Below are 56775 nucleotides of genomic sequence, written 5' to 3' on the forward strand. Positions count from 1 at the left end.
AGGGGCGCCACGGTCGAAACACTTCGACCGGCCCTCTCGCCTGCCGCATCTCCTGCGGCCCGAACCCCATTCGGCGGACAAAGTCCGCCTGTCCGAAAGAAAAGACATGACCAGCTTCACCGATCTCGGCCTTTCGCCCAAGCTGCTGAAAGCGCTCGAGAAGACCAACTTCACCCAGCCGACCCCGATCCAGGTCGCCGCGATCCCCCACGTGATGAAGGGCCGCGACCTGATGGGGCTGGCCCAGACCGGCACAGGCAAGACGGCGGCCTTCGGCCTGCCGCTCCTGCACCGCATCCTCGACATCGGCCACCCGCCGCAGCCCCGCACCGTGCGTGCGCTGATCCTGGCGCCGACCCGCGAGCTTGTCCTGCAAATCGCCGAAAACCTTGAGCTTTTCACCAAGGGCACGGCGGTCAAGGTCACCACCGTCGTCGGTGGCGCCTCGCTCAACCGCCAGGCCGAGCGGCTCGCCCGCGGGTCCGACATCCTTGTCGCGACGCCGGGTCGGCTGATCGACTTGCTGGAACAGAATGCCCTGACGCTGGTCAACACCGGCTACCTCGTCCTCGACGAGGCCGACCACATGCTCGACATGGGCTTCATCCATTCGCTGCGCCGGATCGCCAAGCACCTGCCGCACAAGCGCCAGACGCTCCTCTTCTCGGCCACCATGCCGAAGCTGATCGAGGAAGTGGCCGACACCTACCTGCGCGACCCGGTCCGCGTCGAGGTCGCCCCGCCTGGCAAACCGATCGAGAAGATCGTCCAGGGCGTCCACTTCACCCCGCAGGGTGACAAGGCGAAGCTTCTGGAATCCTACCTTCTGAAGCATCCGGGCGAACAGGCGCTGGTCTTTGGCCGCACCAAGCACGGCTCGGAGAAACTGATGAAACTGCTGGTGAGCTGGGGCTTCAAGGCTGGCTCCATCCACGGCAACAAGAGCCAGAACCACCGCGAGCGCACGCTGAAAGAGTTCCGCGGCGGCGAGCTTGACGTGCTGGTTGCCACCGACGTCGCGGCGCGCGGCATCGACATCCCGACGGTCCGCCATGTCTACAACTACGACATGCCGAACGTGCCCGAGAACTACGTCCACCGCATCGGCCGCACCGCCCGCGCCGGGGCGCAGGGAACGGCCGTCGCCTTCTGTGCGCCTGCCGAGATGGACGAACTGCGCGCCATCGAAAAGACGATGAAGGCCGCGATCCCGGTGATCGGCGGGGCGCCGTGGGCCGAAGGAGCAGCAGCGCCGAAACCTGTGAAAGTCATGGGAAAATCCGCGCAGAAGATCGCCCGCACGACTGGCGGCGGCCGCCCGCAGCACGGGCAAAAGCCCGGCGGCCAGAAACCGGGTGGCCAAAAACCGGCGGGGCAGAAGCCTGCCCATGCCGGCGCGCGACCGGCTCAGCCCGGCGGCACTGCCGCTCCGCGGCGCTTCGAGGGCGGACGCAAGACTGGCACCGGATCGGCCAAACGCTGATCGCTTGATGGCCATGCCGCCCTCGGCTACAGGACGGCATGGCCAAGCTCTATTTCCACTACTCGACAATGAACGCGGGGAAATCGACCCTGCTGCTTCAGGCCTCCTACAACTACCGCGAACGCGGAATGGAGACCTATCTCATCACCGCCGAACTCGACCACAGAGCGGGTGAGGGACGAATCGCCAGCCGGATCGGCATTGGCGACGCGGCCGACACCTTCGCCCCGGGCGAGGACCTTTTTGCCAAGATCGCCCGTCGCCTCGACAAGGGTCCGGTCGCGTGCATCTTCCTCGACGAGGCGCAGTTCTTGTCGCAGGACCAGGTCTGGCAACTCGCACGGGTGGTCGATGACCTAAACGTGCCAGTCATGTGCTACGGCTTGCGTGTGGATTTCCGCGGCGAGCTGTTCCCCGGCTCTGCCGCGCTGCTCGCCCTGTCCGACGAGATGCGCGAAGTGCGGACGATCTGCCATTGCGGCAAGAAGGCCACAATGGTGGTGCGCAAGGGGTCGGACGGCCGGGCGCAAAGGGACGGGGCGCAGGTGCAGATCGGCGGAAACGAGACCTATGAAAGCCTTTGCCGCCGTCACTGGCGCGAGGCGGTCGGCGATGGCTCGACGCCGGGCTGAACCGCCCTGAGCGCGATCACCAGGCCAGCCGCAAAGATCAGGGCCATTCCGATGAGTGCGCGCAACGACAGCACTTCACCCCAAAGCAGCCAGCCCCAGAGGGCAGAGCAGGGCAGGATCACATACTCGAACACGCTGACCCGGCTTGCCTCGGCAATCTGGTAGGCGCGGATCATCATCCCTACGGCGATCAGCGATCCGGCCGCCTGTACGAAAGTCCAGAACAGGAAGCGGGCTGTCGGCATGGCCCAGCCGCGCAAAACGAAGGAGGCCGGGCCTTCGGCCTCGATGGGATCGAGCAGGGCAAAGACTGCCAGCCCGACCATTCCCAGCAGGCCAAGCGCCAGGAAGAACCCTGCCAGAAGCACCTCGGGCCGCTCACCCTCGCACCATTCGCGGGTCGCGATGTTGCCGATCGCATAGAGCAAGCCGGCAGCAATCGGCATAAGCGCCGCGATGGAGGCCCCGCCCACGGCGGCCGGGCCCAGCACCAGAAGCGCGCCGACAAAGCCAAGCGCCACCGCAAGAATGCGCCACGGGCCGATGCGATGGCCATAGGCGAAGTGCGAGATGAGCAGAACGAAGATCGGCGCGGTGAAGAGGCCTGCCGCGACGACTGCCACGGGGAAGAAGGCCAGACTGCCGAAATAGACCAGCATCGCGAACCCATGGACCGCGCTGCGCGCCGCGACGGCGCCGGGCCGCAACGGCCTGAGGTTCAGCTTCAGTAGCGGCGTCGCGACCAGAAGCAGGCCGATGGCCATCACCGAACGCGTCAGATGAAACTGCCAGAGCCCGCCATCCACCGCGATGACGCGAACGAAATTGTCCGTAAAGCCAATCGTCAGGGCGTAGATCAGGATCAGGCCGGCTGCGGCCAGGGTGCGGTCAGCCTGCTGCATTGGATCAGGTCTCCTCTTCCGGCAATCTTGCCGCGGCCCAAGGCAGCGGGCGTGGCTGAAACCGACCTGCCAAGGCGGAGGCGCCGACATTTGCCGCATGAGACAGTCCCGCGGGTGTCGGAGCTACCACAACCTGTTGTAGGACACTGGGCCCTCGGCTACTCTCAGCCGTAGATTTCAAGGACGAAAGCGCATGCGCCGCCCATGACGGCCCTCAAGAAATACGAGAAGCTGGAAAGTACTGGCCTCTGGCGGGACAGCCCGGATGCGCAACGGCGCGAGGTGGTGGTGAACTTTGGCGACGCATCGCTTGTTCTCAGCGATCCGAAGACGGGAACCGCCATTACTCATTGGTCGCTTCCGGCACTGGTCCGGCTCAATTCCGGATCCATGCCCGCGCTTTATGCGGCCGACCCCGAAGCCACCGAAACGCTCGAGATCGACGATGCGCTGATGGTTGGCGCGATCGAGACGGTGCGTGGCGCGATCGAGAAGGCCCGCGCCCGCCCGGGCAGGTTGCGCGCCACCTTGCTTGGCGGCGGTATTGCCATCGGGTTGCTGCTTGCGGTCTTCTGGCTACCCTCGGCACTGATATCGCAAACAGCGGCACTGGTGCCCGAGGCGACGCGGGCCGAGATCGGTCGGATGGCGCTGGCCGACCTGACGCGCCTGACCGGCGTGCCTTGCGCCAACCCCGCCGGGCTGGCGGCTGCCATGATGCTGTCAGAGCGTGTGTTGGGCCAGCACGGTGGCCAGATCCTGATCCTGCGCGACGGGCTTACGCCTTCGGCCCACCTGCCTGGAGGGCTGATCCTGCTGTCCAGCAAACTCGTGGAACCGCTCGACGGTCCCGAAGTTGCTGCAGGCTATGCCATCGCTGAAAAGGCACGTGCCGAGCAGTCCGATCCACTGATTCCGGTCTTGCAGCAGGCCGGGCTTCTGGCAACTGTGCGTCTGCTGACGTCTGGCCGCCTGCCCCCCGGCGCCCTGACCGGCTATGCCGAAAACCTGCTGGTTCTCCCGCCAGCGCCGGTGGATGACGAAGCACTTCTGGCCGCCTTCCGCGAGGCGAGCGTGCCCTCTACCCCTTATGCCTATGCCGTGGATCCTTCCGGCGAAACGACGCTGCCACTGATCGAGGCCGACCCGCTGCGGGGCGCCGCTGCCGTGCCGATCCTGCCCGATGCCGACTGGGTGCAGTTGCAATCCATCTGCCAGGACCAGAAAGGCTGATCCCCAAATTGTCGGGCGCCCCTCCACAAGAGTGAAGGAGCGCCCCTGGCCCTGCTCGACCGGTTATTGCTTGAGTATTGCGTCGGGGAAGCCTGCGCGGCGCAGCGAGGCAAGCGCGTTTCGCGCCAGTGCGGGATCATCGAACGGGCCGGCAAAAACCACCTGAAGCGCGCGCCCACCGCTTGCCATGCGGCTGCTCGCGACCGGCATGCCCAGAGCTGAGATCTTCAGCCGTGCCGCGTCGGCGTTGGACGGCTGGCCGAAGCTGCCCACCTGAACGAAACTCCGGCCAGGCGTTGCCGCCTTCGGGCTGGGCGACTTGGTCGAGATGACAAGGGCCGGGGCTGCCGGTCGGGTAGCGCGCGCCGGCTTCTGAACCGCCGCAACCTCCACGGTCTGGGTCGGTTCCCACTTTACAAGGTTGGCCGGAACGGTGCGCGTCCAGATCCGGTCCTGCGCCTGCTGGCCGGCCATCGTGCCCTGGCCGCGATATGGATTAAGCCGCCCGTCGCTCCAGGCAAGCTTGTAGCCCGGTGGAATGATCGGATTGATGAGCCGCGGATCCGGGGTCGGAGCCGGGATATCGATCGCCAGAGCGCGCGCCGGGGCTGCAGCCGGCGCCGACTTCACCCGGGGAAGCGCCAGTCCCGCCGTGCGGCCGTCGCCCACCGTGCATAGCAGGGCAGAGCCGCCCCCTTTTTGCGGCACCCGCTGCGCAACCGGTGCCGTAGAGGGGCAAGCCAGCACCGTGTTCTCGCTTGTCGCGGGGGTGGCGACGCTGCCCAGGACGACCGATTTTTCGTCGAGCAGACCCGGACGCGAAAGACAGAGAAGGATCGTGCCGCCGCCACGAAGCGGCAAACGCTCGGCGTAAGGCGCGCGCTCGGGGCAAGCGACCTGGCCAGGCGTCCCCGTGGCGCGCGGGGTGTCGACGTAGCCTTGGGAGTTTGCCGGAGCGGCCGCAGCGGTCTCGGCTACTCGGACGGGTGCGGCGGCAGGAGCAGCTGTGGTCGTAGCTGCCGGCGCAGCAGCGACAGGCGCAGGGGCGACCACAGCGGCGGCCGGAGCGGCCGGAGCGGGGGCCTCGGCCACCTTGCCGAAGGTCGGTGGATAGCCGCAGAGCACCTTGCGATCGGCGCCGACGCGGGGCACCCAGGCGGTCTGCCCGTCGATCCCGGCACGGATGTAGACGCATCCCCGGCCATCGACATATTGCTGACCCTTGAAGCTCGCCGGAGGCGTTTCGAGAGGGGTTGCGAACTCGCGCACCCCCTGCGCCTGGGCTGCGGACAAAGCTCCGCACAGGGCCGCGATGGCCGCGGCAGGAACAAGTCTGGACAGCATGGAAATCACCCTTGTGGTTAGGGCGAATCATGCCGAATCGGTGATTCGGTGTAAAGAGCGAAACGCTTTATTTCGTACCGAACATGCGATCACCCGCATCCCCTAGGCCAGGAACAATATATCCATGGTCATTGAGGTGGCTGTCCACAGCTGCTGTGACGATCGGCACGTCGGGATGCGCTTCTTTCATCCGCTTGATGCCTTCTGGCGCGGCAAGAAGGCACAGAAAGCGGATATCCTTCGCCCCCGCCTTCTTCAGAAGGTCCACCGCTGCTGCCGAGGAGTTGCCCGTCGCCAGCATCGGATCGACGACGATCGAGACCCGCTCTTCCAGGTGGTCGGGCAGCTTGCAGTAATACTGGACCGGCTGCAGCGTCTGGGGATCGCGGTAGAGCCCGATGAAGCCCACGCGGGCCGCCGGGATCAGTTCCAGGATTCCGTCCAGAAGCCCGTTGCCCGCCCGCAGGATCGAGATCAGCGCCAGTTTCTTGCCCTCGATCGACGGCGCATCCATCGCCTCGAGCGGGGTCTCGATCCGCTGCGTCGTCATCGGCAGTTCGCGCGTCACCTCATAGGCCAGAAGCAGGCTGATTTCGCGCAAAAGCCGGCGGAAGGAGGCGGTCGAGGTTTCCTTGTCGCGCATGATGCTGAGCTTGTGCTGCACCAGCGGATGGGTGACGACGGTCAGATGTTCAAGCATTCTCGGGCTCCAGTCTCTTGGCTATGCGGGCGCGCGTCGCCTCGTCGCAGAAGGCGGCATCGAGCGAGGTTCGGGCGATCTGGCGGAATACGCCTTCGTCCCAGTCAAAGGCCTCGGCCAGACGGTCATATTCGCGCATCATGGTGGTGTGGAAGAAAGGCGGATCGTCAGTCGAGATCGTGACCTTCACGCCCCGGTCGAACATCGTGCCGATCGGATGCTTGCGCCATGTAGGGAACAGGCCAAGCGCCATGTTCGACCCGGGGCAGACCTCCAGCACCGTGCCGCGCTGAGCCAGTTCGTCGACCAGTGCCATGTCTTCTATGGCGCGCACACCATGACCGATGCGCTCGGGGTTGAGATCCTTGAGCGTGTCGCGCACCGAGTCCGGCCCGCCCCATTCTCCGGCATGGGCGGTGATGCGCAGCCCGGCCTCGCGCGCGCAATCGAAGGACCACAGGAAATCCCTGGGTTTTCCGACCTTCTCATCCCCCGCAATTCCAAAGCCGACGATCCAGTCACCCGCCGTCTCGGCCGCGCAAAGGGCGGTCTGCTTTGCCTTCTCGGGGCCGAAATGACGGATGCAGGTGATGATGCCGCGCAGGGTGATCCCGTCATCGCGCTCCGCCTTGTCCGCCGCTTCGCGGATGGCATGCAGGTATTCCCGCCAGGCACCCACATCACGACCACCGCAGAAGTCCGGAGAGAGGAAGGTTTCGGAATAGACCACACCGTTTGCCGCACTTTCCTCCAGAACGGCTTTGGTCAGACGGCCGTAATCCTCGGGCGTCTTCAGGGTCGAGGTTGCGGCCTCGTAGACCTTCAGGAAATCCCAGAAGTCGGTGAAGCGGTACCCACCGTCTTCGGTAAAGAGCCCCGAAAGGTCCATGTGCTTTTCGCGCGCGAGCCCCCGGATGAAGGCCGGCGGAGCGGCACCTTCCAGGTGCAGGTGCAATTCGACTTTCGGCAGGTCGCGGGTCACAGGAAACTCCGCCCCGGCCCCTGCGCCGGAATCCCGAGATGAGACGCGATGCTGGCCGCGACATCGGTGAAGGCGACAAGCCCGATCCCGCCCGATCCCGCACCTGCGCAGATCACCGGCACGCGTTCGCGCGTGTGATCGGTGCCGGTCCAGGTCGGGTCGTTGCCATGATCGGCTGTGAAGATCGCCAGATCACCGGGGCGCAAGCCCGCAAGAAAGCCTCCAGCCCGGCCGTCGAACCATTCCAGCGCGCGGGCATAGCCCGAAACGTCACGCCGGTGGCCATAGAGGCTGTCAAACTCGACGAAGTTCGCGAAGGTCAAGGAACCGGGCTCTGCATCGCCGATGAGGCGGTCGAGATGATCGAAAAGATCGGAATCCGACTTGCCCTTGTGCAACGCGCCGATGCCCCGCATCGAAAAGATATCGCCGATCTTGCCGATCGCATGGGTCGCCCGCCCCGCCTCCGCCACCCAATCAAGGAGCGTCGGCGCAGGAGGCGCGATGGCATAGTCATGCCGGTTGGCTGTGCGTTGGAAACTGCCGGGCTTGCCCACGAACGGCCGCGCGATCACCCGGCCGACTTTCATCGCGTGCAGGGTCGGCGCCATCTCGGCACAAAGCGTCAAGAGGCGGTCGAGACCGAAGGTTTCTTCATGCGCCGCGATCTGAAAGACCGAGTCCGCCGAGGTGTAACAGATCGGCCAGCCCGTTCGCATGTGCTCTTCGCCAAGCGCCTCGATGATGGGCACGCCGGAGGCATGGCAATTGCCAAGAATGCCCGCCGTTCTCGCCCGCCTGCAGACCTCGGCAACCAGGCTTTCGGAAAAGGCGGGGCGCGTGTCGGGGAAATAGGTCCAGTCCCAGGGAACCGGCACGCCTGCAAGTTCCCAATGGCCCGAAGGCGTGTCCTTGCCCTTCGAGACCTCGCTGGCCGCTCCCCACCTGCCCTTCTGCGCCGCCCCCAGCCCAGGGGGGACGAGACCCGTCGACAGCCCGATTGCCGCCCCTAGACCCAGGCCATCAAGAACCGGCATCTGCAGGGGCCCGCTGCGCCCCTCTTCGGCCCGCCCCGCAGCACAGGCCTCGGCGATATGTCCAAGCGTATTGGCACCTTCGTCGCCAAAGAGAGCGGCATCGGGCGCCCCGCCGCAGCCGACCGAGTCCATCACGATGAGGAAGGCGCGGGGCGCGCTTGACGAAGGCGTCATGCGATCCTCTTGTGAACGAGCGGTGGTTCCTTTGGCGCGGTGTTGGCCATCCTGTAGGCGGAAAGCACGCTCCGGACTGCCAGTTCGGCATCTGCCTCGCTGGCCGCGTGGACGATTGCGAGCGGCAGACCCTCGCCCACCTCTTCGCCCAGCCCCGCCATGTCGGACAGACCTACCGAAGGGTTGACCTTGTCGCCCTCGCGAAGCCGTCCGCCGCCCAGATGCACCACCGCCTGTCCGAGCGCCTGGCCATCCACCGCCGCGACAAACCCATCGCGTGGGCAAGGCACCTCGCGTTGCACCGGGGCCGAGGGCAGCCGATCGGGCCAGCGGTCAACAAAATCAGCCGGCCCGCCCTGCGCCGCGACCATCCGGCCGAAGTAATCCGCCGCCTGCCCGCTTTCCAAAGCCTGCGCGATGCGGCCTGCGCCATCCTCGGGATCAGCCGCCAGACCACCAAGCGCCAAGGCCTCGCCACCCAGGGCCGCCGTCAGGTCCCACAGCGCGGCATTGACCGAGGTGCCGGTCAGCGTCTCCATCACCTCGATCACCTCGAGCGCGTTGCCGGCCGCCGTTGCAAGGGGCTGGTTCATGTCGGTGATAAGCGCGGTTGTCATGCAGCCCGCGCCCTGCGCGGTGGAGACCAGCGCACGCGCCAGAACCTCGGCCTCGTCCAGCGCCTTCATGAAGGCGCCGGAACCCGCCTTGACGTCCAGCACCAGCCCCTCCAGCCCCGCGGCCAGCTTCTTCGACAGGATCGAGGCGGTGATGAGGTCGACGCTTTCGACCGTGCCGGTCACATCGCGGATCAGGTAAAGCCGGCGGTCGGCCGGCGCGATTTCGGCCGAGGCCGAGACGATGGCGCAGCGCACCCCGTCGATCTGGCGGCGCAGTTGCTCCTCGGTCATGGCGGTGCGGAAGCCCGGGATCGCCTCGAGCTTGTCCAGCGTCCCCCCGGTATGGCCAAGCCCTCTGCCTGAAATCATCGGCACATAGGCGCCGCAAGCCGCCAGAGCCGGCGCAAGCAGCAGCGAAACGCAATCACCGATCCCGCCGGTCGAATGCTTGTCCAGCACCGGGCCGGGCAAGTCCCATTCCATGACCTTTCCCGAATCCCGCATGGCGCGGGTCAGGGCAACACGGCCCGCCTCGCCCAGCCCCTTCAGACAGACGGCCATCGCGAAGGCGCCGGCCTGTGCATCCGTCACATCGCCCGAGGCAAGACCGCGCGCAAACCACGCCAACTCCTCGGCCGAGGGGGTTTCCCCCTCACGGAGCTTCATGTTGATCGCGCGCGCATCCATGTCACGTCCGGTCCATATGGGCGGCGGTGAACAGGCCCGGCAACAGGTCGCGCACCGTCATGGCAAGCGACTTTCCGTCGGTCGTGCACAGGGTGACGACCACGTCCTGTCCGGCGAATTCCGCGATCTTCTGCCGGCAACCGCCGCAGGGCGGAACCGGTTCGGGGCTGTCGGCGATCACCAGCACCTCGGCAATGACCGTCTCGCCGGCGGCAACCATCGCGGCGATTGCACCTGCCTCGGCGCAGGTGCCTTCGGGATAGGCGACATTCTCGACATTGCACCCCGAATAGACCTGCCCCGAGGCCGCGCGGATCGCCGCGCCGACCTTGAAGCGGGAATAGGGGGCATAGGCGTTCTCGCGAACGGCGGTGGCGGTCTCGAGCAGCGACATGCGGGCACCTTCGGATTATTGACCAACTGTGAGGCGCGGCGGAAGCGGATGCAAGCCATGCCTGCCGACGGCTCGGGCGGTCAGGGGTAGACGGGGGTTTTGCACCCCCGGCCCCGGATTGCATCCGGGGCTCCCCCGCAGGATATTTGTGAACAGAAGAAGATCAGAGTCGCTTCGTTTCGAATGTGCCGGGCAAGGATACTTCCAGCAGTTCGAGATCATCTGTTGGATCGGCGTAGCGTGTCGCCATCCCAGGCGGAATGACAAAGGCGTCACCGGCCGACAGGCGATAGGGATCCTTCCCCTCACCTTCCAGCGTCATGCCGCCGTTCATGACGAAGGTGAAGAGGATATCGCCGTCATGGCTGGTCCAGCACGTCTCGCCGCCATCCGGACGGGCGACCATGACCGAGGCGACGCCCCTCGTATTGGCGTTGATCGTGGTGTCGCGGGCAACGAAGCCCGGCAGGCGGAAGGGATGGAAGGTGCCCTCCTTGCCGATGTTGTGAACAAAGCGCTGGCCGTCCCATTCGCGATCCGGGCGCAGATGCGGGGTCGGCAGGATCATCTCGTGGTCGATCTCGGTGACATGTTCGGCGGGAACGCCGATCTCGATCACCTCGATCCCGTCACCCGATTCAACCACACGATGGCGGATCTGAGGCGGCTGAATGAAGCAGTCCCCCGCATGGATGCGGCGCAGACCGCCCTGATCCTCGTAAAGCACGTCGACCCAGCCCTTGATGCAGAAGATCAGCTGGAAGCCGACCTTGTGGAAATGGACCATGTCGGGAACCTTGCCGTCAGGCACGCGGATATGGCTGGCGATCACAGCGCCACCAAGGCGCGACGGCACGAGATCGCGATACTCCATCCCCGCCCGGCCGATGATCCACGGGGCCTGATCGGCCAGGCGACGGACGACGAAGGCGTGTTCGGTAGGCGGCAGAACCAACGGCGGGTCCAACTCGTCAATTTCGATCCGGGTGCCGTTTGGCGCGGTGAGTTCGCGCTTTCCCTCCGCAATGCTGTCCGGGTCGTCGGTGAGGATGCGCAGCGTCCCCGGCGCTTCGGGTGCGCCCTTCTGGATACGCAGGCGCAGGCCATGACCGGACAAGACGGCGACTTCGGGGTTGTCCGCCGGATAGATCATGTCCAGGCGCATACCGAGCGTCTTCATGTAGAATGGAAGATCGTGGCGCAGCTCTTGCGTCGGCAGACGGATCTCGGCCCGGGTTTCGGTCATGATCACCTCCCTTTTGGTTGCCGCCGACAGTGGTGCGGCATTCTGGGATTTGCAAGGAGGGCCGAAAGCTGTATCCGGAAAGGGAGAGATTGCAGAGCGGTGGAGATAGTTTAACGCTAAACCATCGCAAAGGGAGGACGCCATGGACGAGGCCCACACCAACGCCCGGCAGGCTGCGCTTGACTATCACGAACTGCCCAAGCCCGGCAAACTGGAGATCCGCGCAACCAAACCGCTGGCCAATGGCCGCGACCTGAGCCGCGCCTATTCGCCCGGCGTCGCCGAGGCCTGTCTCGAGATCAAGGCAGATGCGGCGACCGCCAGCCGCTACACCGCACGCGGCAACCTTGTGGCCGTCGTCACGAACGGCACCGCGGTTCTGGGGCTTGGCAACATCGGGGCGCTCGCGTCCAAGCCGGTGATGGAAGGCAAGGCCGTCCTCTTCAAGAAGTTCGCCAATATCGACTGCTTCGACATCGAGTTGAACGAACCCGATCCCTACCGTCTGGCGGATATCGTCTGCGCGCTGGAGCCGACCTTTGGCGCGATCAACCTCGAGGACATCAAGGCGCCCGACTGCTTTATCGTCGAGAAGCTTTGCCGCGAACGGATGAACATCCCCGTCTTCCACGACGACCAGCACGGTACGGCAATCGTCGTCGGCGCCGCGGCGACCAACGCGCTGCATGTCGCCGGCAAGCGCTTTGACCAGATCAAGGTCGTCTCGACTGGCGGCGGGGCGGCAGGCATCGCCTGCCTCAACATGCTGCTGAAGCTGGGCGTCAAGCGCGAGAATGTCTGGCTGTGCGATCTGGCGGGCCTTGTCTACAAGGGTCGCGAGGCCGAGATGACGCCGCAGAAGGCGGACTATGCGCAAGGCACCGAACCGAAGACGCTGGCCGAGGTGATCGAGGGCGCGGACCTGTTCCTGGGCCTGTCCGGCCCCGGCGTCCTGAAACCCGAAATGGTCGCGAAGATGGCACCGAAGCCCATCGTCTTCGCGCTTGCAAACCCAACGCCCGAAATCCTGCCGGAAGAAGTTCGGAAGGTGGCCCCGGAGGCCATCATCGCGACGGGCCGGTCAGACTATCCGAACCAGGTGAACAACGTCCTTTGCTTCCCGTTCATTTTCCGCGGAGCACTTGATGTAGGCGCGACCCAAATCAACGATGCCATGCAAATCGCCTGCATCGACGGTATCGCCCAACTGGCACGAGCCACCACAAGCGCCGAAGCCGCAGCGGCCTATCAGGGCGAGCGCCTGAACTTCGGCCCTGACTACCTGATCCCCAAGCCCTTCGACCCGCGTCTGATCGGGGTTGTCGCCTTCGCCGTGGCCAAGGCGGCGATGGAAACCGGCGTCGCAACCCGGCCGATCGCCGACCTAGAGGCCTATCGCGAGCGGCTGGACGGGTCGGTCTTCCGCTCGGCTCTCATCATGCGCCCGGTCTTCGAGGCCTCGCGCGACGCCCATCGCAAGATCGTCTTCGCCGAGGGCGAGGACGACCGCGTGCTGCGAGCGGCTCTCGCGATGATCGAGGAAACCGATGACAGCCCGATCCTGATCGGTCGCCCCGACGTGGTGTCGGCGCGCTGCGAACGCCTTGGCCTGCCGATCCGCCCCGAGCGCGATTTCCAACTGGTCAACCCCGAGAATGACCCGCGCTATCGCGACTACTGGGGCACTTATCACGAACTGATGGCCCGCCGCGGCGTGACCCCGGACATTGCGCGCGCAGTCATGCGCACCAACACCACCGCAATCGCCGCGATCATGGTCCATCGCGGCGAGGCCGACAGCCTGATCTGCGGCACCTTCGGTCAGTACCTCTGGCACCTGAACTACGTCCGCCAGATCCTGGCCCGTGGGGGACTGTCACCCATCGGGGCGCTCAGCCTGATGATCCTGGAAGACGGACCTCTCTTCATTGCCGATACCCATGTCCACCCCGAACCGACCCCCGTCGAAATCATGAACACCGTGATCGGCGCGGCGCGGCATGTGAAACGCTTCGGCCTTGTCCCCAAGATCGCCCTCTGCTCGCATTCGCAATTCGGCAACCTCGATTGCGACACCGGGCGGCGGATGCGGCAGGCGATGGAAATGCTGGATGCCCGCGAGCCCGATTTCGCCTACGAGGGCGAGATGCATACGGACTCGGCGCTCGATCCGGCGATCCGGGCACGCATCTTTCCGCAGTCGCGCTTCGACGGGCCCGCGAACGTGCTGGTCTTCGCCAACGCCGATGCGGCATCTGGCGTGCGCAACATCCTGAAGATGAAGGCAAACGCTCTGGAAGTCGGGCCGATCCTGATGGGCATGGGCAACAAGGCACATATCTGCACGCCTTCCGTCACGGCGCGTGGACTGTTGAACATGTCCGCTCTCGCAGGAACTCCGGTCACCCACTACTCCTGACGTCTGACCTCCGTTAGCGCAAAACGTGACGCAGGGTCGCAGCCGCGGCCTTGCTAAAAACTTGCGCGGCGCGCTGACTGACGCATAACAGACGCATTCCGGGAGGAGGGTATACAATGGCATACGCTGAGATCTACGGGCGGTCGAAATCTGATCCCGAGGGATTCTGGATGGACGCCGCCGGCGCAATTGACTGGATCCGCAAGCCGACCCATGCGCTGTTTGCCGACCGCGCCCCCTTCTATGAATGGTTTTCCGACGGCATGGTGAACACCTGCTGGAACGCCGTCGACCGGCATGTGCTCGCGGGTAGGGGGGACCAGCCGGCCATCATCCACGACAGCCCCGTCACCCATTCCAAGCGCGTCATCACCTATGCCGAGCTTCAGTCCCGCGTCGCAAGCCTGGCCGGGGCGCTGAAGGCCAAAGGCATCACCAAGGGCGATCGGGTCATCATCTACATGCCGATGGTGCCAGAGGCGCTGGAGGCGATGCTGGCCTGCGCGCGGCTCGGGGCGATCCACTCGGTCGTCTTCGGCGGCTTTGCCGCGGCAGAGCTGGCGGTGCGGATCGACGACTGCACACCCAAGGCGATCATCGCCGCCTCCTGCGGGATCGAGCCTGGCCGCGTCGTGCATTACAAGCCGCTTCTCGACGGCGCGATCGACATGGCGACCCACAAGCCCGAGTTCTGCGTGATCCTCCAGCGCGAGCAGGAAGTGGCAAAGCTTGTCGAGGGCCGCGACGTGGCCTGGCACAGCTTCCAGTATGGCGTCGAACCTGCCGACTGCGTGCCGGTCGAAGGCAACCACCCGGCCTATATCCTGTACACTTCTGGAACGACCGGCGCGCCGAAGGGCGTCGTCCGCCCGACCGCGGGCCACCTGGTTGCGCTGTCCTGGACGATGCGCGCCATCTACAATGTCGGGGTCGGTGATGTTTTCTGGGCCGCGTCCGATGTCGGTTGGGTCGTCGGCCACAGCTATATCTGCTACGGCCCGCTGATTTCCGGCTGCACGACCATCGTCTTCGAAGGCAAGCCCGTCGGCACGCCCGATGCCGGCACCTTCTGGCGCGTGATCGATGAATATGGCGTCAAGAGCTTCTTCACCGCGCCGACAGCGCTGCGCGCCATCAAGCGCGACGATCCCGAAGGCAAGCTCGTCGAAAAGTACGATACGTCCGCGCTTCAGGCGCTGTATCTGGCCGGCGAGCGCGCGGATCCCGATACGATCCTGTGGGCGCAGCGCCATCTTAACGTGCCGGTGATCGACCACTGGTGGCAGACCGAAACCGGCTGGGCCATTGCCGGCAACCCGCTCGGGATTGAGCCTTTGCCGGTCAAGATCGGCTCGCCATCGGTGCCGATGCCCGGCTACGACGTGCAGGTGCTCGATGAGGGCGGCCATCCGGTGCCCGCTGGAACGCTCGGCGCGATCGCGATCAAGCTGCCGCTGCCTCCCGGCACGCTGCCCACGCTCTGGAATGCCGAGGCACGCTTCCGCAAGAGCTACCTCGACCATTTCCCCGGCTATTACGAGACGGGCGATGCCGGCTATATCGACGAGGACGGATACCTCTACATCATGGCCCGGACCGATGACGTCATCAACGTCGCCGGTCACCGCCTGTCCACCGGCGCGATGGAAGAGGTTCTGGCCAGCCACCCCGATGTCGCCGAATGCGCCGTGATCGGCGTGTCGGACACGCTGAAAGGCCAGTCGCCGCTCGGCTTCCTGTGCCTCAACCGCGGCTCGACCCGGCACCACGAGGACGTGGTCAAGGAATGCGTGAAGCTGATGCGGGAAAAGATCGGGCCGGTGGCGGACTTCAAGAAGGCCGTTGTCGTCGAACGCCTTCCCAAGACCCGCTCTGGCAAGATCCTGCGCGGCACGATGGTCAAGATTGCCGACGGAACCGAATGGAAGATGCCGGCGACGATTGATGATCCCGCGATTCTTGACGAGATCACCCAGGCGCTGATGACGCTCGGTTACGCTAAGGCGACCTGAACGCTCACGCGTTCGGACAGAGATGACGACTGGCCGATTTCTGGCATCGGCCAGTCTTACTTGCGTAAAGCAACCTTTTCCTCCCGACCGACTTTTCCGGATTGAGCATTCGTGCTCAAACTCGGCTGCTCTGCGCGCCCGCGGCTTCAGCCGGGTGAATTCGCGGTTGGATGGCAGGCTGTGGTCGCGTAACGTCGCAGCAGAATGCAATCAACGCGCGATATTCGGTCGCCTTCGGGCGGTATTGGCAAGGGGTCCGGCACGGCGCCGCTGGCCCTTCTTGTGGTCGAAGGCGCGGCTGCCCTTCGCGCAGTCTATCAGTCGGTCCTGACCCGTGCGGGCCATGCGGTCACAGCCGTTGCTACGGGGCACGAAGCTCTGGCAGTTCTGGCCTCCCGATTGCCGGATCTGATCTTGCTCGACCTCAAGCTGCCGAACGAGAACGGTCTCGAAGTCGTCTCCAGCATCCGCAGCCGCTATCCCGACGCGCGGATCATCGTCATGGCCTCGGATGGCTCGGTCAGTCTGGCGGTCGAGGCGATGCGGGCAGGCGCGCACGACTTCCTGGTGAAGCCATTCGATGAATCGCGTTTTCTTGCCGCTGTCGAAAGCGCGGTCTCCTCCGAACACCGACCGACCCGGCCCGTCCGGCACGATCACCCGTCCGGTCCGGGCGACCTGTTCCTTGGCTCTTCCGCATCGATGTCGAGAGTGTTCGAGCGGATCAAGTCTGTCGCCCCCTCGATGGCTTCGGTCTTCATCACCGGCGAAAGCGGGACAGGAAAGGAACTCTGCGCACAGGCGATCCACGAGTCCTCTGCCAGGGCGGGTGGTCCTTTCGTGCCGTTGAACTGCGGCGCCATTCCGCAGGACCTGCTGGAATCCGAGGTCTTCGGCCATGTGAAGGGCAGCTTCACCGGCGCCATCGCCGACAAGGCGGGCGCGGCGGTGGCAGCAGATGGCGGAACACTCTTTCTCGACGAGATCTGCGAGATGGAGATCGGGCTGCAGACCAAGCTCCTGCGCTTTCTCCAAACCTCGACCGTGCAACCGGTGGGCGCCACCAAGCCACGCAAGGTCAATGTCCGGATCATCTGCGCCACGAACCGCGACCCGATGGAAGAAGTCCGGCGCGGAAGGTTCCGCGAGGATCTCTACTATCGCCTTTATGTCGTCCCGATCCACATGCCGCCCCTGCGCGATCGCGGCAACGACGTCATCGAGATCGCCGAAGCGGCGCTTGCCCGCTTCGCCGCGGAAGAGGGCCGGCAGTTCGACGGTCTCGACGACGACGTGAGGACCCTGTTCCGCCGCCTTCACTGGCCCGGCAACGTGCGCCAGCTGCTCAACGTCATTCGCAACGTCGTGGTCCTGAATTCCGGCGGCAAGGTGAGCCTTGGCATGCTGCCCTTCGAGATGGTCCATGACATCGAGACGCTGCCGGTCGAGGCGACACCAGCTGATCCGATCCGGATCGAACCGGGACCGGACGACCTGATCGGTCGGCCACTGGCCGAGATCGAACGGCTGGTGATTGAGGCGACAATCTCGCGCTACGGCGGATCCGTCCCCAAGGCGGCGCGGGTGCTCGACGTGTCGCCCTCCACTCTCTACCGCAAGCTTGAAAGCTGGTCCGGCCGGAAGGGCTGATCCTCAGCCGATGATCTCGAACCGATCCACATCGACCATACCATGGTCGGTGATCTTCAGATGCGGAATCACCGGCAGGGCAAGGAAGGCAAGTTGCAGGAAGGGCTCCTCAAGTATCACGCCCAGTGATTTCGCGGCAGCGCGCAGGCCGACCAGCCTGTCCCGGACGATCTCGAATGACTCCAGGCTCATCAGCCCGGCGACAGGCAGTGGCAACTCTGCCAGCACCCGCCCTCCCTCGACCACAACGAACCCGCCCTCGATCTCGACCAGCCGATTGGCAGCCAGGGCCATGTCGGCATAATCCGCCCCCACCACCGCGATATTGTGATGGTCGTGGCAGATCGTCGATCCGATCGCCCCACGCTTGAGGCCGAACCCCTTCACGAAACCAGTCGCGCGGTTGCCGTTCACCCCGTGCCGCTCGATCACCGCAATCTTCACCAGGTCGCGGGCAAGGTCAGGCCGCTTGTCGCCATTTTCGGGCGGGATGTCGAAGGTCAGATGCTCGGTGATGATCTTCCCGGGCAGGATGCCGATTACCGGCGTCTCGGCACGGTTGCCCGCGGTACGAAAATCCTCGGCCTTCAGGACCGCCGACTTGACGGATGCGCGGGCAACCGGCGGCACGATGCGGCGCTTGGCGAAGGCCACCTCATCCGCGATGACACCCCCGGCGAGGACCAGCGCCGCATGGCAACCCTCAAGACTGTCGATCACCGCGATGTCGGCACGCTTGCCGGGCGCGATCAGCCCGCGATCCTTCAGGCCAAAGGCCTCGGCCGCCGAAAGGCTCGCCGCGCGATAGACGGCCAGCGGCGGGCAGCCAAGCGCGATGGCCGTGCGGATCATGTGGTCGAGATGGCCATGCTCGGCAATATCGAGCGGGTTGCGGTCATCGGTGCAGAGGCACAGATAGGGTGAATTCCGCTCGGTCAGGATCGGTGCGAGCGCATGCAGATCCTTGCTGACCGATCCTTCGCGGATCAGCACCCGCATCCCCTTGCGCAGCTTTTCCAGCGCCTCTCCGGCCGTCGTCGCCTCGTGCTCGGTGCGGATGCCGGCTGCGAGGTAGCCGTTCAGCTCTTTGCCGGACAGAAGCGGCGCGTGACCGTCGATATGGCGGCCGCGAAAGGCGCCAAGCTTGGCGAGGCAACCCTCGTCCTTCATCAGGACGCCGGGATAGTTCATGAACTCTGCCAGCCCCAGCGTCCTCGGGTGATCCATCAGCGGGATCAGATCCTCCGCCTCAAGCCGGGCACCAGCGGTTTCCATATGCGTCGAGGGCACGCAGGACGACAGCTGTACCCGCAGGTCAAGGACGGTTTCCACCGCAGATTCAAGGAAATAACGTATTCCGGTCAGGCCGCAGACATTGGCGATCTCATGCGGGTCGCAGATCGCTGTGGTGATCCCGCGAGGCGTCACACAGCGGTCGAACTCGAAGGGCGTGACCAGCGAGCTTTCGATGTGCAGGTGTGTGTCGATGAAGCCCGGAACCAGAACCTTTCCCTGGCAGTCGATCTCGCGCTTGCCCGCGTAGGTTCCGAACGTGCCGACGATGGTATCGCCGCAGATCGCGACATCGGTCTCGACCAACTCCCCAGTGACCAGATCGAACATCCGGCCGCCCTTCAGCACCAGATCGGCAGGCACAACACCCCTGCCCTGATCGATAAGGTCGGCAAGGGCGGATCTGGTCATCGGCGGTCTCCTTTCCCAGCAGTGAAGCGCAAGGTCGTCGGGGCGTCCAGCGCATTCGGGGTTGCGGTTGGGCCGCGACCGGCTATCACCGCAACATCCGCTTCAGGAGATAGCGATGCGCCCGCTGCGCGGCATCTCGTTAAAGATCGCCTCCGTCCTCGTCTTCATCATCATGGCGGCGATCATCAAGATCACCGCCGAGCATGTGCCGCCGGGACAAGCCGTGTTCTTTCGGTCCTTCTTCGCCATTCCCGTGATCCTTGGCTGGCTCCTGTGGCGCCGCGAGCTTTCGAAAGGTGTGAAGACCGCGCAGCCGATGGGCCATTTCTGGCGGGGCGCGATGGGCACCATCGCCATGGGCCTGGGCTTTGCCGGTCTGGGATTCCTGCCCCTGCCCGAAGTCACGGCAATCGGCTATGCCGCCCCGCTGCTGACCGTCGTCTTCGCGGCAATGTTCCTGGGCGAGGACGTACGCGTCTTCCGACTGTCGGCCGTCGGACTAGGCTTGATCGGTGTCATGATCGTGCTGTCGCCCCGGATGACCAGCCTGAAGGACGGCGAGGTCGAACTTGCCGAAACGCTTGGCGCGGTGCTGGTGCTGGGCGGCGCACTGTTCGCGGCGCTGGCGCAGGTCTTCGTCCGAAAACTCGTCGATACCGAACCGACCGCGACCATCGTCTTCTGGTTCTCGGTTACGGCATCTCTCCTGTCGCTTCTGACGCTGCCCTTCGGCTGGGTGTGGCCGACCGGGACCGAAGCATTACTCCTGGTCTGCGCGGGGCTTCTGGGTGGCGTCGGCCAGATCCTTTTGACCTCGAGCTACCGCGAGGCGGATGCCTCGGTCGTAGCGCCGTTCGAATATGTCTCGATGATCTTCTCGCTTCTCTTCGGCTACTTCCTCTTTGGCGAACTGCCGACCTGGACGATGTTGGGGGGAGCGGCGCTCATCGTTGCGGCGGGGATCCTCATCATCTGGCGCGAGCGGAAACTGGGGATCGAACGGGCAAGGCAGCGCAAGTCGATGACGCCGCAGGGTTGAGAGGCCAGATCAACTCCTGAGCCCAAGGGATTGACCCGGCTTGTCCTTCTGGCCGAAAAAGGGGAAAGACCAACCCTTCCGCCGGCGTCCGGGCCGGCCCCAGAAAGATTGGATCGCACCGCTGATGTCCCCCGCCCTGATCGCGGCGCTTCCCTTCCTAGGCGCGCTTCTGCCCGGTCTGATGATCCGGGCGGGCCGCGACGCCTGCGCGCTGTCGGCAGCCTTCTTCACCGGGCTGGCGCTTTTGATGCTTGGGCTCAACGTGCCGACGGTACTGGCAGGCGGGGTGGTCGAAACGCGGATCGACTGGTTGCCGCAGATCGGACTGAACGCGAATTTCCGGCTGGACGGACTCGGCCTGATGTTTGCCGGGCTGATCCTTGGCATTGGGCTGCTGATCATCCTCTACGCCCGCTTCTACCTGTCCAAGGCCGACCCGATGGGTCAATTCTTCACCTACCTGATGCTGTTCCAGGGCGCGATGGTGGGGATTGTTCTGTCGGACAACATCCTGCTTTTGCTGGTGTTCTGGGAACTGACCTCGCTCTCGTCCTTCCTGTTGATCGGCTATTGGAAGCATCTGCCCGAGGGGCGGCAGGGCGCGCGGATGGCGCTGACCGTCACCGGGCTCGGCGGCCTGTCGATGATCGCAGGCATGCTGATCCTCGGTCAGATCGCGGGCAGCTATGACCTGAGCGTGATCCTGACGCAGAAGGCGGCCATCCAGTCATCGCCCCTCTACGTCCCCGCGCTGCTGCTGATCCTGCTTGGCTGCTTCACCAAGTCGGCGCAGTTCCCCTTCCACTTCTGGCTGCCCCGCGCCATGGCGGCACCGACACCGGTTTCGGCCTATCTGCACTCGGCCACGATGGTGAAGGCCGGCATCTTCCTGATGGCGCGGCTCTGGCCCGTGCTGGCGGGGACGGAGGCGTGGTTCTACATCGTCGCCACCACCGGCCTGGTGACCCTGCTCGTCGGCGCCAAGATCGCGCTCTTCAAGGACGACCTGAAGGCGCTGCTCGCCTATTCGACCGTCAGCCATCTTGGCCTCATCACCATGCTTCTGGGCTTTGGCACAGCCGAGGCGGCAACAGTCGCGGTGTTCCACATCCTGAACCATGCAAGCTTCAAGGCCGCGCTGTTCATGACCGCCGGCATCGTCGATCACGAGGCGCATACCCGCAACATCCGCCGCCTCGGCGGTCTGCGCCACCTGATGCCGATCACTTTCGTCATCGGCACGATCGGCGCGCTGGCGATGGCAGGCATCCCGCCGCTGAACGGTTTCCTGTCGAAAGAGATGATGCTGGAAGAGACGACGCATGTCGTCTGGGCCGGTCAGGCCTGGCTAGTGCCGCTGCTCGCTACCATCGGCGCGCTTCTGTCCGCCGCCTATTCCTATCGCTTCATCGCCCATGTCTTCCTCGGCCCTGTGCGCGACGACTATCCGCACAAACCCCACGACCCCGGCTTGGGCTTCTGGGCAGCGCCAGCGCTGCTCTGCGCCATTGCGGTGGTCGGCGGCCTTGCCCCGATGGCCTTGTTCGGCTGGATCGTCGATGCCGGCGCTACGGCTGTCACCGGCGAGGCGGTGCATGTTCATCTGAAGCTCTGGCATGGCGTGACGCCGGCGCTCTGGATGTCGATCATCGCGCTGCTGGGTGGTCTTGTGGTGCTGGCAGCCTTCGCGCCGCTCGACCGCCTGTGGCTCGCCGCGCCGAAGCCCGATGCCAAGCGGATGTTCGATGGAGTGGTGGGCGGCATCCGCAGGGCCTCCCTGGGCATGACCGATCGCCTGCATGACGGTTCTATGTCGCGTGCCTTCGCCATCGGAACGGCCGCGATGCTGGCAGCGGGTCTCTGGGCCTTCCTTGGCGGTGCCTATGTGCCCGGCACCCGTATTGGTGCACCGATGGACCCGCTGGCGGTGGCTGGCTGGCTGCTGCTTGTCGCCGCCACGGTCGCGCTTCTGTTTCTGCACCGCAACCGGCTGCTCGCCCTACTTCTTCTGGGGATTGTCGGCCTGATCGTTTCGGTGACCTTCGCCTACCTCTCCGCCCCGGACCTTGCCCTGACCCAGATCTCGGTCGAGGTGGTGACGATCATCCTGCTGCTCCTTGCGCTGAACTTCCTGCCGAAGGAGACGCCGCGCGAAAGCAGCCCGTCGCGGCGCGGGCGCGACGCGGTGTTGGCGGGCGCTGTCGGGCTTGCCGTGGGCGCGCTGGCCTATGCGCTGATGACGCGGGATTTCGCCTTCCCCTCGATCGCCGCCTTCCATATCGACAATGCCAAGCCGGGCGGCGGCGGCACCAATATCGTCAACGTCATCCTTGTCGATTTCCGCGGCTACGACACCTATGGCGAGCTCACGGTCCTGGGCATCGCGGCACTCGTCATCCATGCGCTGGCCGAAGCGCTTCTGAAGGGCGGGGCGGCGAATGACCGCCTGCTGGCCTGGAAACCTGAAACGCCGGAGGCCGGCGACCGCCACCCGATGATGCTGGTTGTGGTTACCCGAATCCTTCTGCCCCTGATCCTGATGGTGGGCGTGTTCATCTTCCTGCGCGGCCATAACCAGCCGGGCGGCGGCTTCGTGGCGGGCCTCGTGATCGCCATCGGCTTCGTCATGCAATACATGGCCTCCGGCTTTGGCTGGGCGGCAGCGCGGATGCGGATCGACTTCCACGTGCTGATCGCGCTAGGCATCTTGATCGCCACGGCAACCGGTGCCGGCGCCTGGTTCAACGGGCTGCCCTTCCTGACCTCGGCCTACGGCTATGTCCACCTGCCGCCGCTTGAGGAGTTCGAGTTGGCGACTGCCGCCTTGTTCGATCTTGGCGTGTTCCTTGCGGTTCTTGGTGCGGTGATGCTGGCGCTCGCCTCGATCTCGCGCCTGGCGGTGCGGGCGGGCGAGACGGTGAATGCCCGCCCCTTCGACATCGACCCTTCGGACAGGAGGGGCTGATATGGAGCTGCTTGTCGCCTCGGCCATCGGGCTTCTTACAGCGGGCGGGGTCTATCTGATCCTGCGGCTGCGGACCTTTCCCGTCATCGTCGGCCTGTCGCTCCTGTCCTATGCCGTCAACCTGTTCATCTTCGCCTCGGGCCGCCTTGCCATCGGGCTACCGCCGATCTGGTCGAAAACGGCGGCCGGCTATACCGACCCGCTGGTGCAGGCTCTGGTGTTGACCGCCATCGTCATTTCCTTCGGGATGACCGCAGTTATCGTGATGATGGGCCTTGGCGCCTATCTGGAGGCGGGCGACGACCGGATCGACATTGATCGCTCCGCCGCCGAAGAAAACGAGGATGCGCGGCGATGAACCACTGGATCATCGCTCCCGTCCTGCTTCCCGCCGTACTTGGTGCGCTGGCCGTGCTGGTCGCACGCCACGACATCCTGCTCCAACGGGTGATCGGGCTTGGAGGCACGCTCGCTCTGGCTGTGCTTGCCCTTGTGCTGATCTGCTCGACGACCCTGACCGGGCCTGAGGTCTATTTTCTTGGCGACTGGCCCGCGCCTTTCGGAATCGTGCTGGTTCTTGACCGCCTGTCTGCGCTGATGTTGCTGTTGACGGCCGCGCTGGCCTTGCCCGTCACCCTCTATGCAATTGGCACGGGCTGGGATGCGCGCGGGCGGCATTTCCATGCGCTGTTCCAGTTTCAGTTGATGGGGCTAAACGGCGCCTTCCTGACCGGCGACGCCTTCAACCTGTTCGTCTTCTTCGAGGTGCTGCTGATCGCCTCTTACGGGCTGATGATCCACGGCGGCGGCCGGAACCGGCTGAAGGCGGGCGTGCAATACGTGGCCTTCAACCTTGTCGGCTCGACCTTGTTCCTCTTTGCGCTGGCGACGATCTATTCGGTCACCGGCACTCTGAACATGGCGGATCTGGCGCAGAAGGTGGCAACCCTGCCCGAAGGTGACGCGGCGCTGATCAGGGTCGGCGCGGTGATGCTGCTTCTGGTCTTCGCCATCAAGGGGGCACTGGTACCCGTGCAGTTCTGGCTTCCGGGCACCTATGCCAACGCGCCGGGGCCGGTGGCGGCGCTGTTCGCGGTGATGACCAAGGTCGGGGCCTATTCGGTGATCCGGGTCTATACGCTGATCTTCCCACCCGTGACGCCCGCGACCGGCACGATGTTTGCCGATCTGATCCTGCCCGCCGGACTCGTCACGCTGATCCTCGGCGCGCTTGGAGTTCTGGGCGCGCGGTCGGTCGGCCGGATGGTGGCCTTTGCCGCCATCGCGTCGATGGGCACGCTGTTCACCGCCATATCTGTCTTCTCCCAGGCGGGAACGACCGCCGCCCTCTACTACCTGCTTCACTCGACGCTCGCGACAGCGGCGATGTTCCTGATCGCCGATCTGGCTGTTTCCCGCCGCGGCTCGGGGTCTCTGGCCGAGGCGCGCCCGTCCACCCCTCAATCAGGCCTGATCGCCGCGCTGTTCTTCGCCGGTGCCATCGCCATGGCGGGGATGCCGCCGCTGTCGGGTTTCCTTGGCAAGCTTCTGATCCTCGATGCGACCCGCGGCGACATGATGCTGGTCTGGCCGGTGATCCTGATCACCTCGCTTCTGATGATCGTCGGCTTCGCCCAGGCGGGGAGCCTCCTGTTCTGGAAGTCCTCGGCCATTCCGGCAGAGCCGGATCCCGAGCCGGAGGATCCGCCCGCCGCCCTGCCCTTTGTCGCCGTCGGGCTGCTTCTGATGCTTCTGACCGGGCTTACGGTCTTTGCCGGCCCGCTGACCGCATGGCTCGGCACGACTGTGGCGGAGCTTCATGCTCCAGCGCCCTACATCGCAGCCAATGCCTTGCCGGTGGGGGGATGAGGGCCGTGCTGCGCAAGCTTTTCCCCCATCCCTGGCTATCCGCCGCGCTGCTCGTCACCTGGTTCCTGCTGGTCAACCACGTGATGCTTGGCAGTCTTGTGTTGGCGTCCATCCTCGCCGTCCTGATCCCGATCGTGATCGCGGCCTTCTGGCCTAGCAGCGTGCCGATCCGCAACTTTCCCGCGATCCTCGAATTCGGCGCGGTCGTGCTGTGGGACATCATCGTCGCGAACTTCGTCGTGGCGCGGCTGGTGCTGTTCATGCCGAACGACCGGATGCAGCCGGCCTGGATCACCGTGCCACTGGACCTGACCGTGCCCGAAGGGATCGTGGTCCTCTCCGCCACCATTACTCTCACGCCCGGCACCGTGACTGCCGAGATGTCGGCAGATGGCCGTGCGCTTTTGGTCCATGCGCTCCACGCCCCCGACCCCGACGCGGTCCGGGACGAGATCAAGACCCGCTACGAGGCCCGCCTGAAGAGGATCTTCGGATGATGACCTATGCGCTTCTCTTTGCCATCGGCTGCTTCGGCATCGCGCTTCTGATGAACCTCTGGGTTGTCCTGCGCGCGCCCGGCCTTCCGGACAAGGTCCTGGCCGCCGACACGATGGTCATCAACATAATCGCGCTGATCGTGCTGCACGGGCTTCTGACTGGCAGCGGCGTGAACTTCGAGGCAGCGATGCTGTTTGCCATGACCGGCTTCGTCTCTACCGTCGCGTTCAGCAAGTTCATGCTGCGCGGGAACATCATCGAGTAAGGGGGCGGCCATGATCGCGGAAATCGTCATCTCGGCCCTTCTGGTCCTGGGTGGCCTGTTCGGGCTGGTCGGCAGCTTCGGTCTTCTGAAGCTGAACGATCCGATGAAGCGGCTGCATGGGCCCACCAAGGCGACAACCGTCGGGGTTGGCGCAACGCTTGTGGCCTCGGTGCTTTACTTCAAGCTGGTTCAAGGTCTGGTGACCTGGCAGGAGCTTCTGATCGTGGTCTTCCTGTTCATCACCTCGCCCGTGACTGCGCTGTTTCTGGCCAAGGCGCATCTGCACCGGAACATGAAGCCGTCAGACCTGCCGCCCACCGGCACGGCCCGCGGATGGGCGACCTTTGATGGCGATCCCGGCGACCGCGATGCCCGGCACCTCTGACAGGGTCAGAAAAGATGTGCGTTCAGGACAAGATGCGCGACGATGGCGGCCGCATAGCCAAGCGCGACGGCCCAGCTCCATTTCAGGTGGCTTGAGAAGGTATAGCCCTTCCGCGCAAGCCCCATCAGCGCCACCCCCGCCGCAGATCCGATCGACAAGAGCGATCCGCCCGTTCCGGCCGTCAGGGTGATGAGCAGCCACTGGCCATCGGACATCGACGGATCCATGGTCAGAACCGCGAACATCAGCGGGATGTTGTCGATGATCGCCGAAAGGGCACCGATGATGATGTTGGCGGACGTTGGACCGAGGCCGGTGTAAAGCACGTCGGACAGGAGCGAGAGGTAACCCAGAACACCAAGCCCGCCGACCGCGAAGATGATCCCGAAGAAGAACAGGAGTGTGTCCCACTCCACCCGCTGGACCTGGCTGAAGCTGTCCAGCACCATGTCCTCGTCACTCAGCCGGCTACCCTTGCGTTGCAGGAAATAGGACCAGACCTGCAGGTAGCCGAGGCCCAGCATCATCCCGAGCGCGGGCGGCAGATCGAGGAAGTTCTTGAACGCCACGGCCGTGACGATGGTCAGCGCAAACAGGACCGCGACACCGGTCATGCCCGGCTTGGCCCGCACCCGTTCGGTCATCGGCTCCGGTCGTGCCTGCGGCACGGCAAAATACATGAAGGCCGCCGGAACGATCCAGTTGATGGCAGAAGGCACGAACAGCTTGAAGAACTCGAAGAACTCGAGCTTGCCCTGCTGCCAGACCATCAGCGTCGTGATGTCCCCGAACGGGCAGAAGGCCCCGCCGGCATTGGCCGCGACCACGACCGAGACACAGCCGATGGCGATGAAGCGCGGGCTGTGCGACCCGAGCGCGATCACGACGGCTCCCATCACCAGCGCCGTCGTCATGTTGTCGAGCACCGAGGACAGGAAGAACGACAGGACTCCGGTCAACACGAACAGCTGGCGATAGCTCAGTCCGGCCTGCACCAGCCTCGCCCGCAGCACCTCGAAAGCGCGGCGCTCTTCCAGCGTGTTGACGTAGGTGATGGCGACCAGCAGGAACAGGAAAAGCTCGCCATATTCCTCGATGATCTCGGTCGCCTGGGCATGGGCTTCCGTGCTCATCCCGGCCGAGGAATAGGCAATTCCGATCAGCAGCCAGATTAGTCCGGCCGCTAGCATCACCGGCTTCGATTTTCGCAGGTGCGTCTTTTCCTCAAGCGTCACGAGGACATAGGCGACAACGAAGATGATGATCGACAGGAAGCCGGCCCAATGGGTGGTCAGATCAAGCATCTTGGGTCACGCTCCCTACTGTTAGGTCGGCGCAGTGCGCACGAAGGTCTGCGCCCGGTCAAGACCCTCGATCCCACTGCCATCGGCGATTTATTGACCAATTGGTAAAAATGATGAAGGCGTGGGGTCCTGCCGGCTTGCAACGGCAACCCTGCCCGTGCGAACCTTCCTGTTGCAGGAGCACCCGGAGGCCCCCCGTGCAGACCCACCCCACGCCAACCGTCGCGGCGACGGACCTGTTGCCGCAGGTCACCCATGTCCGCAATCCCGGGATGCCGCTTGACCTCGACTGGGTCGCCGGCGTGCAGGCCAACACCTCGGCCATCGAGCGGCGCTGCGCGACGCTGCCGGGGAGGCGGAGCGTCAAGAAGGAATTCCAGGCGGCGTGGCTCTTGAAGGCGATCTCGCTGATCGACCTGACCACGCTCTCCGGCGACGACACGCCCGGCCGGGTGCAGCGGCTTTGCGCCAAGGCGCGCCAGCCTGTGCGGGCGGACCTGCTCGAAGCGCTCGGCATGTCCGGCATCACGACCGGCGCGGTCTGCGTCTATCACGAAATGGTCGAGACCGCCGTCCGGGCGCTGGAAGGCACGAGCATCCCGGTCGCCGCCGTGTCCACCGGCTTCCCCGCTGGCCTGTCCCCCTACCGCCTGCGCATCGCCGAGATCGGCGAAAGCGTGAAGGCCGGCGCGCGCGAGATCGACATCGTCATCTCCCGCCGTCATGTGCTGACCGGCAACTGGCAGGCGCTCTACGACGAGATGGCCGAGATGCGCGAAGCTTGTGGCGAGGCGCATGTGAAGGCGATCCTCGCGACCGGCGAACTCGGGACGCTGCGGAATGTCGAACGCGCGAGCCTTGTCTGCATGATGGCGGGGGCGGATTTCATCAAGACCTCGACCGGCAAGGAGTCGGTGAACGCCACCCTGCCCGTCAGCCTGACGATGATCCGGGCGATCCGCGACTACGAGGACCGGACAGGCATCAAGGTCGGCTACAAACCGGCGGGCGGCATTTCCAAGGCCAAGGACGCGCTCGTCTACCTGTCGCTGATGAAGGACGAGCTTGGTCTGCCCTGGCTCCAGCCCGACCTGTTCCGCTTTGGCGCCTCCTCGCTTCTGGGCGACATCGAGCGCCAGCTCGAGCACTTCGTCACCGGCCGCTACTCGGCCGCCAACCGCCATCCGATGGGGTAAGCCATGACCATCCGCGACATCTTCCAGACGATGGACTACGGCCCTGCCCCCGAAGGGTCGGCCGAGGCGATGGACTGGCTGAAGGCTCACGACAACCGCTTTGGCCACTGGATCGACGGCGGCTGGACCAAGCCGCACCAGACCTTCGCCACGAAGAACCCCGCGACCGGCACCGAACTGGCGCAGGTCACGCAAGGGACCGAGGCCGATGTGGCCGCCGCCGTGAAGGCCGCGACGCGGGCGCAAGCGAAATGGGGGCGGACGCCGGGGCATGAGCGGGCACGCATCCTCTACGCCCTCGCCCGGCTGGTGCAGAAGCATTCGCGGCTGTTTGCGGTGCTCGAGACGCTGGACAACGGCAAGCCGATCCGCGAAAGCCGCGACATCGACGTGCCTCTGGTCGCGCGCCACTTCTATTACCACGCGGGTCTTGCCCAGCTGATGGACAGCGAGCTGCCGGGGATGGTGCCGGTCGGCGTCTGCGGCGCGGTGATCCCTTGGAACTTCCCGCTCCTGATGCTGGCATGGAAGGTGGCCCCGGCGCTGGCGGCGGGGAACACTGTCGTGCTGAAGCCCGCCGAATACACGCCCCTGACCGCGCTTCTCTTCGCCGAGATCAGCCGCGAGGCCGGGCTGCCGAAGGGCGCCTTGAACGTCGTGACCGGAGACGGAGCGACCGGCGCGGCGTTGGTTGCGGCAGATGTTGCGAAGGTGGCCTTCACCGGCTCGACCGAAGTCGGCCGACGCATCCGCGAGGCGACGGCGGGCTCGGGCAAGGCGCTGACCTTGGAGTTGGGCGGCAAGTCGCCCTACATCGTCTTCGACGACGCCGACCTCGACTCTGCCATCGAGGGGCTGGTGGATGCGATCTGGTTCAACCAGGGCCAGGTCTGCTGTGCCGGGTCCCGCCTTTTGGTGCAGGAAGGCGTGGCCGAGCGGTTCCACCAGAAGCTCAAGCGGCGAATGGATGGCCTTCGGATCGGCGATCCGCTGGACAAGTGCATCGACGTGGGCGCGGTGGTGGACCCGGTCCAGCTGGCCACGATCACCGCGATGGTCGATGGCAACACGGAAGGCGAGACCTACCGCGCCGCAACGCCCGTGCCAGCCGGCTGCTTCTACCCGCCGACGCTGATCACCGGCCTCTCCGCCTCGTCCCGGCTGATGCAGGAGGAAATCTTCGGCCCGGTCCTCGTCTCGATGACCTTCCGCACGCCGGAGGAGGCGGTGGCTCTGGCCAACAACACCCGTTACGGCCTTGCCGCCAGTGTCTGGACCGAGAACTTGAACCTCGCGCTCGACATTGCCCCAAAGATCAAGGCGGGCGTCGTCTGGGTGAATGCGACGAACCTGTTCGACGCCGCCGCTGGCTTTGGCGGGGTGCGCGAGTCTGGCTTTGGTCGCGAAGGTGGATGGGAGGGGCTCATGGCCTATCTCAAGCCCGCCGGAACAGCGAAACCACTGAAGCCCGTCGCCGCCGTGCCCGCTCCGAACGAAGCCGTCGTGGAAGGCATCGACCGCACCGCCAAGCTTTACATAGGCGGCAAGCAGGCACGGCCCGATGGCGGCTATTCCAAGGCGATCTGGTCCGCCCGGGGCAAGCTCCTCGGTCATGTCGGAATCGGCAACCGCAAGGACATCCGCAACGCGGTCGAGGCCGCCCATGCGGCGAAAGGCTGGGGCAAGGCCACCGGGCACAACCGGGCGCAGGTGATCTACTACATCGCCGAGAACCTGGCCGCCCGCTCGGCTGAATTCGCCGCGCGCCTGCGCGACATGACCGGGCGCTCGGGCGAGGCCGAGGTGGCAGCGTCGATCCAGCGGCTATTCACCTATGCCGCCTGGGCCGACAAATTTGACGGCGTGGCGAAGTCGGTGCCGATCCGGGGCGTGGCGCTGGCCATGAACGAACCCGTCGGCGTGATCGGCGCACTCTGCCCCGACGAGACGCCGCTTCTGGGTCTCGTCAGCCTGATGGCCCCGGCGATCGCCATGGGGAACGCGGTCGTCCTCGTGCCGTCCGAAGCCTTCCCGCTGGCCGCGACCGACCTCTACCAGGTGCTCGACACCTCCGACGTGCCGGGTGGCGTGGTCAATATCGTCACCGGAGGCCATGCGGAGCTGGCCAAGACTCTGGCGGGCCATATGGATGTCGATGCCGTCTGGTCCTTCTCGGCCGCCGACGTCTCGGGGCTGGTGGAGAAGGAAGCGGCCAGCAATCTGAAGCGCACCTGGGTCAATTACGGTCGCGCCCGCGACTGGACAGCAGAGGGAGAAGGCCGCGCTTTCCTGCGCGCGGCAACCGAGGTCAAGACGATCTGGGTTCCCTACGGAGAGTAGCTCTCAGGCCCGGCCCGCCGTCGAGGACAAGGTCAGCGGGTCGATCCCCATGCGGCGGAGCGCGGTCGACCATTTGCCGCCGTCGTCGGATGAAAACACCAGATCGGCCGGCGCATCGGCGGTCAGCCAGTCATTGCGGCCGATCTCCGCCTCGAGCTGCCCCGGCCCCCAGCCAGAGTAGCCAAGCGCCAAAAGCGCCGATTGCGGTCCATCCCCACGTGCAATGGCCGCCAGCACATCGAGCGTGGCCGTCATGCCGAAACCGCCCGGCACGTCCATCGTCGCCTTGTCGGCCCACCAGTCGCGAGAGTGCAGCACGAATCCGCGCCCCCGCTCGACCGGCCCGCCGAGATGAACGCGGATGTCACGCCCTTCGGGCACGCGAGGGATGTTCAGCTGGTCAAGCAGGCTGCCGAAGCTCAGTTCCGGCACGGGCTTGTTCACTACAAGCCCCATCGCGCCCTCGTCCGAATGCGCGCAGATCAGGATCACGCTGCGTTCGAAGCGTGGGTCGCCCATACCGGGCATGGCGACCAGAAGTTTGCCCGACAGATCCAATGTCATTCCTTGAAGATGGGCGCGGCGCTTCCGCCGCTCAAGGACAATGTTGCAACACCTCACCTCTCGTCGCCCGAATGTGATTTCATCCTTGCCGCGAGAGAGGCCATATCAGGCTCATGCTGACCCGTGTGCTGTTCCTTCTTGGCCTGACCGCCCTGCCCGCCGCCGCCCAGACGGCTTCGGACGTGTTGCAGGTGCGCCTGCTGCCGGGCTGGCAGATGCAGGATGGCCGGCGAATGGCTGCGCTGGCGCTGGACCTGGCTCCCAACTGGAAGACCTACTGGCGCAGTCCGGGCGATGCGGGCATCCCGCCCGAGTTTGACTGGTCTCGCTCGGAGAACCTTGCCGATGTTCGCTATCACTGGCCGCGTCCGCAGGTGTTCGACCTGAATGGAATGCAATCCATCGGCTACAAGAAGCATCTTGTCCTGCCGCTGGAACTGACAGCCACCGATCCGTCGAAACCCATCCGCCTTGTCGCCTCGATCGATCTTGGCGTCTGCAACGACATCTGCATGCCGGCAAGCGTAAGTGTCGAGGCGGAACTGAGCGGCACAGGCCAGTCCGATCCGCTTATCAAGGCGGCGCTTGCAGATCAGCCGATCCCTGCCAACCAGGCTGGCGCTAACGCGATTTCCTGCGAGGTATCCCCATCCGACGACGGGCTGACGATCACCGCCCGCATGTCCCTTCCCCCGCTTGGCGGCAAGGAGACGGTGGTGATCGAGCCCGGTCCAGTGCCTGTCTGGGTGTCAGACGCCGATGTGACCCGCAAGGGCGGCACGCTTTTCGCCTCGGCGGATATGGTGTCGGATTCGGGTGGGCCGATCGCGCTGGACCGTCGCAACCTGACCCTGACCGTGCTCGGCCCGGATCGCGCGGTCGAGATCAAGGGCTGCCCGTCAAACTAGGGTTACTTTCGGCGCCGGTGCTCTTCCAGCCGGGGCATGATCTCGACGAAGTTGCAGGGCCGGTGGCGGATGTCGAGCTGCCATTTCAGGATCTCGTCCCAGGCATCGCGGCAGGCCCCCGGGCTGCCGGGCAAGGCGAAAAGATAGGTGCCCTGTGCCACGCCCCCCGTCGCGCGCGACTGCACCGCGGAGGTGCCGATCTTCTGCATCGAGACGATGGTGAAGACCGTAGCGAAGGCGTCGATTTCCTTCTCGTAGACGTCGCGATGTGCTTCAACCGTCACGTCGCGGCCCGTCAGGCCGGTGCCGCCGGTTGTCAGGATCACATCGACCTGCGGGTCGGCACACCAGCGGCGCAGATGCGCGGCGATGGCAGCGCGGTCATCCTTTTCGATGGCACGTTCGGCCAGGACGTGCCCTGCACCGGTCAGCCGCTCGACCAGCGTGTCGCCCGAGCGGTCGTCACCCGCTGTCCGCGTGTCTGACACGGTCAGGACGGCAATGCGGACTGGAACGAAGGCGATGCTTTCGTCGATGCGGCTCATGCAATGGTCCTCAGTTTCGACTGCAGTTCCAGCAGATCCGCCCAGGCCTCGCGCTTCATGTGCGGCTGTCGGAGCAGGAAGGCCGGATGAAACATCGGCAGCACCGGCTTCCCCAGTGCCTGCGTCCACTTGCCCCGGAGCCGGGTGATCCCCCGCTGACCCAGCAGCGCGGCGCAGGGCGTGTTGCCCATCACCACGATCACATCCGGATCGACCAGCGCGATATGCTTCTCGACGAAGGGCAGCATCATCGCGATCTCCTCGGGCGTGGGATCACGGTTCTGCGGCGGCCGCCAGACCATCACATTGGTGATGTAGAGCGAGTGTTCCGCAGCAGGCGCGGTGCGGCCAAGCCCGATCGCGGCGAACATCCTGTCCAGAAGCTGTCCGGCGCGTCCGACGAAGGGCTTGCCCTGCACGTCTTCGTCCCGTCCCGGAGCCTCGCCCAGCACCAGGACGCGCGCCTGCGGATTGCCATCCGAGAAGACCAGCGAGCGGGCGCCCTTCTTCAACTCGCAATGCTCGTAGCCCGCAAGAGCCTCTCTCAGCTCATCGAGATTGCGCGCTGCGCCGGCTGCTGCCCGCGCCTCGGCGACCGCATCGACCGCGGGCGCCTCTGGCGGTGGTTCCGCCGTGCGGCGGGCGGGCGCGGGAGCGACCGTCGCGGCCACCACTGCCGGCTCGGGGGTGGCAACGGCCTCATAGCGGTTCACTGGCGCCTCGCCGATCGCCTCGTCGGCGCCGAGGTCGATCTGCCAGGCCAGCGCCGCCAGTGCGGCATGAAACTCGCTGTCATGCTCCATGCCGGAAACCTATGCCCGCCTCCGGCCGGGAACAACCCGGCTTGTCCGCGACGGGCACCCTTTCTATAACCGGCCCAACCCGATCCAGTCCCAGGAGGCCCCATGCCGTTCCGTGCCCGTCACCTGCTGGGAATCGAGCATCTCGCCCCCGATGAGATCACCACCGTCCTCGACCTCGCGGAACGCTACGTCGATCTGAACCGCCGCACGATCAAGCGGACCGACGTTCTGGCGGGGATGACCCAGATCAACATGTTCTTCGAGAACTCGACCCGCACGCAGGCAAGCTTCGAACTGGCCGGAAAGCGCCTGGGGGCGGATGTGATGACCATGTCGGTCGCGCAGTCCAGCGTAAAGAAGGGCGAGACGCTGATCGACACGGCAATGACGCTGAACGCCATGCAGCCGGACCTGCTGGTGGTGCGCCATTCCTCCTCGGGCGCGGTCAACCTGCTGGCCTCGAAGGTCAATTGCGCCGTCCTCAACGCGGGCGATGGCCGGCATGAGCATCCGACGCAGGCGCTGCTCGACGCGTTGACCATCCGCCGGGCCAAGGGCCGGCTGCATCGGCTTACGGTCGCCATCTGCGGCGACATCGCCCATAGCCGCGTCGCCCGCTCGAACCTGATCCTGCTAGGCAAGATGGAGAACCGCATCCGCCTGATCGCTCCGCCGACCCTGATGCCGTCGGGCGTGTCCGAGTTCGGCTGCGAGGTCTACGATGATATGGCCGAGGGGCTGAAGGACGCCGACGTGGTGATGATGCTGCGGCTCCAGAAGGAGCGGATGGATGGCGGCTTCATCCCGTCCGAGCGCGAATACTACCATCGCTACGGGCTCGATGCCGAGAAACTGGCCTATGCCAAGCCGGATGCGATCGTCATGCATCCCGGTCCGATGAACCGGGGGGTCGAGATTGACGGCACGCTCGCCGACGACATCAACCGCTCCGTCATCCAGGATCAGGTCGAGATGGGCGTCGCCGTGCGGATGGCCTGCATGGAACTTCTCGCGCGCAATCTGAAGGCGGAACGCGGAAGGGTGGCGGCCGAAGCTGGAGCTTGACTGTCACAGTGCGGGCTCAACTGACCGAGTTGGCGTGCATTGCATGATCGGCGCCGCGTGCCAAGGGTATACTATCTGTGAGTCGGCCTGACCGTCAGGCGTAGTGTTCCGGAGGGTGATTGGATGAAGAAACTCGTGGTTTCCCTGTTTGTCCTTCTTGGGATGGCCGGGGTCGCGCAGGCCCAGTCGGCTGACGAGCTTGCCAAGAAGCTCTCGAACCCGGTCGCCAACCTCATCAGTGTGCCGTTCCAGTACAACTACAATGACGGCTTCCTCAACGGCACCGCGAACCAGAGCTACATCAACATCCAGCCGGTGATCCCGATCTCGATCAGCCCGGACTGGAACGTGATCTCGCGCACGATCCTGCCGGTGGTGCATCAGGATGGGTTCCTGCCTGGCGGCGAGTCGCAGACGGGTCTCGGCAACATCACGCAGAGCTTCTTCTTCTCGCCGAAGAATCCGACGAAGAACGGCCTCATCTGGGGCGTCGGCCCGGTCCTGCAGATCCCCACCGCGACCGACGGCATCGCCAACAACCAGTGGGGCGCGGGCATCACCGGGGTTGCCCTGAAGCAGTCGAATGGCTGGACCTACGGGATTCTCGCCAACAACGTCTGGTCGATCTCGGGCGGCGACAAGTTCGGCAACACCAACGCGGCCTTCCTGCAGCCCTTCCTCAGCTACACGACCAAGAAGGCGACGACGTTCGGAATCAACACCGAGTCGACCTATGACTGGGAAAACGAGGAATGGTCGGTTCCGATCAACTTCACCGTCGGCCAGATCATCAAGATTGGCGGCAAACCCGTGCAGATCACCGGCGGTGTCCGCTACTGGGCCGATACGCCCGAAGGGGGGCCCGGATGGCTGGGGCGCGCGCCTGGTCGTGACCTACCTTTTTCCCAAGAAGTGACGACCCTTTGCCCAGACTGAGGGGCCAACAGGTTCCGCTGGCACGACAAGGGAGGAATTCTGTAGGAGGAGAGAAGCTCGTCTCTGTCCTCGGGTTCATCCCGCACCAACCACGGAATCGCCGATGACCGATCTATCCGAAGCCGTCCCGCCCCCCGGCTGGGAAGAATTCCTGGCGCCGGGCGAACATATCCTTTGGCAGGGTCAGCCCGATGCATCGGTCGTCTGGAGCGATCTCGCCGCCCCCGAAACGATCGCTGGCCTGGTCGCGGCTGGCTCCGGCATGGCGGTGATCCTGAAAGCCGGGCATGCATCTCTGATTGCGGCCGTCATCGGGGTGGTCTTTGTCGGTTTCGGGCTCTGGCTCACCATCGGTCGCCTCTTCTGGGATGCGTCGCTGAGGCGCAGCACCCATTACACCCTCACGAACCGGACTGCCTTTGTCGCGACCCTGCCCCGTGGTCAGCGCAAACTGGAGCGCTACGCAATCGGCCCCGACACGAAAGCGCTGCTGCAGGACGGCAATCCAGGCTCCGTCTGGTTTGCGACGGACGTGCGCCATACCGCCGGCCAGTGGCGCGGGTCGCATTCCGAAGGCATGTATGTCCCGGGCCAGACCATCCGCCGCCGTGTCGGTTTCCGCCGCATCGCCGAGGCGCGGAAGGTCTATGGCCTGATCGCCGGGATCAGCGGGCAGGAACTTGCCGGGAACGCCCCGCCGCGCTAGGCAGGCAGCGGTCGAACCGAGAGGGCAGGAATGCGCATCACCGTCTTTCAGAACGTCTGCCTGATCGACCCCGAGACCGGTGAGATCGACGAAGGCAGCTTGACCGTTCAGGACGGGCAGATCACCGCCCGGGGCACCGAAGCGCCCAAAGGCGCGACACTGGTCGATGGCAAGGGCGCCTGCCTTGCCCCCGGCATCGTGGACTGGGGCGTCAAGATCGGCGAGCCGGGCGAACGCCATCGCGAGAGCTTCCGCTCGGCGGGCCTGGCGGCGGCGGCGGGGGGCGTGACCACGATCATCGCGCGGCCCGATACCCATCCGGCCATCGATACCCCCGAAACGCTGGAATTCGTCACCCGCCGCGCAGCAGAGGCCAGCCCCGTCCGCATCCGCCACATGGCGGCGCTGACCAAGGGCCGGCAGGGCCGCGAGATGACCGAAATCGGCTTTCTGCTCGACGCCGGCGCGCTGGCCTTCACCGATGCCGACCATGTCGTGGCCGACAGCAAGGTTCTGGGCCGGGCGCTGACCTATGCCCGCAGCCTTGGCGCGCTGGTGGTGGGCCATCCGCAGGACCCGGCCTTGTCGGCGGGCGGCGCCGCGACCTCGGGCAAGTTCGCCTCGCTCTACGGTCTGCCGGGAGTTCACCCGCTGGCCGAAAGGATGGGGCTGGAGCGTGACCTCGCCTTGGTCGAAATGACCGGCGCCAGCTATCATGCCGACCAGATCACCTGCGCCTCGACCCTGCCTGCCCTGCGCCGGGCGCGGGATCAGGGGCTGGATGTGACGGCCGGGGTGTCGATCCACCACCTGACGCTGAACGAATTCGACGTGGGCGACTACCGAACCTTCTTCAAGATGACCCCCCCCTTGCGGTCCGAGGATGACCGCCTGGCCATGGTCGAGGCGTTGGCGGCGGGCGAGATCGACGTCATCGCCTCGTTCCACACGCCCGCTGACGAGGAAAGCAAGCGCCTGCCGTTTGAAGAGGCAGCGGCTGGCGCCGTCGCGCTTGAAACCTTCCTGCCTGCGGCGATGCGGCTTTACCACTCCGGCATGGTCACGCTGCCCCAATTGTTCCGGGCCGTCTCGCTTAACCCTGCGCAGCGCCTTGGCCTGCCGCAAGGGCGCATCACGATCGGCGCTCCGGCCGATCTGGTGCTGTTCGATCCCGACGCACCCTTCCTTCTGGATCGCTTCACGCTCCGGTCGAAATCCAAGAACACGCCCTTTGACGGCCAGCGGATGGAAGGTAGGGTTCTGGGTACCTGGGTCGCGGGGGGTCAGGTGTTCGGCGCCGGGGAGCATGATGCCTGATTTTGCCAGCGCGCCACTTGCTCTTATCCTGACCGCCGCCCTGAGCTACCTGCTCGGTTCGATTCCCTTCGGCGTCATCATCACGCGGGCCATGGGGCTTGGCGATTTGCGGCAGATTGGATCAGGCAATATCGGCGCGACCAACGTCCTGCGCACGGGGAACAAGGGCGCGGCCCTGGCGACGCTGCTTCTCGACGCAGCCAAGGGGGCGGTTGCCGTCCTGATCGCCCGTGCCACGGTGGGCGAGGATGCGGCGCAGGTCGCAGCGCTTTTTTCGTTCCTCGGTCACCTCTACCCGGTCTGGCTTGGCTTCAAGGGCGGCAAGGGGGTTGCGACCTTCCTTGGCACGCTTCTGGCGCTTGCCTGGCCGGTGGGTCTGGCCGCCTGTGCAACCTGGGCTGTCGCGGCCGCCATCGGGCGCATTTCGTCCCTCTCGGCATTGATCGCGGCGGCGCTTTCCCCGGTCTGGCTGCTGGTTTTCGGCCGGGGTCAGATGCTTGTGCTCGTGGTCATTCTGGCGGTTCTGGTCTTCTGGCGCCATTCGGCCAACATTGCTCGGCTTATGGCCGGAACCGAACCGCGGATCGGACAGAAAAAGGCCTGATCTTGCGCAGGCCGCAGGATGTGGCATCGCAACAGTCTGGAAAAGGCATCAGGTGTTGGCCGCAAACCATTTGCAAGATTGAGGATTCCGGCGCAGCCTTGCCGCCTATTTCCAACAAGGGAGATTGCGCCATGGGTTTCGGTGATGCAGTCCGAAGCTGTTTCGACAAATTCCTGACCTTCTCGGGCCGAGCAAGACGGTCTGAATACTGGTGGTTCGTTCTGTTCACCATCGTCGGCGGGATCATCGCCTCTCTGATCGATCATGCGCTGTTCGGCAGCGTTGTTCTGGAGACTGCCGACAGTATCGAAATCATCCAGAACAGCGTTGTGGGCGGGATCTTCTCGCTGATCACGCTGTTTCCCAGCCTTTCTGTCATGGTCCGGCGGTTGCATGACACTGGCCGCTCGGGCTGGTGGTTCTGGATCAACCTCGTGCCGCTGGTAGGCTGGCTGATCTTCCTGTGGTTCATGCTCAAGGCCGGCGATCACGATCAGAATGCCTACGGTCCCGACCCGATCGCGGACTAGCCGATCTATCCGCGCGCCTGAGGCGCGCGGCCTCTCAGCACAGGCTCGTGTCGGCGTAGATCGGCGCGAGCGAGTGGCGCCATGGCCCCTCATAGGCCGCCAGCAGGTCATCGGCCTGAACGCGGCCGCGTGCGAGATTGTCCAGCAGCACGTCGAGATATCCGGTCTCATCCGCCTTGCCGCTTCCGGCGCAGGCGCGCGCGGCCAGACCACCACGCGATATGTCGACTGCGGCGCGCGCAAGGTCGATGAGCTTCACGCCGCCCGCCTCGCCCTGCAGCGCCGAAACCGAGGCGGCAACGCGCAGGCCCTGCCGGGTTTCGGCATCGAGACCCTTGACCAGATCCCAGGCGGCATCCAGTGCGGCATTGTCGTACATGATACCGACCCAGAAGGCCGGCAGCGCATTCAGATGGGCCTCGTTCCCGGCATCGGCGCCGCGCATCTCGATGAATTTCTTCGCTCGCGCCTCGGGGAAGACTGTCGTCAAGTGATCGGCCCAGTCCGAAAGCGTCGGCTTTTCGCCCGGCAGCGCGGGCAACTCGCCTTTCAGGAAATCGCGGAAGGACTGGCCGAGCGCGTTGATGTACTTGCCGTCGCGATAGACGAAATACATCGGCACATCGAGCACCCAGTCGACATAGCGCTGGAAGCCCATGCCATCCTCGAAGACGAAAGGCAGCATCCCCGTGCGGCTGTCATCGAGGCTGCGCCAGATGCGGCTGCGCCAGCTCTTGTGGCCGTTCGGCCTGCCTTCGAAGAACGGTGACGAGGCAAAGAGAGCCGTCGCGACCGGCTGGAGCGCCAGCGCCACGCGCAACTTCTTCACCATGTCGGCTTCCGAGCCGTAGTCGAGGTTCACCTGCACGGTGCAGGTCCGGTACATCATCTGCGTGCCATGGGTGCCAACGCGGCCCATGTAGTCGGTCATCAGGCGGTAGCGGCCCTTGGGCATCACCGGCATCTGCGCATGCGTCCATTCCGGCGCGGCCCCGATCCCCATGAAGTTAACGCCCATCGGTCCGGCAAGCTCGCCAACCTCGGCTAGGTGGTTGCGCAACTCGGCGGCAGTCTGGTGGAGGTCCTCGACCGGCGCGCCTGACAGCTCGAACTGGCCACCGGGTTCGAGACTGACATTCGCACCGTTCCGGGTCAGTCCGATGACATTCTCGCCCTCGCGCAGGGGCGACCAGCCAAAACGGCTGGCAAGTCCGTCGAACAGCGCACTGATCGAGCGGTCACCCGCATAGGGGAGCGGAAGGCAGGTGTCGGTCAGCCATCCGAACTTTTCATGCTCGGTGCCGATCCGCCAATCGGCAGCCGGCTTGCAGCCGGATTCCATGTATTCGGCCAGCTGTTCAAAGTGCTCGATCGGCCCACCGCCGGACTGAGGAATGGACATCTGGAGCGCTCCGGGCTGGCTGATCGTCTCGGCTGCAACAGGTGATCGGTCGCGCAGGCCGAGTCAAGGGCGGTCGATTGGCAGGGCTTTTGGTGCCACAGGCTGTGCTGTGCGCTTCCAAACGAGGCCCTCTCTCCCTCCATCCTCGACCGCATCGACGAGGGCCTGGGTGTCCATGCCGGGCAGGGTCGAGAACGCATCGAAGAGCCGCTCCGCACCGTTCGCCCGCACCGGAATGAGCAAAGCCTGGCCATCGGCCTGCTTCAGCCGCCACAGGCGTTGACCGTGAATGACGATCAGCTTCAGCTCGACCAGTTCCGGCAGCGACAGGTACCCGCCGAAGACCGGGCCCAGGTAGCCCACCTGCCCCTCGTCCACCTCGACCATGCCGGGGGCCGCGACCGATCGGGCGAACCGCGCGCGCCGCAGCGCCTGCAAGGACCAGATGGCAGCCAGCGCGATCACGAGCAGGCCAAGCGGAAACAGCACGTAGCCCCCCAGCCAAAGAAGCCATGCCCCGAACAGGCCAGTTCCGGCAGCAAGGATGACCTCGGCAAAGCGGCGCAGGCTGGCTTGCGCTTCGGGGCGAATGAATCCGCTCACGCCCAGTCCCCCAGATGTGCCTGCCAGAGGGTAATCGCCGCCACGGCCGCCGTATCGGCGCGCAGGATGCGAGGGCCGAGGCTGATCGGCGTCACCTCGGCGCGGGCAAGAAGCCGCGCGCGTTCGGCCTGCGAGAATCCGCCTTCCGGTCCGATCAGGATCGCCCAGGACCCGCGCCCCGCCCGTGCCGCCTTGGTCAGGACAGCAGGTGCGCCGACCCGCGATTCATCGGCCCACAGGATACGACGACCGTCCGGCCAGTTGGACAGGAGCCGATCGAGAGACACGAGATCGGCCACCTCGGGAACAACCGTCGCGCCGCATTGCTCCGCCGCTTCGACGGCATGGGCCCGCAGACGGTCGGGGCGGATACGTTCGGAATTCGTGTGGGCGGTCTGTACTGGCTGGATGCGAGCCACGCCAAGCTCCACGGCCTTCTCGACGATGAAATCGGTGCGCGCCTTCTTGACCGGCGCAAAGAGCAGCCACAGGTCGGGCGGCGGCTGCAGCGGGCGCGTCCGCTCGGTGCAGGCCAGAGTCCCGCCGCGCTTGCCCGCATCCTCGACCGAGGCACGCCATTCGCCTTCGCGACCGTTGAACAGCAGCACCGCATCGCCGGGCTGAAGCCGCATGACGTTGAAGAGATAATGAGCCTGCTCCCGCTCCAGGGTCACCGGTTGCCCCGGACCGAGCGGCTGTTCTACATAGAGCCTGACTTTCGCTTCCTGCATGAGCCAGACCCTATGACCGACGCACCGGGAACGCCAGATGCGACCGTGGCCGATGCCGTGCCCGGCAATTGGGTCGATCATCTTGCCCCGGCGGCGACGCGCCCCTACCTGCGCCTGTCGCGGGCCGACCGGCCGGTCGGGACCTGGCTTTTGTGGATTCCCTGCCTCTGGGCGGTCACGCTTGCCGCCGCGGCCTCGCCCGAGGGCGCGACGATGGCTGACCTCTGGCTGATCGTGTCGAGCGGCATCGGCGCCTTCCTGATGCGCGGCGCTGGCTGCTCCTGGAACGACATCACCGACCGCGACTTTGATGCCGCCGTCGCGCGGACCCGTTCCCGCCCCCTGCCCTCGGGCCAGGTCTCCGTCCGGCAGGCAGTTGTCTGGATGGTGCTGCAGGCGGTCATCGCGGCGGGGATCCTGTTCAGCTACAACTGGGCGGCGGTGGCGCTCGGCATCGGATCGCTGGCGCTGGTTGCGGTTTATCCCTTCGCCAAGCGGTTCACCTGGTGGCCTCAGGTTTTCCTTGGACTTGCCTTCAACTGGGGCGCGCTGCTGCTCTGGGCGGCGCGGGAAGGGTCGCTCGGCTGGCCGGCGGTGGCCCTGTATCTGGCAGGAATCGCCTGGACGCTGTTCTACGACACGATTTACGCCCATCAGGACAAGGATGACGATGCGCTGATCGGGGTAAAATCCACCGCGCGCCTGTTCGGTACGGCGACGCGCGGCTGGCTGCGCGGGTTCATGGTCGTCACCGTCATCCTGATGGCGATTGCGGTTATCGTCGCGCTCTTGCCTGGCGGAAATGTGCTGAAGCTCGTCCTTGGCATCTCCGGGGTCTGGGGGCTTGGCTGGCATATGGCCTGGCAATTGCGCCAGCTCGACATCGAAGACCCCGCGCTGTGCCTGCGGCTCTTTCGCTCGAACCGCGATGCCGGGCTGATCCCTGCGCTGTTTCTTGCCATTGCCGCGCTCCTGTGATTGATCCCGGCGGCCCGACCGCCTAGGAAGCTTGGGTTGCGCAAGCCCCCGAGTCTCTCGTCCGGATCGTCCCGACCTCCATGCGTTTTCCACCTCGCCTCATCGCTCCGGCCGCCTTTCTGGGCGCCCTGCTGATTTCGATCCTTGCCGCAAACTGGGCGGCAAACTGGATCGAGCGGCGGACGGGGGAAGAGGTCCGCGGCCTTTACCTGCGCGAAGGCCTCGACTGGGTCGAAGTCCGGACCGATGGCTTGCAGGTTCGCCTGTATGGCACCGCACCGGACGAGGCGAAGCGCTTCCGGGCGGTGAACCTCGCCAGCACGCTGGTCGATTCCGGCCGCATCCGCGACCTGATGCAGGTCACGCCGGCGCAGGCGATCGAAGCGCCGCGCTTTTCGGTCGAGCTTCTGCGCAACGACGACGGCATCTCGATCATCGGTCTTGTCCCCGGGCAGGAGCAGTCGGATGCCCTGAACGACGAGGTCACCGCAGCCGCGAATGGCGCGCCGGTGGCGAATATGCTGGAACAGGCCGATTTCCCTGCGCCGGAGGGCTGGGATGCCGCCGTGGACTTCGGCGTCACGGCGCTTGGCCTGCTGCAAAGGGCCAAGATCTCGATCGCGGCCGACAAGGTTTCTGTCACCGCCATCTCGGGTTCGGACAGCGAGAGACGGTCACTTGAAAGTCAGCTGGCGCGAGCCAAGCCCGAGGGGCTGCAGATCGCGCTCGACATCTCGGCCCCGCGGCCAGTGCTGACGCCCTTCACCCTTCGCTTCCTGATCGATGCTCAGGGCGCGCATTTCGATGCCTGCTCGGCCGATACCGAACAGGCCCGCGACCGCATCATTGCCGCCGCCGTCGCCTCGGGCGCAACCGGCAAGATCGATTGCGTGGTCGGCCTCGGCGCTCCGTCGCCCAGTTGGGCCGATGCAACCACGCTCGGCATCAAGGCCGTCGCGGCCATGGGCGGCGGAAGCATCACCTTCTCGGATGCAGACGTGTCGCTGATGGCGACCGAAGAGACCCCGCAGGATGTTTTCGACCGGGTCGTCGGCGAACTGCAGGCGGCGCTTCCCGACGTTTTCTCGCTGAAAGCCACCCTGCCTGAGAAGCCGAAGACCGCGGCGCCGGAAGGGCCGCCGGAGTTCACCGCCAAATTATCGGCAGATGGCGCGGTACAACTGCGCGGCCGCCTGACCGACGAGATGAGCCGTAACGCGGTCTCAAGCTTCGCAAAGGCTCGGTTCGGGGCATCCAACGTCTATACCGCGACGCGGCTTGACCCGAACCTGCCCGAGGGATGGCCGGTTCGCGTGCTGGCCGGGCTTCAGGCTATGTCGAACCTGGCTGAAGGCAGCATCGTCGTGAGGGCGGATACCGTCGAGGTCACCGGCGTCACTGTCTCGCCCGGCGCCCAGGCCCAGATTACCCGGACGCTGTCGGGGCAATTGGGCCAGGGCCAGGCGTTCAAGGTGAACGTGCAATATGACAAGGCGCGCGATCCCGAGGCCGATCTGCCCACGCCCGACGAATGCGTGGCACAACTGAATGCGGTGCTTGCAAAGCACAAGATCGTCTTCTCGCCCGGCTCGGCGGAGATCGAATCCGACGCGCGCGAAACCATGACAGCCCTCGCCGACATTCTGCGCAAATGCCCCGATGTCCCGATGGAGATCGGCGGTCATACCGACTCCCAGGGGAGCGAAACCGGCAACCAAGCCCTGAGTCAGGCGCGCGCCGAGGCAGTTCTGCTTGGCCTCCAGGGCCGGCGGGTGCTGGTCGGCTCCCTGACCGCCAAGGGCTATGGCGAGTCGCAGCCGATCGCCGACAACGATACCGAGGAAGGACGCGAGAAGAACCGCCGCATCGAATTCACGCTGCTGTCCAAGCCAAAGGCGAGCGGGGCTGCGGCATCGGGCGCCTCTGTTCCGGCGCCGGAACCCGATGCCGCGACGCCAGACCCGGGCAACGGCGCAACCGACGCGGCCGCCGACACGCCCCTGTCCGGCGAGCCGATGGACGGCGCTGCGGTCGGCGAGCCGGACAACCCGGATGATGCTGCAACGACGCAGCGCGACGCGGCCCCTGCAACCGATCAGATCGCCGGCGGCGCCACGGTCGATGCGCCTGCGGGCGATACGGCACCCGACGGCGCCGGTGCCGCGACAGCACCGGAAGAGCCCTATGACTCTGTCGCGCCAGAGAAGATCGACGTGAAACCCAAAAAACGCCCGAAATCCAACTGAGCGCCGAAGCCAGGAAGCCGCACCATGAACCATCTCGAATTCGTCGCTGCGACCTCGATCGTCCTGTTCATCGCCTTTGCGCTTGGCTGGTTCGCCTATTGGCTGCTCCATCGCTTTACCCGCATCGCGGGCGCAGACATGGGCGAGGTCGACCGCCTGGCCCAGTCGCTGCATGAGGCCGAGGAGGCCCGCGACCAGGCGCTGATCTATTTGGAACAGCGCGAGTCCGAACTGGCCAACCACATTTCGCAGGCCGAGGCCGAATTGCGGGCTGCGATGGAGGGGCTCCGCGATGCCCGGCAGGAAGCCGAGGAAATGCGCGCCTACATCGAGCGGATGAACGCGTCCTGATGTTGCAAAGGGGGCTTTCCGCCCCCTCTGCCCCTTTCGGGGCATTCACCCCCGAGGATATTTCGGAACAGAAGAAGCCTGTCAGGTCTGTCCTGTGAGGAAGCCGACAAGGGCGCTTTCGGGATCGGTCAGGTCCTCGATCACATCGAAATGATGCCGGCCCGGCGCGACATGCCAAGGGCAGGACCAGGCTTCGGAAAGCGTCCTCGCCTGCCAGAGGAACGACGGGCGTTCCTGCCCGCCAACCCAGACGAGCACCTCGCACCCCTCGCGGCGCGGCAGCAGGGCCGGGCTTTCCGCCTGCACCTCGCCTGCGTCGAGGCTAAGCGTGTCGTTCATAGAGGTCAGGCGCAGCGGATCGAGATCGGCGAGGGGCGATATGGGCGCAGACCGCACGAGCCGCCTGGCGGCCTCCGGCGAAAGCGGGAGATCGCGGCATGCGAGGCGCGCGGCCAGATGCCCGCCCGCGGAGTGTCCGGTGACACAGAGGGGGCCGGGCAGATCCGCGGCAATCCGTTCAGCGGCGGCAGCCACTTCGCGCGTCATCTCAGCGATGTGCGCCTCGGGCGCGAGCGTATAGGAGGGCATGGCGACCGCCCATCGCCGCGCGAGCAGCCCCGCGGCCAGATGCGACCAGGAGCCTTTGTCGAAGGCCATCCAGTAGCCGCCGTGGATGAAGATTGCCGTGCCCTGCGGCGATGTCTCGGGCAGGAACAGATCGTAGCGGTGCCGCTCCCCCGGCCCGTATGGCAGGTCCAGCCGGGCGCGGGGGCCAAGTCGCGCGCGGAAGGCGGCGGCCTCCGCAGCCCATCGGTCTGGGTAGCTATCCCCCCCGGGAATGAAGGCGCTGTTGGCGTAGGCGAGGTTCATGTCCACCAGACACCCCATAATTTGATCAAAATTTTCGGAATTCTGCCCCAGAGAACTGGACATCCCCCCGTCGCCCATGATTTGCATGCGCATCCACGAAATGGGAGACCCCGTCATGCTTGATTCCGTAACCGATCTGCGGTCGCTGCTGAAAGACCCGTCGCTTCTGGTCGAGAAGGCCTTTGTCGGGGGCCAATGGGTCGATGCGGATGACGGTTCGACCTTTCCGGTGACCAACCCCGCCCGCGGCGATGTCATCGCGAAGCTGCCGAACCTGACCCGCGTCGAAACCGCCCGCGCCATCGCCACCGCCAAGGAGGCGCAGAAGGACTGGGCCGCCCGCACCGGCAAGGAGCGTGCGCAGGTGTTGCGCAAGTGGTTCGACCTGATGATGTCGAACCAGGACGATCTGGCACGCATACTGACCGCTGAAATGGGCAAGCCCTTTGCCGAGGCCAAGGGCGAGGTCGCCTATGGCGCCTCCTACATCGAATGGTTCGGCGAGGAAGCCAAGCGCGTCTATGGCGAGACCATCCCCGGCCACATGCGCGACAAGCGCCTGACGGTCATCAAGCAGCCGGTCGGCGTCGTCGCCTCGATCACGCCGTGGAACTTCCCCAACGCGATGATTGCGCGCAAGGTCGCCCCGGCGCTGGCCGTGGGCTGCGCCTTCATCGCCCGCCCCGCTGCCGAGACGCCGCTTTCGGCGCTGGCGATGGCGGTGCTGGCCGAACGTGCCGGTGTGCCGGCGGGTGTCCTGTCCGTCATCACCTCGGCCCGCGCCTCGGATATCGGCAAGGAGTTCTGCGAGAACCCGACCGTGCGCAAGCTGACCTTCACCGGCTCGACCGAGGTGGGCCGCATCCTGCTGAAGCAGGCTGCCGATCAGGTAATGAAATGCTCGATGGAACTGGGCGGCAACGCGCCTTTCATCGTGTTCGATGACGCCGACCTGGATCAGGCCGTGATCGGCGCGATGGCGTCGAAGTTCCGCAACAACGGCCAGACTTGCGTCTGCGCCAACCGGATCTATGTACAGGCCGGTGTCTATGACGCCTTTGCCGAAAAGCTGGCAGCGGCCCTGGCCAAGACCAAGGTCGGCGACGGGCTGGTTGATCCGGTTGATTTCGGGCCGCTCATCAACGCCGATGCCGTGGAGAAGGTCGAAGAGCACATCGCCGACGTCATCGCCAAGGGCGGCAAGGTGGTGGCGGGCGGCCATCGCCACGAACTGGGCGGCACCTTCTTCCAGCCGACCATCGTCACCGGCGTCACGCAGGAGATGAAGGTCAGCCAGGAAGAAACCTTCGGCCCGGTCGCGCCGCTGTTCAAGTTCGAGACCGAGGAAGAAGTGATCGAGAAGGCCAATGCCACGATCTTCGGCCTCGCCTCCTACTTCTACGCCCGCGACATCGGCCGCATCACCCGCGTGCAGGAAAAGCTGGAATACGGCATGGTCGGCGTGAACACCGGCCTGATCTCGACCGAGGTCGCGCCCTTCGGCGGGATCAAGCAATCCGGCCTCGGCCGCGAGGGCAGCCATCACGGCATCGAGGATTACCTCGAGATGAAATACATCTGCCTCTCGGTCTGAAAGGCGAAGCCTATCCTGGATCGGGGCCCTCGCGGGCCCCGTTTCCATTTGGCCGGTGGCTGAAACGAGCCGGAAAGGGTCGCGGGGTGGACGGACGATCCGAGAGGCTCTCTGGCAGGGTGACGCGGCAATCCGCCTGGAGGACAGAATGCAAAGCATCGTGAAACTGCCGGATACTGCCGGTCTGGAACCCTCGACCGCCGATCTGGACGGCTGGATCAAGACCGAGGGCAACCCCTCAATGAAGACCTGGGTCCTTCACACGTCGAAGGACGGGGCGATGGTGTCGGGAATCTGGGAATGCAGCCCCGGCAGCTATCACGCGACCTACACCGCCTACGAATATGTCGTCCTCATCACCGGACGCATCGTCATCACGCCGGATGGTGGCACGCCGGTGACGGTGAAAGCAGGCGATGCCTTCGTGGTCGAGAAGGATTTCAAGGGCACCTGGAAGATCGAAGAATATGTGCGCAAGCACTTCGACTTCGTTGTGAACCAGGACTGATCCATCTGGCAGGGCGGCCCGTCCGGCCGCCCTACTCGGCGAAGACCGTCTTCCAGTCCTTCGCCATGTCCACCACGACCCAGCCCTTTGCCAGCGCATCGGTCAGCGCCTTGTCCAGCCGCCCGATCTTGCTGTCGCGGTCATAGGCCCATTCCCGCGCCGCGTCGGTATGGTGGATGATGATCCCGAAGCGGGGGCCGTCGGCAGAGGTCGTCCAGTCGAGCATCTGGTAATCGCCATCGGAATTGCCGGCTGCAAAGATCGGCCGCTGGCCGATCGAGCGCATGATGCCGATCGGCTTGCCTTCCTTGTCGTCGATGAAGGCGATGCCGGGGTCCTTCATCACCTGCGGTTTGCCGTCGACCATCTGGTAGGTCGCCTTGCCGAGCGAGCCGACGACATTGGGCGAAGGCACGCCATAGGCTTCGTCGGTGAAGCCGCGCATGAAGTCCACGCCGCCGCCCGAGACGATGTAGGTGGAAAAGCCGCTCTCGCGCAGATAGGCCAGCAGTTCCAGCATCGGCTGGTAGGTCATGTCGATGTAAGTGCGGTCCTTGGTCGGGTGCCTGGCGGTGCGCACCCATTCCCCGGCCTCGCGGCTGAAGTCCTCGACCGTCATGCCGGAATGGGTTGCGGCCATCACTTCGACCAGGGCTGCCTCACCCCCTTCGAGAAGGGCCTTCACATCGCCAGCCGCTGCGGCCTTCAACGCGGGCGTCTTCGCCCATTGCGGATCGGCACCGGCAAGCGCCTTGGCCCGGTCGAGCGCGAAGAGGAACTGGAAATACACCGGCTGTTCTGCCCAGAGCGTGCCGTCGTTGTCGAAAACGGCGATGCGATCCTTTGGCTGGACAAAGGTCGCGGCCTTGGGGTCGGTCGTCTCGTCGATGAAATCGAGTATCGCAGCGCGGGTGGCCGTATCGTTCCACGATGGCAGCGCAGAAGATTGCGCCCAAAGCGGGCCGGCAGCGAGAACAAGCAGGGCAATCAGCCGAAACATCAGGATCTCCTTTCCCAGTCAAAAGGTCAGGGATGGACCATAATGGTGCGACGCCCCGGGAAGAACCCGGGGCGTCATGTCAGGACCGGAAGCGCGAGGGACTACGCCCCGCATCCCGTTCATTTCAGCCGAACTTGCCTTTGAGGCAAGTCCGACCGGCTACTGGTTGCCCGGGCTGCCTGCGGTCACGGCTTCCATCACCCGGCTCAGGTTGAAGCTGCCCGGTTTCTGCCGCGGCGGGAAGTCCTTGAAGCTTTGCAGCCACTGTCCGACATAGGCTCCTGCCGGGGCGATGAGGAACATCCGCTCCATGTACCAGCGCTGGTAACCCATGGCATCTTCGGAACGGGCCCGCTCGAACGGGTCCATGCGCAGGTTGGTGATGACAGGGGCACGGAGTTCCACAAAGGGTTCCTGCCAGACCTTCAGACCTTCGGCCTGCTGCTCCAGGAAGCTGATCTTCCACGGACCGTAGCGCAGCGCCGCGACCGAGCCGTCATCCGTCCAATAGATGAACTCCTTGCGCGGCCATTCCCCAGCCCCCTTCAGCGCCGGGCCCAGATCGTAGCCGTCAAGATGCACCTTGTAGTCGCGGCCGTTGATGGTTTCGCCCTTGAGCAGCTCTTCCTTGACGTTGGGGTCGCCCGCGGCGGCCAGAAGCGTCGGCAACATGTCTTCATGTGCGCCGATGTCGTTGATGACCGTGCCCGGCTTGATGACGCCCGGCCAGCGGATCATTGCGGGAACCCGGTAGCCCCCTTCCCATGGCGTGTTCTTCTCGCCCCTGAACATGGTCGTGCCGCCATCGGGCCAGGTGAAGGTCTCGGCGCCGTTGTCGGTCGAGTACATGACGATGGTGTTGTCCTCGATCCCCAGATCCTTGATCTTCTGGAGGATCTGCCCGACCATTCCATCCGTTTCCACCATGCCGTCCGCATAGACACCAAGTCCCGTGACACCTTGGGATTCGGGCTTGAGGTGGGTGAAGATGTGCATGCGCGTGGTGTTGTACCACACGAACATCGGCTTGCCGTCGGCATGGGCCTTGTCCATGAAGGCAAGCGCCTTGTCGGTGACTTCCTGGTCGATCGTCTCCATCCGCTTGCGGGTGAGCGGTCCGGTATCCTCGATCTTCTGGGTTCCGTCGGGCATCGCCCAGGAATGGATCACACCGCGCGGGCCAAAGGCTTCCTTGAAAGTGCGGCCATCGGGCATCACCAGATCTGCCGGGTAGTCCGGATTCTCGGGCTCTTCCTCGGCGTTCAGGTGATAGAGATTGCCGAAGAACTCATCGAAACCATTGTTGGTCGGCAGCATCTCGTCGCGGTCGCCCAGGTGGTTCTTGCCGAATTGCCCGGTGACATAGCCGAGCGGCTTGAGCAACCCGGCGATGGTCGGGTCTTGGATCATCATGCCTTCGGGCGCGCCCGGCAGGCCGACCTTGGTCAGCCCGGTGCGGATCGGCGACTGGCCGGTGACGAAGGCGGCGCGACCGGCGGTGCAGCTTTGCTGGCCATACCAGTCAGTGAAAAGTGCGCCTTCCTCGGCGATGCTGTCGATGTTGGGCGTCTTGTAACCCATCATGCCGTTGTTGTAGGCGCTGATGTTGAACTGGCCGATGTCATCACCCCAAATGACGACAATGTTCGGTTTGTCCTGGGCGATCGCGACCATGGGCAGGACAAACAACGCCGCCCCGGTGATCGCGCCAAGTCTCAAGGCTCGTCTCCATGATCGCATTCCATTTCTCCCCTCTGAAAGGCATCTGCCAAAAAAGCGCACAGCGCTGCCGAAGACCGCAACGGGACTTCGGCATTGCACGACCACCGAGTCGATTGTTACCTTACGCGAAACTGGAGGACTGACGGCTTTGAACCAATTTGCCCCATCATCGGCCGCGGTCCTAGGGGTTCTGGCCGAGCGGGGCTGGTTGGCCGAACAGCCAGACGCCCTGCGCGACTGGATCGCACGCAACGGTCGCTGGAAGACCTACGACCGGGGTCAGACGATCTACTCCTTTGGTGATCCCGCCGATGCGCTCTATGGCCTTGGCGAAGGCGCAGTCGAGGTGACGCTGCCGCTGGTCGGTGAGGAAGAGGTCACCGTGTATCGGGCCGAACTTGGCTTTTGGATTGGCGAGGCGGCCGTCCTGGCGCGGTTACCCCGCATCATCTCGCTGCACGCGGCCACCCCCTGCCGGCTGTTCCGCGTACCGGGGGTCGCGCTGCGCAGTCTGCTCGACCGCCAGCCGGAGCTTTGGCCAGGCTTCTGCGCGCTTAGCCTGCAGAATTCGGGAACTGCGGTCCAGCTCCTGGCCGAAGCGCTTTCTTTGTCTTCTCGCGCCCGTCTGTCGCGCGTTCTGTTGCGCCTTTCCGCAAGAGACGTGCGCGTTGAGGCCAGCCAGCATGACCTTGCCCGCCTGATCGGAATGAACCGCTCGTCGCTACGCCGCGCTCTCGGCAGCCTAGAGGAATGCGGCGCAATCGAACAGAAATACGGTTCGATCATCGTGCGCGACCGACAGGCGCTTGAAGTCTTCTGTAACGAGCCCTGAATCCGATGTTCCGATTGACGTTGAACTCTCCCCCGGTTGTCTTAGTGTTCCGGGTCCTGCAGTCAGCAGCCGAGTTTGCCGCGTGATCACCGAAATCCTGATTGTCATGGCGCTGATCCTGCTGAATGGCGCGTTGTCCATGTCGGAACTGGCCGTGGTCTCGTCTCGTCCGGCCCGTCTGAAGCCATTGGCAGAGGGTGGCAGCCTGGGCGCGAAGGCTGCACTTCAGCTGGGCGGGGATCCGGGGCGGTTCCTCTCGGCCGTGCAGATCGGCATCACATTGGTCGGCGTGTTGTCGGGGGCCTTCTCGGGGGCCACGCTTGGCGCGCGCTTTTCGCTCTGGCTTGCCAACCACGGCGTTCCTGCACTCTGGGCAGACAGGCTGGGCGTCGGGGGCGTTGTCCTGGTGCTGACCTACCTTTCACTCATCGTCGGGGAACTCGTCCCCAAGCAGATCGCGCTGCGCAACCCCGAAGCCGTCGCAGTACGCGTGGCCCCGGCGATGGTCTGGGTGTCACGCGTGGCTGCCCCTCTGGTCTGGCTGCTGGATTTCTCCGGGCGGCTGATCTTGCGCCTGCTCGGCCAGGGAGGCGTGTCAAAGTCGCGCGTCACCGAGGAAGAAGTGCGGACCATCCTGGCCGAAGCCCATGTCGAGGGGGTGATCGAAACCGAGGAGCAGGAAATGCTTTCGGGCGTGATGCGGCTCGCCGACCGGTCCGCCCGCGCGCTCATGACTCCCCGGCGCGAGGTCGAGACGCTCGACATAGACGCGCCCACCTCCGAGGTCCTGTCTGAGATTCGCCGCATCGGCCGCCCGCGCATTCCGGTTCGGCGCGGCGCGGAAGAGGTGATCGGAGTCCTCTATCTGACCGACGCCTTCGCCGCTCTGTCGCAGGGCAAACCATTGAACCTGAAAGAAATGATGCGCGAGGTTCCAGTCGTGTCCGACCGCGCCGATGCGCTGGACGTGATCGAGATCCTGCGCGCCTCGCCCAATCACCTGGCGCTCGTGTATGACGAATACGGTAGCTTCGAAGGCATCATCACCACAGGCGATATCCTCGAGGCGATCACCGGCACCTTCCGCGAGGCCGTGGCCGAAGAGCCGGCGCTGGTCCAGCGGGACGACGGATCGTTCCTGATTTCGGGCTGGATGCCGGCAGACGAGTTCTGCGACAGGTTCAACATCCCGCGCGAGGAGGCGGGCGACTATGAGACCGTCGCGGGCCTGGTGATCCAACATCTGCTGCGGATGCCGGCGCTCGGCGACAAGATTTCGCTACATGGCTGGCGGATCGAGGTCATCGACCTTGACGACCGACGGATCGACAAGCTTCTCGTTGCCCGGGAGTAAGCCGCCGAAGCAACAAGGCGCGCCCGAACGGGCGCGCCTTGCGATCAAGCTCTGAACGATCAGACCGTTTCGGCTTCAACAGCCTTGGCTTCGACATCGGCGCGCTTCGAGATCTCGATGCGGCGCGGTTTCAGCGCCTCGGGGGTCTCGCGCACGAGGTCGATATGCAGCATGCCTAGCTCATGGCTCGCGCCGGTGACGCGAACATGGTCGGCCAGCGCGAAGCGGCGCTCAAAGGCACGGGTCGCGATGCCACGATGCAGGAAGGTCCGTTCGGTTTCATCGGCGGCCTTGCGGGCCGAAACGATCAGCGCGCCGTCCTTCACCTCGGCATTCAGCTCGTCAGCCGAAAAGCCGGCGACAGCGATCGAGATGCGATAGGCGTTCTCGTCGATCTTTTCGATGTTGTAGGGGGGATAGGCGGGTTGGGCCACGTCGCTGGCCAGAACGCGATCCATCAGGTCGGCGATACGGTCGAAGCCGACAGTGGCGCGATACAGCGGGGCGAGATCAAATGTACGCATATTCATCCTCATTGAGCGATGTTCAGGAACCTTCCCTTGCGGGACAGGCATTGGGCTTTTCCGGACCCGTCATGGCATCCGGATAGCAACGATCTGGGATGTGCGATCGGCGGTTTCAAGGGCCGCCGCCCCGTCAGGGCTTGATGAACCGCGCGCCTGTCGTGCTTGGGTCAGACGCCACGCCGATCCGGCGGATGGTCGGCGCAGATGAGGCGGTTGCAGGTGCCGTGGACATCAGCACCCCTTTTCCACTGCGCAGGTCTGCCTTCAGTTCAGCAATTCCGTCGGGCAGAGCCATACCGAAGGCCACAACCCCATCGGCATCGCGATGCCCTGCCGAGATGATCGACACGATCCGTGCCAGGTTGCCGCTGCGATCGAAGACCGGCGCGCCCGAGGATCCGAAATCGACATCGCAGTTGAAGCCGATCAGCCCGTCTCTTTGTCCGATCACGCCGCAGGACCGCTGCCAGGACAATGCCTGCTCGCGCCCGATCGCATAGGAAACGACGCTGACCTCCGTCACGCTTGCCGCATCGGATACAGCGAAGGGGGCGGCGACGGCCGCCGGAATGGCCTGCGCCAGTTGCAAGAGTGCAAGGTCGTTGCGGATGTTCTGTTCATTCGTCGGGCCAGCCGGATCATAATCCGGTAGCGCCACCGCCCGAAGGACGCCCGATTCCGCCACCACCTCATCGCCGCTCAAACCGGCACGAAACCGGATCGTTCCCACGTCGACGGGTTGGCCCGTCTCGCGATGGAAAAGGCAATGGGCCGCAGTCAGGACCAGATCGGTGGCGATCAGCGTGCCGGTGCAGAAACCTTCATTTCCGATCTCGACCCTGCCGACCGCTTCCCATCCCAACACCTCGTCTCGGCGGCTGAGTTGGTCCAGACCTGAATTGGCCGCTGCGATCGAGGGAAACGCCAGACAGGCGAATGCGAGCAGCACCCGCAGCCTTGTCATGGCGACGCCGAAATGAACTTGGCGCCCCCCGCGGTGCCCCCCGAAAGCGAGATCACCTTGGCGCCAGACCGTGGCAATGCCGGCGCGGTCCCCTCAAGCGCGGCCATGACCACGCCAAGCGGTTCCTCCAGCGAAACGCCAAGCGCGACCTTGCGCCCATCGAGTTCGGCCTTCGCCGAAATGACCGAAACGACCTGTTCGACCCCGTCCTTCAGCGCGAAGACCGGCGCGCCGGACGATCCGAAGTCGACATCGCAGGTCAGGACCAGCACCCCCGGCTGTTCACCAAGAACATGGCACAACTGCTGGAGCGAAGGCGCCTCGGACCGGTCCTGGGCATAGGAAACGACACCGACCGCGTCGCCGTCGAGTGGCTGCGGTCCCGTGCCGAAAGGCGCGATGGACGGCAGACGGATTGGCTGATCCAGTTCAAGCAGCGCCAGATCGGTTCCCACGCGATCCAGCCGATTGACCGCATCGAAGGTGTATTCGGGATGCACGACCATGCGCCGGATGCCGCGATAGGCCTCGGCGCGACCGTTGCGCCACCCTGCCAAAAACTCGATCTCATCCGCCGTGAAGGCGCGACCACTTTCCTTGTCGAACATGCAATGGGCCGCCGTCAGCACCAGTTGCGGTGCGATCAAGGTGCCGGTGCAGAAGCCGCGATCGCCCAGATTGAGCCGTCCGACGGCATTCCACCCTCGACTGTCATCCCCCGTCTGAAGCCTCCGAAGCGGACTCTCGTCCGCAAGGGCAGCCACCGGCAGGAACAGGGCCAGCAGGACAGTCAGAAAGGCAGGGCGCATTGAGGGACTCCGCTCGTCCCTTACAGGAGTAGCCGCATGTTGAGGCAGATTTAAGGCCGCGTGTTCACAAGCGCACGCGGCTGTGGCCCTCCGGTCGCCCAATCCAGCAGCTCGACCGTATGCACCACGGGAATCGTGGTCCCCGACCCGATCTGCATCATGCAGCCGATGTTTCCCGCGGCGATAACCTGCGGGCTGCGTGCCTCGATGGTCGCGACCTTCCTCGCCCTGAGTTCCCCGGAAATCTCGGGCTGAAGCAGGTTGTAGGTACCCGCCGAGCCGCAGCACAGGTGACTGTCCGCCGGTTCGACAACCTCGAAGCCGGTCTGCTTCAGCAGGTCTTTCGGCGCGGTCTTCACCTTCTGGCCGTGTTGCAGGGAACAGGCCGCATGATAAGCGACCCGCAGCCCTTTTGGCGCCCCTGATGGCAGGCCCAGCTTCACCAGAAGCTCCGAGACATCGAGCGCGCGCGCCGAGACCTCTGCCGCCTCCGTCGCGAGCGGATCGTTGCGGAACATATGGCCATAGTCCTTCACGGTCGTGCCGCAGCCCGAGGTATTGATGACGATGGCATCCAGACCCCCGCTGCGGATCTCGGCAGTGTAGGCCGCGATCATGCGGGCCGCGGTCGCATGGGCCTCATGCTCGCGGCCCATGTGATGGGTCAGCGCCCCGCAGCAGCCCTGCCCCTTCGCGATCACCACCTCGCAGCCAAGCCGCCGCAGAAGCCGGATCGTCGCATCGTTGATGTCGGTGTTCAGCGCCTTCTGTGCGCAGCCGGTCATCAGCGCGACGCGCATCCTGCGGGGGCCTTCCGCGGCAAAGACCTGGGGATCGTCGTTGCGACTGACCGACGGCAGGTGATCCGGCGCCATGGCAAGCATCGCCCTGATCCGCCGATCGGGGATCAGCCTGGCAATGGGCCGTCCAAGGCGGGCGCCCAGGAGGGCGATGCGAAAGCGCGTCGGGTGCGGAATAACCTTGGCCAGAGTCCAGCGCAGGATGCGGTCGGACAAGGGGCGCCGATAGGTCTTCTCGATATGGGCCCGGGCATGATCGACCAGATGCATGTAGTGCACGCCCGAGGGGCAGGTTGTCATGCAGGCGAGGCAGGACAGGCAGCGGTCGATGTGCTTTACCGTCTTTTCGTCCGCCGGACGCCCCTGCTCCAGCATGTCCTTGATGAGGTAGATGCGCCCGCGCGGGCTGTCGAGTTCGTCGCCCAGCAC

At 65.0% G+C, this 56775-nt stretch carries 52 protein-coding genes (1 of these 52 running past the window's edge); 29 read left to right on the forward strand and 23 right to left on the reverse strand.

Going from position 1 to position 56775, the window contains the following annotated elements; translation table 11 throughout:
• Positions 1-106 precede the first annotated feature (106 nt).
• Positions 107-1483 (forward strand): DEAD/DEAH box helicase, encoded by a 1377-nt coding sequence (locus L0V05_RS01120; protein WP_234867567.1) that lies wholly within the window; start codon positions 107-109, stop codon positions 1481-1483.
• A gap of 38 nt (positions 1484-1521) precedes the next feature.
• Positions 1522-2115 carry a thymidine kinase gene (locus L0V05_RS01125; RefSeq protein WP_234867569.1) on the forward strand — a complete coding sequence of 198 codons (594 nt, stop codon included), beginning with the start codon at positions 1522-1524 and terminating at the stop codon, positions 2113-2115.
• On the opposite strand, the gene L0V05_RS01130 is transcribed toward L0V05_RS01125, so the two are convergent.
• Positions 2073-3017, reverse strand: a complete 945-nt coding sequence (locus L0V05_RS01130; protein ID WP_234867571.1) for a DMT family transporter — start codon at positions 3015-3017, stop codon at positions 2073-2075. The two genes, L0V05_RS01125 and L0V05_RS01130, sit on opposite strands and share 43 nt — an antisense overlap.
• Positions 3018-3221: 204 nt before the next feature.
• Here L0V05_RS01130 and L0V05_RS01135 point away from each other — a divergent pair, with 204 nt between their 5' ends.
• Complete coding sequence (locus L0V05_RS01135) at positions 3222-4250, forward strand: hypothetical protein (RefSeq protein ID WP_234867573.1); 1029 nt, start codon at positions 3222-3224, stop codon at positions 4248-4250.
• 63 nt (positions 4251-4313) lie between these two features.
• Here L0V05_RS01135 and L0V05_RS01140 read toward each other — a convergent pair whose 3' ends face one another.
• The 7 genes from L0V05_RS01140 to L0V05_RS01170 all read right to left on the reverse strand — a co-directional run bounded on the left by L0V05_RS01140 (position 4314) and on the right by L0V05_RS01170 (position 11431).
• On the reverse strand, positions 4314-5594 hold the full coding sequence (locus L0V05_RS01140; RefSeq protein WP_234867575.1) for an SPOR domain-containing protein: 1281 nt from the start codon (positions 5592-5594) through the stop codon (positions 4314-4316).
• A 67-nt stretch (positions 5595-5661) separates the two neighbouring features.
• Positions 5662-6294, reverse strand: a complete 633-nt coding sequence (gene upp / locus L0V05_RS01145; RefSeq protein ID WP_234867577.1) for a uracil phosphoribosyltransferase — start codon at positions 6292-6294, stop codon at positions 5662-5664.
• Positions 6287-7276 carry an adenosine deaminase gene (locus tag L0V05_RS01150; RefSeq protein ID WP_234867579.1) on the reverse strand — a complete coding sequence of 330 codons (990 nt, stop codon included), beginning with the start codon at positions 7274-7276 and terminating at the stop codon, positions 6287-6289. The genes upp and L0V05_RS01150 overlap by 8 nt, the downstream gene beginning before the upstream one ends.
• The gene (locus tag L0V05_RS01155; RefSeq protein WP_234867582.1) at positions 7273-8487 is read right to left on the reverse strand and encodes a phosphopentomutase; all 1215 of its coding nucleotides are present in this window, start codon (positions 8485-8487) and stop codon (positions 7273-7275) included. Before L0V05_RS01155 ends, L0V05_RS01150 begins: the two co-directional genes overlap by 4 nt.
• Positions 8484-9791 carry a thymidine phosphorylase gene (locus L0V05_RS01160; RefSeq protein ID WP_234867584.1) on the reverse strand — a complete coding sequence of 436 codons (1308 nt, stop codon included), beginning with the start codon at positions 9789-9791 and terminating at the stop codon, positions 8484-8486. Before L0V05_RS01160 ends, L0V05_RS01155 begins: the two co-directional genes overlap by 4 nt.
• A gap of 1 nt (position 9792) precedes the next feature.
• Positions 9793-10185: a cytidine deaminase gene (locus L0V05_RS01165; RefSeq protein WP_234867586.1), complete on the reverse strand. Its 393-nt coding sequence runs from the start codon at positions 10183-10185 to the stop codon at positions 9793-9795.
• A 163-nt stretch (positions 10186-10348) separates the two neighbouring features.
• Positions 10349-11431, reverse strand: coding sequence for a cupin domain-containing protein (locus L0V05_RS01170; protein WP_234867588.1), 1083 nt, complete (start codon positions 11429-11431; stop codon positions 10349-10351).
• Positions 11432-11573: 142 nt separating this feature from the next.
• Here L0V05_RS01170 and L0V05_RS01175 point away from each other — a divergent pair, with 142 nt between their 5' ends.
• From L0V05_RS01175 to L0V05_RS01185, 3 genes are all read left to right on the forward strand, one after another.
• On the forward strand, positions 11574-13850 hold the full coding sequence (locus L0V05_RS01175; RefSeq protein ID WP_234867590.1) for an NADP-dependent malic enzyme: 2277 nt from the start codon (positions 11574-11576) through the stop codon (positions 13848-13850).
• Between the two features lie 116 nt (positions 13851-13966).
• Positions 13967-15862 (forward strand): propionate-CoA ligase PrpE, encoded by a 1896-nt coding sequence (gene prpE / locus L0V05_RS01180; protein WP_234867592.1) that lies wholly within the window; start codon positions 13967-13969, stop codon positions 15860-15862.
• Between the two features lie 204 nt (positions 15863-16066).
• Positions 16067-17512: a sigma-54-dependent transcriptional regulator gene (locus L0V05_RS01185; protein WP_234867594.1), complete on the forward strand. Its 1446-nt coding sequence runs from the start codon at positions 16067-16069 to the stop codon at positions 17510-17512.
• A 3-nt stretch (positions 17513-17515) separates the two neighbouring features.
• Here the strand turns inward: L0V05_RS01185 and ade are convergent, their stop codons facing one another.
• Positions 17516-19216, reverse strand: coding sequence for an adenine deaminase (gene ade / locus L0V05_RS01190; RefSeq protein ID WP_234867596.1), 1701 nt, complete (start codon positions 19214-19216; stop codon positions 17516-17518).
• A gap of 115 nt (positions 19217-19331) precedes the next feature.
• Between ade and L0V05_RS01195 the strand changes: the two genes are divergently transcribed.
• The 7 genes from L0V05_RS01195 to L0V05_RS01225 all read left to right on the forward strand — a co-directional run bounded on the left by L0V05_RS01195 (position 19332) and on the right by L0V05_RS01225 (position 26237).
• Positions 19332-20255: a DMT family transporter gene (locus L0V05_RS01195; RefSeq protein WP_234867598.1), complete on the forward strand. Its 924-nt coding sequence runs from the start codon at positions 19332-19334 to the stop codon at positions 20253-20255.
• A 124-nt stretch (positions 20256-20379) separates the two neighbouring features.
• Positions 20380-23220 carry a monovalent cation/H+ antiporter subunit A gene (locus L0V05_RS01200; protein ID WP_234867600.1) on the forward strand — a complete coding sequence of 947 codons (2841 nt, stop codon included), beginning with the start codon at positions 20380-20382 and terminating at the stop codon, positions 23218-23220.
• A gap of 1 nt (position 23221) precedes the next feature.
• Positions 23222-23578: a Na+/H+ antiporter subunit C gene (locus L0V05_RS01205; RefSeq protein ID WP_234867602.1), complete on the forward strand. Its 357-nt coding sequence runs from the start codon at positions 23222-23224 to the stop codon at positions 23576-23578.
• Positions 23575-25089 (forward strand): monovalent cation/H+ antiporter subunit D, encoded by a 1515-nt coding sequence (locus L0V05_RS01210; protein WP_234867604.1) that lies wholly within the window; start codon positions 23575-23577, stop codon positions 25087-25089. Before L0V05_RS01205 ends, L0V05_RS01210 begins: the two co-directional genes overlap by 4 nt.
• 5 nt (positions 25090-25094) lie before the next feature.
• Positions 25095-25586 carry a Na+/H+ antiporter subunit E gene (locus L0V05_RS01215; RefSeq protein WP_234867607.1) on the forward strand — a complete coding sequence of 164 codons (492 nt, stop codon included), beginning with the start codon at positions 25095-25097 and terminating at the stop codon, positions 25584-25586.
• A complete protein-coding gene (locus tag L0V05_RS01220) occupies positions 25583-25852 on the forward strand; it encodes a K+/H+ antiporter subunit F (protein ID WP_234867609.1) in 270 nt (89 codons plus the stop codon). The genes L0V05_RS01215 and L0V05_RS01220 overlap by 4 nt, the downstream gene beginning before the upstream one ends.
• A gap of 10 nt (positions 25853-25862) precedes the next feature.
• Positions 25863-26237 carry a Na+/H+ antiporter subunit G gene (locus tag L0V05_RS01225; RefSeq protein WP_234867611.1) on the forward strand — a complete coding sequence of 125 codons (375 nt, stop codon included), beginning with the start codon at positions 25863-25865 and terminating at the stop codon, positions 26235-26237.
• A gap of 5 nt (positions 26238-26242) precedes the next feature.
• Here the strand turns inward: L0V05_RS01225 and nhaD are convergent, their stop codons facing one another.
• Positions 26243-27541, reverse strand: a complete 1299-nt coding sequence (gene nhaD / locus L0V05_RS01230) for a sodium:proton antiporter NhaD (RefSeq protein ID WP_234867613.1) — start codon at positions 27539-27541, stop codon at positions 26243-26245.
• A gap of 197 nt (positions 27542-27738) precedes the next feature.
• Between nhaD and deoC the strand changes: the two genes are divergently transcribed.
• Positions 27739-28737 (forward strand): deoxyribose-phosphate aldolase, encoded by a 999-nt coding sequence (gene deoC / locus L0V05_RS01235; protein ID WP_234867615.1) that lies wholly within the window; start codon positions 27739-27741, stop codon positions 28735-28737.
• Positions 28738-28740: 3 nt separating this feature from the next.
• Complete coding sequence (locus L0V05_RS01240; RefSeq protein ID WP_234867617.1) at positions 28741-31077, forward strand: aldehyde dehydrogenase family protein; 2337 nt, start codon at positions 28741-28743, stop codon at positions 31075-31077.
• 3 nt (positions 31078-31080) lie between these two features.
• On the opposite strand, the gene L0V05_RS01245 is transcribed toward L0V05_RS01240, so the two are convergent.
• A complete protein-coding gene (locus tag L0V05_RS01245; protein ID WP_234869167.1) occupies positions 31081-31635 on the reverse strand; it encodes a YqgE/AlgH family protein in 555 nt (184 codons plus the stop codon).
• A 119-nt stretch (positions 31636-31754) separates the two neighbouring features.
• Between L0V05_RS01245 and L0V05_RS01250 the strand changes: the two genes are divergently transcribed.
• Complete coding sequence (locus tag L0V05_RS01250) at positions 31755-32549, forward strand: protein-disulfide reductase DsbD domain-containing protein (RefSeq protein WP_234867619.1); 795 nt, start codon at positions 31755-31757, stop codon at positions 32547-32549.
• Between the two features lie 2 nt (positions 32550-32551).
• Here the strand turns inward: L0V05_RS01250 and moaB are convergent, their stop codons facing one another.
• Together moaB and L0V05_RS01260 are read right to left on the reverse strand one after the other, a co-directional pair.
• The gene (gene moaB, locus L0V05_RS01255) at positions 32552-33094 is read right to left on the reverse strand and encodes a molybdenum cofactor biosynthesis protein B (RefSeq protein WP_234867621.1); all 543 of its coding nucleotides are present in this window, start codon (positions 33092-33094) and stop codon (positions 32552-32554) included.
• Positions 33091-33897 (reverse strand): uracil-DNA glycosylase, encoded by an 807-nt coding sequence (locus L0V05_RS01260; protein WP_234867623.1) that lies wholly within the window; start codon positions 33895-33897, stop codon positions 33091-33093. Before L0V05_RS01260 ends, moaB begins: the two co-directional genes overlap by 4 nt.
• A gap of 102 nt (positions 33898-33999) precedes the next feature.
• Between L0V05_RS01260 and L0V05_RS01265 the strand changes: the two genes are divergently transcribed.
• The 6 genes from L0V05_RS01265 to L0V05_RS01290 all read left to right on the forward strand — a co-directional run bounded on the left by L0V05_RS01265 (position 34000) and on the right by L0V05_RS01290 (position 39055).
• Positions 34000-34962 carry an aspartate carbamoyltransferase catalytic subunit gene (locus L0V05_RS01265; RefSeq protein ID WP_234867625.1) on the forward strand — a complete coding sequence of 321 codons (963 nt, stop codon included), beginning with the start codon at positions 34000-34002 and terminating at the stop codon, positions 34960-34962.
• A 123-nt stretch (positions 34963-35085) separates the two neighbouring features.
• Positions 35086-35898 carry a transporter gene (locus tag L0V05_RS01270; protein ID WP_234867627.1) on the forward strand — a complete coding sequence of 271 codons (813 nt, stop codon included), beginning with the start codon at positions 35086-35088 and terminating at the stop codon, positions 35896-35898.
• 103 nt (positions 35899-36001) lie between these two features.
• The gene (locus tag L0V05_RS01275; protein ID WP_234867629.1) at positions 36002-36604 is read left to right on the forward strand and encodes a hypothetical protein; all 603 of its coding nucleotides are present in this window, start codon (positions 36002-36004) and stop codon (positions 36602-36604) included.
• 30 nt (positions 36605-36634) lie between these two features.
• Positions 36635-37921: a dihydroorotase gene (gene pyrC, locus L0V05_RS01280; protein WP_234867631.1), complete on the forward strand. Its 1287-nt coding sequence runs from the start codon at positions 36635-36637 to the stop codon at positions 37919-37921.
• Positions 37914-38525: a glycerol-3-phosphate 1-O-acyltransferase PlsY gene (gene plsY, locus L0V05_RS01285; RefSeq protein WP_234867633.1), complete on the forward strand. Its 612-nt coding sequence runs from the start codon at positions 37914-37916 to the stop codon at positions 38523-38525. The genes pyrC and plsY overlap by 8 nt, the downstream gene beginning before the upstream one ends.
• A gap of 131 nt (positions 38526-38656) precedes the next feature.
• Complete coding sequence (locus L0V05_RS01290; protein ID WP_234867635.1) at positions 38657-39055, forward strand: DUF805 domain-containing protein; 399 nt, start codon at positions 38657-38659, stop codon at positions 39053-39055.
• 34 nt (positions 39056-39089) lie between these two features.
• Here L0V05_RS01290 and L0V05_RS01295 read toward each other — a convergent pair whose 3' ends face one another.
• The 3 genes from L0V05_RS01295 to L0V05_RS01305 all read right to left on the reverse strand — a co-directional run bounded on the left by L0V05_RS01295 (position 39090) and on the right by L0V05_RS01305 (position 41791).
• Positions 39090-40457 carry a glutamate--cysteine ligase gene (locus L0V05_RS01295; RefSeq protein ID WP_234867637.1) on the reverse strand — a complete coding sequence of 456 codons (1368 nt, stop codon included), beginning with the start codon at positions 40455-40457 and terminating at the stop codon, positions 39090-39092.
• 63 nt (positions 40458-40520) lie between these two features.
• Complete coding sequence (locus L0V05_RS01300) at positions 40521-41060, reverse strand: hypothetical protein (protein WP_234867639.1); 540 nt, start codon at positions 41058-41060, stop codon at positions 40521-40523.
• Positions 41057-41791, reverse strand: coding sequence for a 16S rRNA (uracil(1498)-N(3))-methyltransferase (locus tag L0V05_RS01305; RefSeq protein ID WP_234867641.1), 735 nt, complete (start codon positions 41789-41791; stop codon positions 41057-41059). Before L0V05_RS01305 ends, L0V05_RS01300 begins: the two co-directional genes overlap by 4 nt.
• 12 nt (positions 41792-41803) lie before the next feature.
• On the opposite strand from L0V05_RS01305, the gene ubiA reads away from it, so the two are divergent.
• The 3 genes from ubiA to L0V05_RS01320 all read left to right on the forward strand — a co-directional run bounded on the left by ubiA (position 41804) and on the right by L0V05_RS01320 (position 45366).
• Positions 41804-42769: a 4-hydroxybenzoate octaprenyltransferase gene (gene ubiA / locus L0V05_RS01310; protein WP_234867643.1), complete on the forward strand. Its 966-nt coding sequence runs from the start codon at positions 41804-41806 to the stop codon at positions 42767-42769.
• An 80-nt stretch (positions 42770-42849) separates the two neighbouring features.
• Positions 42850-45015, forward strand: a complete 2166-nt coding sequence (locus L0V05_RS01315) for an OmpA family protein (RefSeq protein ID WP_234867645.1) — start codon at positions 42850-42852, stop codon at positions 45013-45015.
• Positions 45016-45039: 24 nt separating this feature from the next.
• On the forward strand, positions 45040-45366 hold the full coding sequence (locus L0V05_RS01320) for an ATP synthase subunit B family protein (RefSeq protein WP_234867647.1): 327 nt from the start codon (positions 45040-45042) through the stop codon (positions 45364-45366).
• An 81-nt stretch (positions 45367-45447) separates the two neighbouring features.
• Here L0V05_RS01320 and L0V05_RS01325 read toward each other — a convergent pair whose 3' ends face one another.
• The gene (locus L0V05_RS01325) at positions 45448-46236 is read right to left on the reverse strand and encodes an alpha/beta hydrolase (protein ID WP_234869168.1); all 789 of its coding nucleotides are present in this window, start codon (positions 46234-46236) and stop codon (positions 45448-45450) included.
• Between the two features lie 115 nt (positions 46237-46351).
• Here L0V05_RS01325 and L0V05_RS01330 point away from each other — a divergent pair, with 115 nt between their 5' ends.
• Together L0V05_RS01330 and L0V05_RS01335 are read left to right on the forward strand one after the other, a co-directional pair.
• Complete coding sequence (locus L0V05_RS01330) at positions 46352-47830, forward strand: NAD-dependent succinate-semialdehyde dehydrogenase (protein WP_234867649.1); 1479 nt, start codon at positions 46352-46354, stop codon at positions 47828-47830.
• Between the two features lie 148 nt (positions 47831-47978).
• Positions 47979-48338: a cupin domain-containing protein gene (locus L0V05_RS01335; protein ID WP_234867651.1), complete on the forward strand. Its 360-nt coding sequence runs from the start codon at positions 47979-47981 to the stop codon at positions 48336-48338.
• A gap of 31 nt (positions 48339-48369) precedes the next feature.
• Here L0V05_RS01335 and L0V05_RS01340 read toward each other — a convergent pair whose 3' ends face one another.
• Positions 48370-49338: an HAD family hydrolase gene (locus L0V05_RS01340; protein ID WP_234867653.1), complete on the reverse strand. Its 969-nt coding sequence runs from the start codon at positions 49336-49338 to the stop codon at positions 48370-48372.
• Between the two features lie 159 nt (positions 49339-49497).
• On the reverse strand, positions 49498-51078 hold the full coding sequence (locus L0V05_RS01345) for an arylsulfatase (RefSeq protein WP_234867655.1): 1581 nt from the start codon (positions 51076-51078) through the stop codon (positions 49498-49500).
• Between the two features lie 130 nt (positions 51079-51208).
• Between L0V05_RS01345 and L0V05_RS01350 the strand changes: the two genes are divergently transcribed.
• Both L0V05_RS01350 and L0V05_RS01355 read left to right on the forward strand, forming a co-directional pair.
• The gene (locus L0V05_RS01350; RefSeq protein WP_234867657.1) at positions 51209-51892 is read left to right on the forward strand and encodes a Crp/Fnr family transcriptional regulator; all 684 of its coding nucleotides are present in this window, start codon (positions 51209-51211) and stop codon (positions 51890-51892) included.
• A gap of 82 nt (positions 51893-51974) precedes the next feature.
• Positions 51975-53246: a hemolysin family protein gene (locus tag L0V05_RS01355; protein WP_234867659.1), complete on the forward strand. Its 1272-nt coding sequence runs from the start codon at positions 51975-51977 to the stop codon at positions 53244-53246.
• A gap of 59 nt (positions 53247-53305) precedes the next feature.
• Here the strand turns inward: L0V05_RS01355 and L0V05_RS01360 are convergent, their stop codons facing one another.
• The 4 genes from L0V05_RS01360 to glcF all read right to left on the reverse strand — a co-directional run.
• Positions 53306-53770, reverse strand: coding sequence for an Hsp20 family protein (locus L0V05_RS01360; RefSeq protein ID WP_234867664.1), 465 nt, complete (start codon positions 53768-53770; stop codon positions 53306-53308).
• A gap of 133 nt (positions 53771-53903) precedes the next feature.
• Positions 53904-54737 (reverse strand): trypsin-like serine peptidase, encoded by an 834-nt coding sequence (locus tag L0V05_RS01365; RefSeq protein ID WP_234867666.1) that lies wholly within the window; start codon positions 54735-54737, stop codon positions 53904-53906.
• Positions 54734-55546, reverse strand: coding sequence for a trypsin-like serine peptidase (locus L0V05_RS01370; protein WP_234867668.1), 813 nt, complete (start codon positions 55544-55546; stop codon positions 54734-54736). The genes L0V05_RS01365 and L0V05_RS01370 overlap by 4 nt, the downstream gene beginning before the upstream one ends.
• A 50-nt stretch (positions 55547-55596) precedes the next feature.
• Positions 55597-56775, reverse strand: partial view of a glycolate oxidase subunit GlcF gene (glcF, locus tag L0V05_RS01375; RefSeq protein ID WP_234867670.1) — the 3' portion only. The gene runs 117 nt beyond the window's last position; only the last 1179 of its 1296 coding nucleotides appear in the window; the start codon falls outside the window, past its right edge — the gene reads right to left on this strand; the stop codon is at positions 55597-55599.

This window comes from Alitabrizicola rongguiensis, assembly GCF_021491355.1.
GTDB lineage: Bacteria > Pseudomonadota > Alphaproteobacteria > Rhodobacterales > Rhodobacteraceae > Aliitabrizicola > Aliitabrizicola rongguiensis.

Excerpts from the sequence above, each read along its gene's own strand:
- L0V05_RS01320 (WP_234867647.1), top strand. The coding sequence starts at position 45,040 with ATGAACCATCTCGAATTCGTCGCTGCGACCTCGATCGTCCTGTTCATC.
- ubiA (WP_234867643.1), top strand. The coding sequence starts at position 41,804 with ATGACCGACGCACCGGGAACGCCAGATGCGACCGTGGCCGATGCCGTG.
- L0V05_RS01360 (WP_234867664.1), bottom strand. The coding sequence starts at position 53,770 with ATGCGTACATTTGATCTCGCCCCGCTGTATCGCGCCACTGTCGGCTTC.
- L0V05_RS01340 (WP_234867653.1), bottom strand. The coding sequence starts at position 49,338 with ATGTTTCGGCTGATTGCCCTGCTTGTTCTCGCTGCCGGCCCGCTTTGG.
- L0V05_RS01305 (WP_234867641.1), bottom strand. The coding sequence starts at position 41,791 with ATGCAGGAAGCGAAAGTCAGGCTCTATGTAGAACAGCCGCTCGGTCCG.
- L0V05_RS01240 (WP_234867617.1), top strand. The coding sequence starts at position 28,741 with ATGACCATCCGCGACATCTTCCAGACGATGGACTACGGCCCTGCCCCC.
- upp (WP_234867577.1), bottom strand. The coding sequence starts at position 6,294 with ATGCTTGAACATCTGACCGTCGTCACCCATCCGCTGGTGCAGCACAAG.
- L0V05_RS01275 (WP_234867629.1), top strand. The coding sequence starts at position 36,002 with ATGACCGATCTATCCGAAGCCGTCCCGCCCCCCGGCTGGGAAGAATTC.
- L0V05_RS01225 (WP_234867611.1), top strand. The coding sequence starts at position 25,863 with ATGATCGCGGAAATCGTCATCTCGGCCCTTCTGGTCCTGGGTGGCCTG.
- L0V05_RS01335 (WP_234867651.1), top strand. The coding sequence starts at position 47,979 with ATGCAAAGCATCGTGAAACTGCCGGATACTGCCGGTCTGGAACCCTCG.
- L0V05_RS01260 (WP_234867623.1), bottom strand. The coding sequence starts at position 33,897 with ATGGAGCATGACAGCGAGTTTCATGCCGCACTGGCGGCGCTGGCCTGG.
- L0V05_RS01325 (WP_234869168.1), bottom strand. The coding sequence starts at position 46,236 with ATGAACCTCGCCTACGCCAACAGCGCCTTCATTCCCGGGGGGGATAGC.
- L0V05_RS01270 (WP_234867627.1), top strand. The coding sequence starts at position 35,086 with ATGAAGAAACTCGTGGTTTCCCTGTTTGTCCTTCTTGGGATGGCCGGG.
- L0V05_RS01140 (WP_234867575.1), bottom strand. The coding sequence starts at position 5,594 with ATGCTGTCCAGACTTGTTCCTGCCGCGGCCATCGCGGCCCTGTGCGGA.
- L0V05_RS01135 (WP_234867573.1), top strand. The coding sequence starts at position 3,222 with ATGACGGCCCTCAAGAAATACGAGAAGCTGGAAAGTACTGGCCTCTGG.
- L0V05_RS01155 (WP_234867582.1), bottom strand. The coding sequence starts at position 8,487 with ATGACGCCTTCGTCAAGCGCGCCCCGCGCCTTCCTCATCGTGATGGAC.
- L0V05_RS01165 (WP_234867586.1), bottom strand. The coding sequence starts at position 10,185 with ATGTCGCTGCTCGAGACCGCCACCGCCGTTCGCGAGAACGCCTATGCC.
- prpE (WP_234867592.1), top strand. The coding sequence starts at position 13,967 with ATGGCATACGCTGAGATCTACGGGCGGTCGAAATCTGATCCCGAGGGA.
- L0V05_RS01185 (WP_234867594.1), top strand. The coding sequence starts at position 16,067 with ATGCAATCAACGCGCGATATTCGGTCGCCTTCGGGCGGTATTGGCAAG.
- L0V05_RS01370 (WP_234867668.1), bottom strand. The coding sequence starts at position 55,546 with ATGCGCCCTGCCTTTCTGACTGTCCTGCTGGCCCTGTTCCTGCCGGTG.
- L0V05_RS01160 (WP_234867584.1), bottom strand. The coding sequence starts at position 9,791 with ATGGATGCGCGCGCGATCAACATGAAGCTCCGTGAGGGGGAAACCCCC.
- L0V05_RS01210 (WP_234867604.1), top strand. The coding sequence starts at position 23,575 with ATGAACCACTGGATCATCGCTCCCGTCCTGCTTCCCGCCGTACTTGGT.
- L0V05_RS01205 (WP_234867602.1), top strand. The coding sequence starts at position 23,222 with ATGGAGCTGCTTGTCGCCTCGGCCATCGGGCTTCTTACAGCGGGCGGG.
- L0V05_RS01125 (WP_234867569.1), top strand. The coding sequence starts at position 1,522 with ATGGCCAAGCTCTATTTCCACTACTCGACAATGAACGCGGGGAAATCG.
- L0V05_RS01130 (WP_234867571.1), bottom strand. The coding sequence starts at position 3,017 with ATGCAGCAGGCTGACCGCACCCTGGCCGCAGCCGGCCTGATCCTGATC.
- L0V05_RS01330 (WP_234867649.1), top strand. The coding sequence starts at position 46,352 with ATGCTTGATTCCGTAACCGATCTGCGGTCGCTGCTGAAAGACCCGTCG.
- moaB (WP_234867621.1), bottom strand. The coding sequence starts at position 33,094 with ATGAGCCGCATCGACGAAAGCATCGCCTTCGTTCCAGTCCGCATTGCC.
- L0V05_RS01170 (WP_234867588.1), bottom strand. The coding sequence starts at position 11,431 with ATGACCGAAACCCGGGCCGAGATCCGTCTGCCGACGCAAGAGCTGCGC.
- nhaD (WP_234867613.1), bottom strand. The coding sequence starts at position 27,541 with ATGCTTGATCTGACCACCCATTGGGCCGGCTTCCTGTCGATCATCATC.
- L0V05_RS01175 (WP_234867590.1), top strand. The coding sequence starts at position 11,574 with ATGGACGAGGCCCACACCAACGCCCGGCAGGCTGCGCTTGACTATCAC.
- L0V05_RS01290 (WP_234867635.1), top strand. The coding sequence starts at position 38,657 with ATGGGTTTCGGTGATGCAGTCCGAAGCTGTTTCGACAAATTCCTGACC.
- plsY (WP_234867633.1), top strand. The coding sequence starts at position 37,914 with ATGCCTGATTTTGCCAGCGCGCCACTTGCTCTTATCCTGACCGCCGCC.
- ade (WP_234867596.1), bottom strand. The coding sequence starts at position 19,216 with ATGACCAGATCCGCCCTTGCCGACCTTATCGATCAGGGCAGGGGTGTT.
- L0V05_RS01315 (WP_234867645.1), top strand. The coding sequence starts at position 42,850 with ATGCGTTTTCCACCTCGCCTCATCGCTCCGGCCGCCTTTCTGGGCGCC.
- pyrC (WP_234867631.1), top strand. The coding sequence starts at position 36,635 with ATGCGCATCACCGTCTTTCAGAACGTCTGCCTGATCGACCCCGAGACC.
- L0V05_RS01200 (WP_234867600.1), top strand. The coding sequence starts at position 20,380 with ATGTCCCCCGCCCTGATCGCGGCGCTTCCCTTCCTAGGCGCGCTTCTG.
- L0V05_RS01220 (WP_234867609.1), top strand. The coding sequence starts at position 25,583 with ATGATGACCTATGCGCTTCTCTTTGCCATCGGCTGCTTCGGCATCGCG.
- L0V05_RS01250 (WP_234867619.1), top strand. The coding sequence starts at position 31,755 with ATGCTGACCCGTGTGCTGTTCCTTCTTGGCCTGACCGCCCTGCCCGCC.
- L0V05_RS01295 (WP_234867637.1), bottom strand. The coding sequence starts at position 40,457 with ATGTCCATTCCTCAGTCCGGCGGTGGGCCGATCGAGCACTTTGAACAG.
- L0V05_RS01265 (WP_234867625.1), top strand. The coding sequence starts at position 34,000 with ATGCCGTTCCGTGCCCGTCACCTGCTGGGAATCGAGCATCTCGCCCCC.
- L0V05_RS01195 (WP_234867598.1), top strand. The coding sequence starts at position 19,332 with ATGCGCCCGCTGCGCGGCATCTCGTTAAAGATCGCCTCCGTCCTCGTC.
- L0V05_RS01345 (WP_234867655.1), bottom strand. The coding sequence starts at position 51,078 with ATGCGATCATGGAGACGAGCCTTGAGACTTGGCGCGATCACCGGGGCG.
- L0V05_RS01120 (WP_234867567.1), top strand. The coding sequence starts at position 107 with ATGACCAGCTTCACCGATCTCGGCCTTTCGCCCAAGCTGCTGAAAGCG.
- L0V05_RS01365 (WP_234867666.1), bottom strand. The coding sequence starts at position 54,737 with ATGACAAGGCTGCGGGTGCTGCTCGCATTCGCCTGTCTGGCGTTTCCC.